Origin of the sequence: Paenibacillus mendelii (genome assembly GCF_024498075.1) — a bacterium.
Classification (GTDB): domain Bacteria; phylum Bacillota; class Bacilli; order Paenibacillales; family Paenibacillaceae; genus Paenibacillus_Z; species Paenibacillus_Z mendelii.
In genome coordinates this window covers 1-57,671 of sequence record NZ_JANHOF010000011.1, presented here as the reverse complement: position 1 = coordinate 57,671, position 57,671 = coordinate 1, and the positions used below count along the sequence as shown (strand labels likewise).

The following is a 57,671-nucleotide window of genomic DNA, read 5'->3' as shown; positions in this document are numbered from 1 at the left end:
GCACTGCCGCATATATTTGAACGATTCTATCGCGTAGAGAAATCGCGGGCGACGGACACGGGGGGATCGGGCCTTGGCCTGGCGATTGCCAAGCAGATCGTGGAGCTTCATGGGGGTACGATCGCAGCGACCAGCACGCCCGAACATACCGCGTTTACCGTTCGAATGCGAGAGGTACAAGGGAAACAATAGCTTGCCAAGATTGCAACAGTATTGAGAAAATAACAGGCCAAGGACAGCCTTTTCTCGCCATGGGAGGGGCTGTCGTTATTTTTGTTTCGGAAATCGTAATAGTTTCGTTATGTTTTCTTATCGGATCATTAAGAGGCGGCGGTCATAATGAGAATATAACGATGACGATGAACCGGAATTGAAAGGAGCTGCTCATAGTGCTTCGACTCGCTATGTTGAAAAAAACGGCAATGACGATGGTCGTTGCAATCACAGCAGTTACAGTCATAACGGAGTGGAGCAGCTTACAGGCGAAGGCGCCGCGCGTCTGGGCGAAGCTGTCGGATGCTGTAATGAAGAATGACACGCCATCTGTCGGAACGCTGCAGGGGGAAGCAGCAGTGTTAATGGATGAGCGCACAGGCCAACTACTATACGGGAAGAATGAACATAAACGTCTATATCCAGCCAGCACGACTAAGTTGTTAACGGCATTAATTGCATTGGAGAAGGGAGATCCGGATGCAATCGTTACCGTGGGTGACGAAGCGCTGCTGCCTAGCAAGGGCGAAAGCACGGCAGGGCTTTATAAAGGGCAGCAGCTCTCCTTACGCGATCTTATCGCGGCCATGATGCTGCCGTCCGGCAACGATGCTGCCAGGACAATCGCTCGGTACACGGCGGCTGTGGAGACGGGTAAACAGATGACGATGGAGGAAGGGCTCGAGACGTTCGCGGATATGATGAATAAACGGGCCGAAGAGCTAGGCGCGATGGAGTCTCATTTTGTCAATCCGCATGGGCTTCACGATCTCGATCATTATACGACGGCGGGCGATCTCGCTTTAATTGCCCGTAAAGCCAGACAGAATAAGCTGCTGCGCGACATCGTAAGCGAGAGTGAGCATACGGTAAAAACGGCGACGACGACTATGGGGCCGACTTTCGTCAATCGCAATAAGCTGCTTCAGCCGGCGAGCGGTTATTATTTTGATGGGGCGAACGGAATGAAAACAGGTTATACCAGCGCGGCCGGATACTGTCTGGTGGCTTCTGCGAAGCGTGGGGGCAAGAGCTATATCGCGGTCATCCTGAACTCCTCCTCTTCCGACGTATGGGTTGATGCCACGAAGCTGCTTAAGTACGGGTTTGACCGGGATCGGGCGGTAGGTTATCCTTCTTGATGCTGTGGGAAGAAAACATTCGATATAGCGGATATGCGTTTTGAATGTGTCTTCATGTGGTAATAGTAGAAGGCGGCTGCCACCATATTAATGATCAGGAGGCAATATACAAGATGAACGACCTGAAACAACATTGGATCACCCAGCCAGAGGGTGTCTATCATAGATTTGATCTTCTGCAGGAAATCGATGATACATTAGCCGAAATGGAAATCTATTTGAAGCGCTACCCGGAGGATGAAATGGCCAAGCTCCAGTACGAACAGTATTTCAAGAAACGTGAAGCGCTTGTCCAGCCTTTCTTGTTCTACTGTGGTTCCGTAAGCATGTGTGATGCGGTATACTGCGAATCGTAATATGATATTCACATCAAGCTAGGCTCCGGCTACATATGAAGATCGCCGCACCGGTTCAACCGGCTGCGGCGTTTTTTGTTTAAGGGATCCTACAGCAGTCAAGACAATCATCCTTATTGCCCCTCCGCCATCAAATCAAGCACTTTGCACAGCTCGATTAGTTGATGTATGCCGTTGAACTGCTGACGGTTTCGCTTATGGATGCTCAACAGAGCATTCTCTGTGACTTCTTTTGCTTTTTCGATGGTGTGATATTCGACAGCCCTAACGATTTCCTTCATATTTTCCAGAAAATAGACGGTCCTTCGCAGCGTTCGGATGAGCAGTATCTGCCGGATGTGTATGGGCGTAAACACCCGGTAGCCATTCTCCGGATCGCGTTCTGGCGTTAACAGCCCTTCCTTCTCCCAATGCCGTATGGCTGATGGTTGTACATCGGTATAAGCGGCGATTTCTCCTATGGTCATATGGTTCTTCAGCTTCTTATTGACATGTAGGACGAGCTCCGGATCTTGCAGAAGCGCTAGTGTCTGGTCGGCTACGGTTTTCTCGTGCTGTAGAAGGGATTGCTCCTTACTGACGAGCCAGAAGGCGGTGTCTACATTTGCGCTTTGAATATGGCGAAGCACCTCGCAAGTGATTCCGACGCCAAATCCCTCGAACATTGCCCGAAGGCAGCGAAAGTAAGCCAGGTGGACCTTTGTATACAGGCGGTAGCCATTCTCTGCGCGTGCAGGGGCCGGAATGACTCCCCAAGATTCATAATGCCGCAAAGCGCTCGTACTAATATGAAGCTCTCGGGCAATTTCGATAGGCTTGTAGTAGAGCATCTCCCTTTCACCTCCCTGGAATCATTCATGTTCACTATACCTCAAGTGTCGGATGAAGAAAAACATTCAATCAAAACATTAAAATGATGTGCTAAGCTTTCTGATTCGGAATGCGAATTAGATAAGGATTCTTTTCTCCTAACCTTATCACTTGCATGAATGTTGTAAAGTATATAGAGAACGGAATGATTTGGAATTACAGAAAGGGGAACAAAATGAATATTTGTTATGAAATTCCTGCTGCAGGGGTTGGCTGAGATCAGCTGTACATAAGGCTCTAGACCCCTTCAATGTGTCGTGGTGCCATGCTGCAAGAAACGATAAATCAAACGGAGGATTGCTTATGAACAATACCATTGAAATCCGGGGAGCCCGGGAGAACAATTTGAACAATATTACGCTTCACATACCTAAGCACAAGCTGGTCGTGCTAACTGGACCCTCTGGTTCAGGGAAATCGACGCTCGCTATGGATACGCTGCAGCGTGAATGTCAGCGGCAATATATGGAGTCGATGGGGATGACCTCGGAAGCGATTGCGAAGCCTAAGGTGGATGCCATTGTCGGCTTGTCGCCTTCGATCTGTGTAGGGCAGCATGTCACCAATCGGAATCCGCGATCGACCGTCGGTACGATAACGGACATCCATACGTACCTGCGCGTCATCTACGAGATGCTTGGTGAACGGGCCTGCCCCCACTGCAGCAGCCGATTCGTGCCCGGTGCTGATCAGGTCCTCTCTGGTTCTGAGATCGGGGACGAGGAGGCGGGGGAGAGACTGGATGCCATCCACTGCCCTAATTGCGGTGGAGAGATGGAGCGCTTGACCCGCAGGCATTTCTCCTACAACACGCCGGAAGGCGCCTGTGAAGCATGTGATGGACTTGGCCATATCGTTAGTCTGAATCTGGATGCTGTATTCGACGAAGAGCGGAGTCTTGCGGGCGGCTGTGTCACGATTTGGTACGACATGATCAGCAACTATAATGCTGCGATTCTGAAAGCGGCAGCCGATCATTATGGATTTACCTTCGATCCGGACCTGCCGCTTAAACACTATGACACCATTCAACGTGACTTGTTATATTATGGTGTCGAAAGTGATGCATTGGCAAATCATTATCCCGGCATCAAACCGCCCAAAACCGTTACGGCCGGGAAGTTCGAAGGTGTCGTCAACGGAATCTGGAGACGCTATAAAGAAAAAGGCGGCGAATCGGGTGAATCGGCCCTGTTCCAAGAGCAAGTGTGTTCGTCATGCCAAGGTGGACGGCTAAAGAAGGAGATTCGCCTGGTAACGGTCGGCGGGGCTTCCATCTCCGACATCTCCGGTTGGGCGCTGCAGGATGCCATCGTCTGGTTGGACCAATTGATGGGGCAGCTGAAAGAGGATGAAAGGGAGCAGGTCGAGACGCTGCTGCATGATCTGACAGTTCGAACGAAACGCATTGTCGATGTCGGGCTGGGCTATCTATCGCTTAGCCGACAGTCCGTGTCGCTGTCCGGCGGGGAGGCGCAGCGCCTGCGCCTTGCTTCCATTCTCGGATCTGGTCTTACCGGCGTGCTCTATATACTTGACGAACCGACAGCGGGGCTTCACCCGCGCGATACAGCTGGGCTAATCGGTATACTGAAACAGCTGCGGGACTTAGGAAATACCGTGCTGGTCATTGAGCACGACATCGAGATGATGCGTGCGGCCGATCATGTAATTGATATGGGACCTGGTGCAGGCAGCTTTGGCGGCCGCATAGTCGGTGAAGGTACACTGCAGCAGCTGATGGATAACCCGGAATCGGTGACAGGCGGCTACCTGAGGGAGGCAGCAAGCGCAGTAAGACCACAGGACCGACGGTCAGGAAATGGCTCGTTTCTGCGCGTCCATGACGCCTATGATCGTAACCTGAAGCATATCGATGTGGAGTTCCCATTAGGCTGCCTTGCTGCGGTCACCGGTGTATCCGGTTCCGGTAAATCGACGCTGCTGTTTGATCTTGTGGCAGCCGGCGGACGAGACGACCAGCAGCGTAATGGTTGTGCCAGCATCACCGGATTCGGTGCCATCGATAATATCGTGACAGTCGACCAGTCGCCGATTGGACGGATGAGCCGCTCTAACGTTGCCACTTATACAGACGTATTTACCGCCATGAGGAATCTATTTGCCGGATTGCCGGAAGCCAAACAGGCTGGTTTGACCCCGAAGCATTTTTCCTTCAACACGCCAGGCGGCCGGTGCGAGCATTGCCAAGGGCTTGGGGTTGTGCCGATGGACATGTTTTTTCTGCCGGGTCTGGAGGTTCGCTGCCCGGTTTGCCGCGGCAAACGATTCAAGGAGGAAGTCCTTCGCGTAACGTATAACGGACTTTCGATATCCGATCTGCTGGACATGACGGTTCAGGAGAGCCTGCCTCTGCTGCAGGGCAAGATTAAGATGGATGGACAGATTGCTCTGCTAACTGAAGTAGGTCTTGGATATCTACACTGGGGACAATCGATCCGGACGTTATCCGGCGGGGAAGGCCAGCGGATCCGTCTGGCCAAGGAGCTTGGTGGGAAGACGAAGCGCCACACCTTGTATTTGCTGGACGAGCCATCGACAGGGCTTCACCCTCGCGATACCAAGCAGCTTCTGGTGCTGCTGAACCGGTTGGTCGATGCCGGGAATACGGTCATTGTGGTGGAGCATAATCTGGACATTATCCGGGAATGCGATTGGGTCGTCGACATCGGTCCTGAAGGAGGAGACGAGGGCGGTGACATCGTCGCTGCAGGAACTCCTGAAGCGGTCGGGGATGTTATGGCTTCACATACCGGCCGTTTTCTGCGGGAAACGGCAGTTTCCTTGACATAATTGAAGCTCCCGCTTCCGGTTTGAACCGGAGCGGGAGTTTTGTTTGTAATTGATGTCATGGGAGAAGCCAGCGTAGTCGAGACGCTAGTTGTTAGGGTGAAGATTTCAAGTTAGTTTACATATATAATATTATGTAAACTAACTTGAAATTGCTTCTTGAGAATACGGGTACATAGATCCGAAGTACTTCATCTGGAATACATAGTTATTATTATGTAAACTCAATTGGATACTCTAAGGTCAGCAGTGAGGTCAACCAAGCACCAACGTTTTGCAAGTGCTATTGGGGCTCTACGGTTACTCCCATTCTTGTTATGCTGCGGATTGTAAGCGCCCAGCAAACATTTTTAACCTGCCAGCTGTCCGAGTGGTTGGCATGAACATGAAAAAAACTTTATAATCGAATAGAAGCGTAAAGCCAATCATGACGTGATTTATGAATAGGAGGGTGACAAGCTATGAATAACCCGCAGAACACGAACGGGAATAAAGAGCTCGCTGCATTTGCCGGCGGCTGTTTCTGGTGTATGGTTACACCATTCGAAGAAATACCTGGGATCATCAGCATCACATCGGGTTACATCGGCGGGCACACCGATAATCCGACCTATGAACAGGTATGCACGGAAACAACTGGACATGCCGAAGCCGTTCAGATCGCGTTCGATCCGGATATCATGTCTTACGAGAAGCTGCTGGACATCTACTGGCGCCAGATCGACCCGACTGATACCGGAGGCCAGTTCCACGACCGCGGCTCTTCCTATCGTACAGCGATTTTCTATTATTCGGAAGAACAAAGGGTTCAAGCAGAGGCTTCTAAGGTTGCGCTAGACAAGAGCGGCCGTTTCGATAAACCAATCGCAACAGAGATTGTTCCGGCCACGGAGTTTTATCCAGCCGAGGAATACCACCAGGATTATCATAAGAAGAATCCATTCCGTTACAAAATGTACCGCAGAGGGTCCGGCCGCGCTGATTTTATTAAAGCGCATTGGAACACGGATAAGGACAAGAAAAAACTGAAAGAAAAGCTGACTCCGATACAGTTTGAGGTTACTCAGAACAGTGCAACCGAGCCTCCATTCGAGAATGAGTTTTGGGATAATGAGCAGGAAGGGTTATATGTAGACATCGTATCAGGTGAGCCGCTGTTTACCTCGAAGGATAAATTCGATTCCGGCTGCGGCTGGCCGAGCTTCACGAAGCCGGTGAATACGGGAATTATTACGGAGGTTGAGGATCTCGCCTACGGTATGATACGTACGGAAGTGCGGAGCCGCAATGCCGATTCACACCTGGGGCACGTGTTTAACGACGGGCCTCAGCCAACAGGTTTAAGGTACTGTATTAACTCCGCTTCGCTGAGATTCATTCCGATTGAGAGGTTAGAGGAAGAGGGCTACGGCTCTTATCGGTCACTATTCGAAGATAAATGATCTTCCAAGATGGATGAAAATGATTTTCAATCATGTATTGTCGGTCATTCCTCAAACGGGGAGTGACCGTTTTTTTATACTTCAGTTTACATAATAATAAATATGTACACTAGCGAATAAAGAAATGGAGCTGGAACGTAAGAAACAAGCTGATTGCCCCTAAGTAAGGGGAACCAGCTTGTTTCATTTTCTATGATAAGACCAATTACTTCGAAGGAACGAGTTGACTTAAGTCTTTCATCATCGCTTTATATTCATCCGAAGCGACCATCTTGGCAACATGGGTATCCCATTGTGCGATTGTTGCTTCACCTAGAATGACTTGGAGCTTCAATTCTTCCAGCTTGCTGTTCAACTCCGCATATTTGCCCGAGCTCCACAAGCTGCTGGCTTGCGGCAATGTCTTACCCGCGTAGGAGGTTTGCCGCCACTGCGCGACCGCACTCTCATAACCGGTCTGCTGCTCTGCACGCAGTGACTCCAACGTGGGATTAGACTTCAACAAGTCTGTCCGGCCGAATAGATGGAGTACCGCCGCTTGGTCGATATCGGTGAAATCCGATTGTTGAGACCATTCACCGGACTCTGACAGGGCAATCCCTTTTTCCAACCACTGCAGTACTAACTCAGGCTTCACACGTGCCATGCTCGACACGATGTACATGCCATTGCCCGTTGTATTCCAAGGTGCGATTGGAGTACTGTCCATTGTGGCTTGTATGCCCGGTAGAGGGACCCACTCCGTTTTCTTGTCATCGGACAATGATACCGCTAGATCAAAGCTGATCGCAGATAAACCGGTACGTCCTTGTTGTAATCGTTCGATGGCTTGCTGCTCGGATTGAACGGGGAAGTCCTTATCCACTAATCCTTCTGTATAAGCGCGTGCCAACCATTCCAGTGCCTGCTTCTCTTCTGCACTAATCGCGTTATCGTATACTTGACCATCTCGCAGGCTGAAACGATCTGGACTGCCTGTATAGGCATGTTCTACCCATGAGAATGACCCGAGTCCGGCATGGTTGACGAATCCGGTCATTCCGATTGTATTATGCTTACCGTCACCTTCTGGATCTTTCTGAACAAAGGCCTTCAACACGGCATATAATTCATCCATCGTTGCGGGCTGTTCAAGGCCAAGAACATTCAGCCAGTCCTGTCTGAGCGCCGGGAAAGGAGCGTCATGCGGATCGCTTGGCCGTGGAATGCCGTATTGACGGCCGTCGATTGAACGTGCAGCCGGTAGGCCGCTCTCGGTCAATTGTTTCAGATGAGGATAAGAGGCCAGCTTGTCGGTAATATCGAGCGCGATGCCTTCTAATAATTCATCTTGATACATATATGGATCACTGAGAAGCATGAGCGAGCTCATATCTCCCGCGGCAATCAGAATATTCGTTTTTTCACGAAAATATTCCGGTGGAATCAGATTGAGCCGGACGTCAGATTTCCATTCCGATTTCATAAACTCCGTGAGTGCGGAAGGGGGCTCGACAATCCCGTTATCCGCACGGCTGCTTACACTGAACACCGGGAGGGCTAAGGGATCGCTTACCGTAATTAATCGGTCTTGCGGGTTCCATTGAACCGTCAACCCCACAGCTTCGGCTGTGAGACGTAATGGAATCCATAAGGATTGCTCATTCATGTAAGGGGCTGTCGGCAGCTTTGTAATCATGCGGCCTGCGATTTGAGCTTCATGACGATTTTCCCAGTAAATCATAGTCGGCTTCGCAGGGTGGGAGGCTGTTAACTTTCGCTCCTTGTTATCCCATTTGATGGAATAGCCTAAGCCTTCGAGAAGTGCCTTACCCGGAGCCATTGCGATGCCATTCTTATGTACAGCAGGACTAGGCAGCCTCACGAACAGGTTTTCAAAGTGGACGGAAACCTGTGTTTTGAATAGCTCTATCAACATCGCTTCCGTGTCCGGATCCCAGGGACTTGTCTGAGCGGAGACTGCCCCCGGCACCCCAGTGGCTACGACTGCCGCAATCGTGACGGATAAAGATAGTGCCTTGAGTTTGCTCTTGTGATTGTAGTGCTTCTTGTACATGTATTCGCCTCTTTTCCAATTCATGGTTCTCTACGTATACGCGGCCTAGCGCAAAAGGTTGTGTATCTTTATATCTTATCGGATGGAAAATGAAAAGAGCTGAAGAATAACACCGTTATGGACGGGGCTTACGGGATTAAATCATGCACCGGTTTCCGACGTTAATTTGCTCTTTAGGATGGCTTTCCTATATCCATCTTTAACTAGTTCACTAGCCCAGAATTCATTGTCGGATAAACCAGTTATTCGTATTCGATTGCTCATCAACTCATGAATGAGCTCTTGATCCTTATCAAGGGGTTCGTAGTTCTCATAAAGCTCCCTCTGATCGTCGATCGCTTCTTGCAGCTCTTGGTCGGATACGGTGATGCCTCGTTGGATGGCTTTCTGGACGATCCGGTCTTCTTGGATTAAGTTGTTCAGTAATTCATTGTCATCCGGAACCTGCTTGTTTCCATTCAAGGCATACGTCAGTTCGATATTGGCTTTATAGAAAAGAAAACGTTCTTTATCAATGGTGATGCCATCGATCTCTGCAACCACAGAGGAGTTGGTCTTGTCGTTCTTCGACTGATCCAGCTTGGCTTTCAAGGAATCGAAGGCTCGGCTAATTTGCAGGTGAGGGCTATCGGTGTTGGCAGAAGCGGCCGAATAGACAGCTATCAGAATAACGGCAGTCATACTGCCGAAGATTATTGTTTTTCTTTTCATCCATAAACCTCCAATCAGCTCGCTCGGCTTGTTAAGATATAGACGCATAATAGATCCATAAAGTTCCAATTGCATGTAACGGTTATAAGTTTGAAACCTCTAATGGATGGAGCAACCTAAGCGGTAAAACATCAAAAAACAGCCCCGTCAAACGAGGCTGTTGGAGTAAAACGCTTTGTTGCCACTGCTTTAAGGGGCTGAACCCTCATTTACTTCTTAGCTGTCGCGGGGACGGGAATAGGAACGGGTACAGGTATTGTTGTCGTATCCGTTGCTGTCCTGCGGCTCATAGCAAGCAGCGGTTTAATGTCCTTGAAGGATTTGAACTTCATGTCTTGCTCGCTCCAAAGGTGGAAGCGGATGGACTGAATGCTGGTCTTTAGCGTAATCGTGTTTACCTTCGATAATAAAGGTGTGGTGTCATGAACTTCTTCCAAGAAGTAGTTCGGTACCCTTGGACTAAGATGATGAACATGGTGAAAACCGATATTGCCCGTAAGCCATTGCAAAATGCGCGGCAGCTTGTAATAGGAGCTGCCATCAATGGCCGCCCTCACATACTCCCATTCGTCATCATGCTCGTAATAAGAATCTTCGAACTGATGCTGAACATAGAACAGCCAGATGCCGCCTAGTCCGGATAAATAGAAGATGGGACCCTGAATCAAGAGGAATGCCTGCCAGCCCAGCAGCCAACAGCATAGAGCGGAAGTGCCCACAATAGCCAGATTAATCAGATACGTATTGATCCGTTCCTTCGTCTTCGCATTCTTCCGATTGAACCGGTACGAAACAAGGAAGAGATAGAAGGGGCCAAATCCAAATAATACAAACGGATTACGGTAGATGCGGTACATGATGCGGCGCCAGAGTGGGGATGCGATATATTCATCAACGGTAAGCACCCAGATATCGCCTTCGCCGCGTTTATTTAAATTGCTGCTCGTAGCATGATGAATCGTATGACTGTTCCGCCATTGTCGATAGGGCGTGAATGTCAGAACACCTGTAATATTCCCCAGGATATCGTTGGCCAACCGGCTGCGGAAGAAAGAGTGATGGCAGCAGTCATGAAAGATGATGAAAGTCCGAATGACAAAGCCTGATGCAACAATAACTAGCGGGAGTGTAAGCCAATACGAAATCGATAAGCTTTGATAAGCTAGGAACCAGAGCAGAAAGAAGGGGACGATTGTATTGATGATCTGCATGATACTAGTCTTAACAATCGGCTTTTCGTAAGGAGCGATGTCCTTTTTCCAGTGGGAAGGTGATTTATGCTCGAGCATCTGTTCCTCCGATCAGTTTGCACCGCTCGATCGCGGTGGTACGTGTTTATATTCCTATTGTAACGAGCAGACGTCATACTTTGGTAGTAGTGAATGTCAACAAATGCATGTGACAAATGTCATCATAATTATCATGGATGGATTGACGGAATGGAAAAGGACTGATAATATATTTAAATCGTAATAATTACTATTAAAGTGCGATCAGAGCTTCCGTCATGTTTACATGAAGATCTGGAGCTTTGGGGGGGAACGAGGTGAAATGGTTTCATATTGATAAACTCATCTGTCTGTTAATCGTAATCATTACAATATCAAGGAGTGGACGAAATGAACTATACGCCAATACCCGTAACGGTTCTTAGCGGCTATTTGGGCGCAGGTAAGACGACCGTTCTGAATCAAGTGCTGAACAACCGGAATGGGCTGCGTGTCGCGGTTATCGTGAACGATTTGAGTGAGGTTAACATTGACGCTAACCTCATCAAGGATGGAGCAGGATTATCTCGAACCGATGAGAAGCTAGTTGAAATGTCCAATGGCTGCATTTGCTGTACGTTAAGAGAGGATCTCCTTATAGAAGTGGAGAAGCTTGCGAAGGAGAACCGCTTCGACTACATTCTTATTGAATCGACAGGTGTAGGTGAGCCGATCCCTGTCGCCCAAACATTCACCTACTTGGATGAAGATAATGGAATAGATTTGTCTCAGTATTGCCGGCTGGATTGCATGGTTACCGTTGTGGATGCCTATCGGTTCTGGCATGATTATGCCTCGGGTGAAACCTTATTGGATCGCAGCCAGGCTGTCGGGGAGAATGATTCACGCGAGATCGTAGACCTGCTCATGGATCAGATCGAGTTTTGCGATGTCCTGCTGTTGAACAAATGCGATATGGTCGATGAGGATGATCTTGCTGAACTGGAAAGCGTGTTACATAAGCTGCAGCCTCGTGCTAAGCTCATCCGAACCGAACACGGCAATGTTAATCCGTCTGCCATCTTGAATACGGGATTGTTCAACTTTGAAGAAGCCAGCATGTCGGTCGGATGGTTGAAGGAGCTGGAGAAGCCTGTTCATACGCCAGAGACGGATGAATACGGCATATCCTCATGTGTCTACGAAAGAGTAAGGCCGTTCCACCCGGAGCGCTTCATGCAATGGATGGCCAACTGGCCCGCAGAGGTTATACGAGCCAAAGGTATTGTGTGGCTCGCTACGCGTCCAACTTATGGACAGAGTATTAGTCAAGCCGGTCCCTCGATTCAATTCGGACCATCCGGTTATTGGATCGCTGCATTGCCGGAAGATGAACGGGAGCTCTATCTCGCCGAATATCCGGAGTCTAGAGACAAATGGGATCCGATTTACGGCGATCGCATTACTAAAGTCGTGTTTATTGGTATTGATCTGAATCAGGAACTGATCATCTCAAGTTTGGATGCATGCCTGCTGACAGAAGAAGAGATGAAGCGGGATTGGCGTGAATTTCCCGATTCGCTTCCGAATGTACACTAGGCGAGAAATGGGCTCTTGTCTATAATCGAGCGATGAGTTTACATAATAAAAACTATGTAACTTTACTGCGGCTCATCCTGACCATTGGAAATATGTTGTAATCATATTTCAAGAAACTCAGGATACCCTGATATAGGCAGAGCACAAGCGCATATTCGAGGAGGCATTTTGCTTGAAAAAAATAGCTATTGTAATCATGTCGGCATGTATGCTCCTTACAGCAGGTTCAGCGGCATATGCATCAGCACCAGTAAGCGAGAAGAAGCACGAACATAAAATGCATACGAAGAAAATGCTTGAGAAGAAAAAAAAGAACATGCGCTCCAAGAGCACCCATAAGGTTCATAAAATGCATACCGAATGAACAAGCCGCGTGAAAAGCTGCTTCTACCGCGATTCATGCCACAAGCCTTTAAGCAAAAGAAATAACGAACTGCCCTAGACCGGTAGCGGGGGATCCCCCGCGAACACATGGAATATGGCGCGTAAAAGAGGGGGAACATAAGACGCCCTCTCTTTTACGAAAAATAAGAATTTAGTTCTTCTTCAACCTTTACTATAATAGAAATTGAAAGCGGTCCCACAGGATGAGGAAGCAACGATACCAAGGCATTATATAAGGAGTGATGAATGGACTAGAGCAACATGATGATTATTGAAGCTATAAGGAGGCGAATGATTGTTGAAGAAGACGAAGGGAATCATTATAGGAGTGATCTTTATGCTGCTGGCAGCGACATCGGTGTACGCAGACGAGGACGGAACTAATCATGAGTACGATGATCCTATCTTCACGAGTCAAATTGGCATGTGGTATACCGTTTGGTGGGATAACGAGCCTCCATTCGATTCTCACTGGACGGAATGGACTCGTTATCGCCCCGTAATAGGTGATTATAACGCAGGCGATCCGGATACAATCCGCGCACATATGCAGTGGATGAAGCAAGCTGGCGTTGATTTTGTCATTCTGGATGATACGAACGGCCATGGCAACGATAACGGCAATATTGCGGCCAACATCGACAGCATCTTCCAAGTTGTTGAGTCGATGCCGGAAGGTACAGCACCGAAGCTCGCACTTGCGATCGGGTATGGCCAGTGGGGGGCTAATGATAGCGGAGCGCATCAGGCGGAGGCTAATCTTGTATTTGATCAATATGCTCAGCGTTCTGTGTATTACCAATGGAAAGGCAAGCCCCTATTGATCGATTATACGTCACCTTCTTGGTTCTACAAGTGGAATGATGATCGCTTCACGGTTCGATTTGCTACGGGGAAGGTGTCGGATGCTGCGCCGGTTGCACCGGACACGGGTCTATGGGGATGGGTGTTCGACCGGGAGCAGCATAATAAGGAGGTAGCGGGCATTAATCCGGGATGGGATACCGCTCATTTGGGCCGCGGTACAACACCCATTTCCAGAGAAGGAGGCCAGTTGTATTCAGACTTATGGAAGAACGCCATCCGAAATAATCCAGAAGCCGTCATTATCGCATCCTTCAATGACTTTGCTGAAGAAACGGGTATAGAGGCCGTAGAGCCCCGTGATGATTCTGCGCCGGCCTACCTGGATTACTACGGAGATCCCGCTCCTGATTGGTATCAGAAGCTTACTGAAGGATATGCAGGATTAAAAGAAGGTTATAAAGAAGGCTTCTACTACAGAGAAGAACATAAGCCGCAATTATATCTTTATACCAACGGTAAGTTAAAGAAAGTGGAAAGTTTACCGCATCAGCTTCCCGTTATCGAGCTTCCCAAAGGATACATGAACGGGAAAATCAAACCCGCGAAACCGGATAAAGAGGATAAGGAGAAAAAATGGGTTGCCGTGGATTTGTATCAATCTTGGCTCAATCAGTTCAGAGGTCTGAATCAAGACTGGAGCTATCGGACGCTGTTAGCTAGCGGCGTGGAGAACGCTGGAATCAGCAACGGAGCTGTCTTCGAATACATTCAACCTTCTGAGTTGGCGCACATGTACAGTCAGAACGAAGAGGCCGCGGATACGCCGGATGATCGGCTTGGCTTCAAGGTTCATCCGGCGTGGTCGGGCGAGAACGGCTGGATCATCTCAGATGTACAGGTTGAGCTGCCCGCCGAGAAGAAGCTGTATCTAACGTACATTCCGGGCAAGGTCAATACAGCCAGTGACGGTGTTTCCGTGACCATTGCCATTAATGGCGAACAGACTGCCTACCATTGGATTGACGGTGAAGCGGGCTGGAAGGCGAAGCAGGTGGTTGATATTAGCGCTTACGCAGGGCAACAGGTTACAGTAAGCTTTAAGGTTGGATGGGGCAAGGAGCAGCTTGGCGATCAGGCGACGCCAGCCTATGATTCCTTCTTCATTGGCGAGCCGCGTATTGTTACTAAGAAGCCATAGGATATCTCATTACGGGGAAGGGACGCATGCGTCTCTTCCTCTTTTTACATGACTGGTGAGGTGTTCGTCTCGACGAAACAATTCAATAGCAGGGGTCCAATTGTGGAATAAAAAGGTTGAGTTCTCGGTGAGGTCATTTTATAATAGGTACAAATCGCAGAATTGGTGGGATCCCTATTATGATGACCGTGTTCTTGACAGTCGTTTTCGGTTAATCCGATAACTGAATCTAGCATATACCCATGTTGAGACTAAGCGGACTCCGGAAACCGGGGTTAATTTTGTCCTAACATCATGAGTATATCTAACTGTCTTGAACAAAATCATCAATCTTTGCGGATATAAGCAGGGACGAAACGCAATAGGGATACATCCTACTGCAAATCGGAGGAATCCCTATTTTTATTGAAGCCGGGAATGAGTATTTGTTCATTCCCGGCTTTGTTATGTTCAATTAGCATCATACGAAAGGAAAGGTGAGTTGAACGATGACAGCCTATGAAAAGCCACGCCTGGATATGGCAGAGGTAGAAGGAATATTGAATAACCATTTTGGGACAAAAGCGGTTGGGGTTAAGCCTCAGGAAGGGGGGAACTTGAGCAGCGTCTTCTCCTTTACCTGCAATGGAATAGAAGGCATTATCAAATTTAGTGATCTGGAGGGGGCATATGAAACCGAACGCTATGTGTCGAATTTACTCAATAACCAAGGTATTTCGTATGCCAAGTGTTTGGGGGAAGGGAAAGTCGGGCCTCTTGCATACTCGATCATGGAAAGAATTCATGGCAGCAATCTGGTTGAATATACCACTGAGGAGAAGAGAGCACAGCTACCGGAGCTGATGGACATCTTGACTCGAATGAACCATGTCACTGTGGGACCAACGAGCGGTTATGGATGGATCAAGCCGACTGGAGACGGAACCTATCCAACATGGAAGGACTACATGATAGCCGTATTCGCGGAGGATCAGACCGGGAACTTCTGGGAGGGGTGGTACGACCTCTTTCGGAGCACCTGCTTGGAGAAGGATGTGTTCGAAGAGTTATACAGCCGGTTAATGGACTTCTCGGCCTATAATGAACCGCACCGGCATTTAATTCACGGGGATTTTCACCCTTGGAATATATTGTCGGACGGGCGGCGCATAACCGGTATCATCGACGGCAACTTTGCATATGGTGATTTTCTCGTCGATCTTGCTATCCTCAAAGTGCACATGGGCGAGTTTGACATCATTCAAGCGTATCTTGACCACCAGGAGCAAGCTGGAATTACGATCCCGGATTTTAAGGAAAGATTGATCGGCGCTTATTACTTTAAAGGAATGGACGGACTCCGTTTTTACGCCAAGATGGGCTGGAAAGATGCCTATTATTACAATCGCGATTTTCTACTCAACTTAACCCGCTGATCAGGGGGAACCCGAACAGGGGATGTCATTTGCTGCGAGCGCAGCTTGTCTGGAATAAACCTGCTCCTGGATCTCGTTCAGAGAAAACATGCAACATCGCCTTGCAAATGGAATATCTATTCATATGATGTGTTATGGAACTGGGATAACACAAGGAAGGGAGACCTGTAGAGGTATAGGTGATGAAATGAAAAGGAACCAGAAGATTCCCTGGATTCACAGCATGGAATTTACGAACACCACTGAGCGCGGCATGAGCCTGGGCGCGGTTTTCTCGCGAATTGAGGCTTTCATGATGAAGGAGCCTCATGCCAATTATGAGCTGATCATCGGTACGGATAGCCAAGTACATCGGGGTTTTACAAAGCTGATTACGGGGATCATCATCCGGCGAGAAAATAAAGGAGCCTGGGCGTGCTACCGGCAGGTGATTATTCCGCGTGAAATTACTTCTGTCCGTGACAAACTTTCCACCGAGACCAGTTTAAGTGAAGAGATTGCCTGTTACTTTGATGATGATAAGCGAAGACAGCTTGAAGACATTATTTTACCGTACATTTACCAAAATGCCTCTCTTGAAGTATCGATCCATATCGATGCCGGACACGATAAATTAGTTAGCAAAACCGCATTCTACGTTCCGGAAATGGTTGATCGTGTGGAGTCTCTGGGATGGCTGCCTGTTATCAAGCCTTATTCTTACTGTGCGTCTTCATATGCGGATCGATATTCGAAGAGCAGCAAAATACCTGTCATCTAACGAAAGGGAAGCAGACTGCCTAAAATGGCAGCTGCTTCTCTTTTTCATCCGGGCTTAATATAGCGGCGGTATTCTTTACTCTATAAGTCGGTTTCCTCTCATTTGGATTTGGTCCAGCGTGTCCGCTATAGATTGCGTGCCATCTGCAGCTTTCTTGAATTCGGGGAGCATCATCTGATGAAGCTTACCAAAATAGTCTGTAGGCATTTTACTTAATTCCTGATCAAAATGGGATACGACGGGCTTAAGCTTATAGAAAGCTTCCATGTTATGCCCTTCATTGTCCTTGATGTACTTCGTTCGGACCGGAAAGAACATCTGCGATTTGGCATTTGCTCGTGCATATTCTTCGCCTGTCACATAACTCACAAACTCCCAGGCCGCCTCTGCGTTAGGGGTGGTGGCATTAATTGCGAACAGCTCATTAATGGTTACATCGCTTCTTACCTCAGGATTTAACGGATCTACCGGAATCGTCACGATATCCCAATTCTTTATGACTTTATTTTGATTCGGGTAGGTAGCTTGCGCTTGTCTGATTTTGCTTATAAGCGGGGACCCTTCAATGACCATCGCAACTTTGCCGCTGACAAAGGGGTCTTAAAGTAAATAATCGTCGTAAGACACCATCATTTGTGATTGATCCTCTGCCCAATAGAGCGCTTTCGATTGAAAGGCTTTCAAGGCGGTAGCGAAGACGGATTTCCATGCATCCGTATTCAGCGTTAATTGCTTGCTTGTTCCATTCACGAAGCTGAGTCCTTGTGAACTGCCCATCTCCATACCGAGATTAATCAGATCCTTATTCTGCATCGTTTTTAAGCCATATGTACGGTCCTCACTTCCTTCGGATGCAGGAAACCGTTCAGCAAGCTGCAGAAGAGATTCCCAGCTCATCTGATCCTCAGGGAATGGAATTCCATGCTTTGTGAATAAATCTTTATTATAAAAAACCACATGACTGTAATACCCCGGCGACATTCCGTACAGCTTACCGTCACTCAACGATTTGATATAATCCACGACTCCTGGCGCGATCCCTGACAAGTCGTATTGATCTTCAGCTGCAAGGGTATCAAAGTCATAGAGTTTACCTTCATGTGCCAGCCGCTTATATTGACTGGGGTCGACCAGTAACACATCAGGTTTCTGGTTTTCTATGAGCTCCATCATTGCCTTGTCCATATCTTTGCCTTCTTCGTATCGAATACTTTGAGTCGGAATAACCTCAACGTTAATATTCGGATATAATGCACTGAATAACGTACCGTACCTGGAATAAAAGCCGGGTTCATCGTAATACAACACCTTTATCGTGCTTTCTGGCTTTTCAACATGATCACTGCTTGCGCTGCACCCTGCACTTATTAATAACGCCATCACCAGAATCTGGAGAATGAGGAGCTTCAAATTCCAGTTGAAGCTTAACGGCCTTGCTCTCATCGTTCAACACCTCGTCTACAATATTTTCCAACATCCTAACCTTAATTGGAATGCCTTAAGATAGAAGGAAGATATTCTTATTATTTTCTTAATAGATATGGAAGCGGGTAGAGGTTGTTCCACGATTCTTTTGATGCTTGCTTAACAAATAGTAGGATACGGATTTTGCTGTTATGTGTATAATTAGGTCATATAGAAGTATTTGGGAAAAGAGAATTATGCCCTAATCAGCTGATTTCCTATGTGTTGGAAGGAGGAGTTAGGCGCATAATCATCCTGATTGGGGGAGTAAGAAATGAATACCATTGTTGTTTCAATCGCTGGTCCATCAGGTTCAGGTAAGACGACTATTCGCATTGATCCCGAAGATACGAAGAAACGTAAGCGCGAAATTGAAGCGTTAATGGATGAATTATTCGAATAGGCAATATCTACCGCCTCTAAACGGTTTGGCCACGCGCTATAATCGATTAGAGGTGTTTTTATGTTTATCGAACCGATGTTACTCGGAAAACGCGAAGAACCGTTCAATGATAGTCGGTACGTATTTCAGCCGAAATTTGACGGTCATCGACTAATACTATCGTACACGGCCGGTCAGGTCCGCTTATATACGCGCCACAACAACGAGGTCACACGCCAATATCCGGAACTACATAACGTCCCGATTGATGGGGCAATTGACGTTGTTTTAGACGGCGAAGTTGCCCGGATGGACGAAGTGGGCTGGATCGATTTTGAATTGATTATGGAGCGGTTCCGCTTAACGAAGGATCCGTGGATTCGTGTAGCAGTACGAACAAGGCCGGTTATCTTTTACGTATATGATGTGCTGCAGTATAATGGAAAAGATACGCGAGGATGGCCGCTGACGGAGCGCCTTGCGTTCTTATCGCGTATTCTAAAACCTGACCATTATTTCTCGTTGGTGCTTTCGATCGAGGGGTAGTATCCTAGTACCGCATTGCAACGGCGGGAAAGCATACATAATATACATATTATTTGTACATGTAATATCCAACTATGTAATCGGGAGTAGATACGCTGTTGAAGAAACTTGTACCGACGGAACATCTTTTCAAAAGAGCATCTGGAGCTGGTTGGCCAACTCACCGTAGAGGTCGACTGGCTCAAAAAAAATCTGGCCTTAAATGAACCGCCCGAAGTAAGCGATGGTAGAACGGGACAATGCTGCGATCACGGTTAAGCGTCAGGCAGACCTGCTAAGTGTGAACAGAACCAGCGTGCACCGGCCCGACAAAGTACATCGTGAGAGCGAAGAAAATGTACAGATCATGCATCGGATCGATGAGATCTATATGAAGCACCCTTACTTCGGATACCGACGAATGACATGGTTTCTTCAAGAGCAAGGCTTGGAGATCAATCGTAAACGTGTACGACGTCTTATGAAGCTCATGGGCCTTGAGGCGATCTATCTCAAGCCGAATTTGAGCAAGCGCCTGTATGCTCAATATACCCGCCCCTATCTGCTTCGCGTGCTTCACGATTGACCGCCCCAATCAGGTCTGGGGGATCGACATCACGTATCTTCGGATGGGCAAGGGATTCATGTACCTGTTCAACATCATCGATTGGTACAGCCGCAAAGTGATCGATTACGAGCTGTCCAGTACGCTTGAAAAGGGGTTTGTTCTGAAGTGCCTTAAACGTGCTTTCCGTCGCTGCAAGCCAGAGATCCTGAACAGCGACCAAGGCTCCCATTTCAACCAATGCGGATTATCTTGCTCTTCTAGAGAAGGCAGGGGTAAAGGTCTCGATGGATGGGAAAGGCCGAGCTACGGACAACAGCCGCACAGAGCGTTATTTCCGATCACTCAAGTACGAATGTATCTTTATCAACGAATTTGAAGACCCTCGCGCTCCCTCTCATAAATATTGCCGGTACCCCTAAGCATGCTCATAGTTCCACAACATCGCTTGTTATGCGAGATCTATTCGTCTCAACCAGCTTAAACATGGTTTCTATAAGTAGGGGGCGATCAGTTTTAGCGACGGGTTACAGACCCAGGGGAACGACCGATCTGCCCCGGCTACTGACAAATACACCACCAAAACAAAAGTGGTCAACCAGTAAAAACTGGCTGACCTCATAATATGACGGGGTACGATAGTTAAATTGATAATCAAAACAGCGGCCAGTCTAGGACTTTATTTTCTCGTCCTAGTCCGCCGCTGTTTCATTTATCGGATCAGTCTAAAACATATTTATCAAAGACTAACGATCTTTGAACTGAAGAACCGCGTAAAATCAGCAACTCCAGTCTACAACTTTATTTTCTGCGAACAACAGCAGCCAGACTGGGGAGCCGCTCAGCGACGACACGGATTATTTGCATTCGTTCTGCATCGACCTGATGGTGCGCCATGTCGCCGGATTGGAGATCGAGGAGGACGGGACTACGGTGGACATCGGCCTGACCTGTTTCAGACTGGACGATGTGCGGGCCGCACATCGTCGTCGAGTACCGCAAGCTGGGCAGCCCGGGACCAGCCGTCCCCGAAGGGTTCCGGTTGTACGTCGACGGCAGGGAAGTGGCGAGTTCAGCCGAGCTGACACATCCGTTCTCCGCAAGTCGCTCGCAGCAAGCCTGACACAACTGCAACCTGGCGGCCGGCGCGGAAAACCGGAAACGGATTTTGACAGTACGGAACGTTATAGATTCGCCGGGACTGTCCGAGCACCTGACGAAAAAAGCGGCCGAGCGTACCGAGTGCCCGCAATTGGCGCTAACGGTTGTGCGCAGTGATAGCGAATGCCGTTTCGCCTTGTTCCAAATGGTTTTGAGCGGTCCGCCGTTCAAAGCTATCGGCCTTTCAGCTTGTTCCAAAACGGAATGCGCCCTTGAATATCGTCGATAACGGAAGAGAAGCCAGGCGCCAGCGCCAGGAAAAATCCGGTGCAGTGATGGGCCTTCTGGTATTCGGAATCCTGCATCAGCACCAAGTGCGCCTTCTTGATATTGTAATGGGGCACCGCCGGAAACAGATGATGAACGAGATGATACGAGTTGCGGTGGGGGTGAAGCAGCGTCCGCTCGAACCGGTTGCCGAACGAATTCCGCGTCGCGAACAGCTCCTTGTCGTTCTCCAGTCCCGCATGCTCCGCCATTTCGGCCCAATATTTCAAGATTTGCAAGGTCGTCAGAAACGGCACGACCCAGAACATAATCAGCTCCAGCCAGAAGCCGAAAATGATGGAGCAGACGATGATCGCGACCCAGTAGACGGCACGCACGACGGTATCGAACGGCGTTTCGTCTTTGGGAACCATCGTAACCTTGACCATGCCTGTCAAATACCGCGGCACATGCGCAAGCGTCAGCGGCTTCAGGCAGTGGCGCAGAAAAAATTGCGTTCTGCTTATGTTCGGGTTGTCCAGGCCGACGATTTTATAGCGAATTTTGTCGGGATCGATGTCGCTCCACAAATATTTGTGATGCGTCATATGACCCTTGATGTAAGCGCGATAGGAAATCATAATGGGGAAAGCCGCAAACAGGCATGCGACCCATTTGTTCAAGATGCGGTTTTTAAAGAGCATATTATGGCTGGATTCATGCATCATAATGTCCAGTCCGCGCATGCGGCTGCCGATGATGACGATGCTGATCAGATACACCCAGACGGCGGGCTTGAAATAATACAGGCCGATAGCCGCCGCGATGATAAGCCAATCCAATCCGATGGCGAAGAAGTTGTACCAGTTGTTCTGCTTTTGCAGTTCGCGTATTTGGCTGCGGATCTCGGGAGAGAACCGGTATTTTTCCAGTTCCTGCGGAACTTCAGCCTCCAGGCGACTTGATGCGACGCTCATGTTTCGTGCCCTCCTCATAACTTATGTCTTTCAAAAACCTTACAAGATCAGCTGGATAACAAGATTGAAAATGTAAGTATTTTTTAAACATTGAAGGTTATGGTGGATTCAACACCACATGTTTTTTTCAAATATAAGTTGCGCTTTCAAATTTTGTTAGGTTAATATAAATTGTATTACAACCGGATTGCAATTTGATATAGGTCAATTATCATATTTCATCTAAATATAACTAATAGATGAAAATTAAGGTATTTTTTTATGCGTTTGAAATATTCCGTTTCAGATGGTAAGATAATGGTCGCGATGTAGGCGGAAATCTGACAAAATCCTTACAAATGTAACCCCGACAAAGAAGCTTATTCCGATTGTGTTGTCGGATTCTGAAAGTCTATCAGCGACGGATATCGCGAGGGATCGATAGAATATGGAAATGCCAGCCGTCTACGCCGCAAGGATCGGCAGCCAGCCGGACCGCTCGTTCATCGACCGTCTTCTGGCCTATTTACCGCCTGACAAGCAAGCCCGGATCGGCAGATTCAGAAAATTCGCCGACGCGCAGCGAACGCTGCTGGCCGAAATCGTCGTCCGGAATGCGATCGTCGGGACAACCGGCACGGATAACCGTTCGATCCGGTTCGACACCAATTGCTACGGAAAACCGCATTTGAAAAATTCTGAATATTTCAATTTCAATATCTCGCATTCCGGGGAGTGGGTCGTCTGCGTCTTCGGCCGCTGCGCCGTCGGGATCGACGTCGAGCAAATCGGGCCGATCGACATCGGCTTGGCGGAGCGCTATTTTTCGCCGCTCGAATATAGCAGCCTGATGAGCCGCGACCCGTCCGATCGAATCGCCTGTTTCTATGATTTATGGACGCTGAAAGAAAGCTATGTCAAGGCTGTCGGCAAAGGCTTGTCCATTCCGCTCGACGCGTTCACCATCTTGATCGAGAGGGATGGCATTCGGATGGAAGGCACCCCCGAACGCTATTTTTTCAGACAGTACGGCATCGACGCCGGCTACAGGCTGTCGGTCTGTTCGGCCAAGGATGAGTTTCCTGCATGCCCCGTCGTGTTGAACGCCGAAGACGAGTGCGTGTCCTTCATCCGCCATTGTCAGGAAGGAACCGGCTATGAATAAGACATTGCTCTATTGTTTCCCCTATGCGGGCGGTTCTGAAACGATTTTCTACCCGTGGCGTAAAACGCTGCTTCCGGAAATCGAACTGAGGCCGGTCTCGTACGCCGGACGCGGCAAACGGTTTCATGAACGCTGCTATGCCGGTATGGACGAGGCTGTCCGTGATTTGTACGAAACAGTTGGCGCCGCAACCGGCGGGCGGCCGTATTCGTTTTTCGGACACAGCATGGGCGGGCTGATCGCGTACGAGCTTTGCCGGAAGATCGCGGAGAAGGGCGGATCGCCGCCCGCACATCTTTTTCTGTCGGCCGTCAAAGCGCCGGACAGGATTGGCGGAGAGAGCTTCCACAGCTTGCCCGAGGATGAATTCAAAAAGAAGCTGGAGAATTTGAATGGCACGCCGAAGGAAGTGCTCGAAGACCGCGGGCTGATGGATCTCTTCCTGCCGATCATCCGGTCCGATTTCAAGCTGATGGAAGAATACCGGTTCGCCGGCGGTCACGAACGGCTGAACTGCCCCATGACGGCGTTATACGGCGAGGAGGACGAGATCGCCCATGAGGAGATGCTGCGCTGGAATTCATACACGAAGGGGGTATTTCGACTCGCCGGATATCCGGGCGACCATTTTTTCATTCACCGCCGCCGGGATGCCGTCGTCGGGTTGATCAATGAAACGTTGGTTCCGCGCTGAAGGCGGGGCCAAGCGTTCCACTCCATTTTTTGTGCCGAACAGGAGGTATTTATGTCCATTCAAGACGTTTCCGCCAAGACGAGTCATGTTCAAGGTACCGGTAAACGCACGGAAGAAGAAAACTATTGGCTCGGCAAGCTGCCGCCCGATTTGACGATGAGCAGCTTCGCCGACGATCACAGGATGGTCCGGCCGGGCAAATCGCGGCAGACCGACTATTCCTTCAAGCTGCCGGACGACGTTTCCCGCAAAATTGTCGCGATGGCCGGCGGTTCGGAGCATGGCGTTTATATCATTGTGCTGAGCGGCATCCAATATTTGCTGTCCGTTTACACGGGGCGCAAAGACGCGGCGGTCGGAACGCCGGCGTTCAAGGCGAAATCCGGTCCTTCCTGGCAAGACCGCTATCTGATCCTGCGCAGCGAGCCGGAAGGGCGGATGACATTCAAGGAGCATTTGCTGGACGTGAAGCAAATGGTCGGGGATGCGGACAAGCACCGGAATATCGACTACGGAAAATTGTATCGATGGGAGACGACGACCGGCGAGCCGCCTCATCCGCGCACGTTCGTCCTGCTGGACAATATTCAGAACGACATCTTCGCCTTGCGGTCGGCAGCCGATACGACGTTTCGGTTCAACTTGGAAGACGCATGCATACGATGCTCTATTTCGTACCAAGTGGAAGCGTTTGCAGTAAGCTTCTTGCACGGAGTTGCCGCTTATTTGATTCATTTTCTCGAAACGGTTCTGAATTATCCTGACGTGCGGCTGTCCGAGGTTGGCATTCCGAACGAGCAGAAACAAAGGCTGCTCGCGGTGTTCAACGATACGGCAGCTCCATACCCGAAGGAGCGGACGGTGATCGACTGGTTCGAGGACCAGGTTGCGAAAACGCCCGAGCGGCCGGCCGTCGTCTACCGGGACCTGCGCCTCACCTACGCGGAGCTGAACGCGAGGGCGAACCGGGTTGCGCATGCGCTGATCGCGCAAGGGATCGGAGAAGGCAGCGTCGTCGGCATCATGGTGGAGCGGTCGCTGGAAATGCCCGTCGGCATGCTCGGCATTATGAAGACCGGCGGAGCGTACTTGCCGATCGATCCGAATTTGCCGGAGGAGCGGATTCGAACGCTGCTCGGCAATTCGAAGGCGACGCTTATTTTGACTGACGAGGGGCTGGAGCATAAAATTTCCGATCCGGCGCTGTCGACAATCCGGATCCGTTCGCTTCTGGAAGGCGGCGCGCCCGAGTCGGCGGAAAACCCGGGCCTGACGTACGATCCGGAGGGCGTCGTTTATGTGCTCTATACATCAGGGACGACGGGCGTGCCCAAAGGGGTGATGGTGAAGCGGCGCTCGTTCATCAACCTGATCACCTGGTTTATCCGGGAAGCGAAATTGAACGAATCCGTCCGTTTGATGCTGATCGCTCCGGTCAGCTTCGATACGGCGCACAAAAACGTGTTCGCTCCGCTGCTGGCGGGCGGGCAGCTGCATCTCTTCACCGCGGGCATGTATGACTACGACGAAATGTCCGACGTGATTGAACGCGAGCGGATCGCCGTCATCAACTGCTCGCCGAGCGCCCTCTATCCGCTTATCGATTACAACGAGAAGAACGGCTACCGCAAGCTGAGCCCGCTTAAGCAGGTCATACTCGGCGGCGAGCCGATCAATATGAAAAAGCTGAAGCCGTGGCTGCTGTCCCCGCAATGCGGAAGCGACGTCATCAACACCTACGGACCTACCGAATGTACGGATATCGCGTCCAGCTTCCGGATCAACCGGCTGAACGCGGCCGAGCTCGATATCGTTCCCATCGGAAAGCCGCTGCCCAACGTCGAGATCGATATCGTCGACGATGAGCTGAAGCTGCTGCCGATCGGCGTGGCCGGCGAATTGTGCATCGGCGGAGACGGGCTGTCGTACGGCTATTACAATGCGCCGGAGTTGACCGGCGAGAAGTTCGTGGACAATCCGAACCGCGAGGGGCGGAAAATGTATAAAACCGGCGACCTCGCAAGGTGGACCGAGGACGGCACGCTCGAATTTCTCGGCCGCAAAGATTTTCAGACGAAGGTGAGAGGCTTCCGCGTCGAGCTCGGAGAGATCGAGACCTGCCTGCTGAAGCATCGCGATATCGAAGAAGCGGTCGCGGTGGCGATGACGGATGCGGCGGGGGGAGATGCGATATGCGCCTACTTCGTTTCGCATGCGGATGCAGACGTCCCGGAGCTGCGTAGTTATATGGCGCGGAGGCTGCCCGACTTCATGGTTCCCGCCTACTTCATGCGGCTGGACAAGCTGCCGCTCAACAACAACGGCAAAATCGACCGCAAGGCGCTGCCGGCGCCTGATCCGGACACCGCCTCCAGCTCGCCGTACGCCGCGCCGGAAAACGGGACGGAGCGGCTGCTCGCCGGGCTCTGGGAAGACGTGCTGGGCGTGGAGCGGGTCGGTGTCCATGACGATTTCTTCGAGCTGGGCGGCCATTCGCTCAAAGCCGCTTCCATCGTGCTGAAGATGAACCGGGAAACGGGAGCGGGCCTGCAAATAAGCGATCTGTTCCGGCATCCCACCATCCGCGAGCTTGCCGAATATGCAGCCGGGCTCCGGCAGCGGCAGGTTCCGGTAATCGGGCCCGCCGAGGAGGCCGACGCTTACCCCGTTCCTTCGCAGCAGAAACGGCTCTTTATCCTGTGGCAGCTGGACCGGCATTCGACCGCTTACAATTTGACCTCGCTCAACATGCTGGAAGGGCGCGTCGATCTGCCGAAACTGAAGGCGACGATCGAGCGTCTGATCGAGCGGCATGAAGCGCTGCGAACCTCCTTCGCCTTCAAGAACGGTGAACTGGTACAGACGGTCCGGCTCGCAGGCGAGGTGAAGGTCGAGCTCTCCGAAGCGGAGGAGTCCCGCGTCCGCAGCGCGGTCGACGAATTCATCAAGCCTTTCGACCTGGAGGAAGGGCCGCTTGTCCGGGTGAAGCTGTTGAAGCTCGGCGACAACCGGCATCTGCTGATGACCGACATTCACCATATCGTGTTCGACGGCGCGTCGATGGATATCGTCATGCAGGAGTTTTCCGAGCTGTACGCGGGACGGCCGCTGCCTGTGCCCGAACTGCAATATAAGGATTATTCGGCGTGGCAGGCGGGATGGAGCAAGGCGGACGAGTGGAAGCGGCAAGAGTCGTATTGGCTGGAGCTGTTCAGGGACGGCGTTCCCGAGCTGCGGCTGAATACGGATTATCCGCGGCGGCCGGTCATGAGGTTCGACGGCGCCGGCGTCACCGTGTCGGCGGACGGCAGGCTGACGGCAGGCTTGAGAGCGGCGGCGGTGGAATGCGGCGCAACCCTTTATATGCTGCTGCTGGCCGCGGTTAACGTCCTCTTGTATAAATATACTGGCCAGGAGGATATTGTGATCGGATCGCCGACGTCGGGAAGAGGCTTTCCTGGGCTGGAGCGCGCCGTCGGCATGTTCGTGAACACCGTCGTCATGCGCAACTTCCCGGCTGGAGACAAGACGTTCGGCGCTTTTCTCGGCGAAGTGAAGGGAAATACGTTGGGGGCGTTTGAGAACGAGCAGTATCCGTTAGAGGAGCTTGTGGAGAGGCTTGGCTTTGCCCGCCATTCGGGGCGGAATCCGATGTTCGACGTGATCTTCTCGCAGGAGAGCAGCGAGCGGGTGTCCATGGATACGGGCGAGCTTGTTTTTCGCGAATACCCGCGGGAGGATCGCGCCACGCAGATCGACCTGTCGATCCGCGCATTGGAGAAGGAGAACGCCGTCGATTTCCGGTTCAAATACCGGACGGATCTGTTTACGGAAGATACGATAACGAATCTAGCCCGTCATTTCATGGAAATTCTGGAGGGTATCGTCCGAAGCCGCAGCGTAAAATTGCAGGATATTCGCATCATGTCCGAGCCGGAGGAGAGGCGAGTGATCGCGGACTTGACCGGACAGCGGGCGGAATACGCCTATCATACGACGGTACAGGAGCTGTTCGGGCGGCAGGCAAAGGCAACGCCGGCAGATGTGGCGGTCGTCGACAAATACGGGGAGACGACCTATATCGAGCTCGAAGCGAAAGCGTGCCGGCTGGCCCGGGTTCTGCGGGAAAGGGGCGTGCGGCGGGGCGACATTGTCGGTATCGCCTCCGACCCGTCCACGGACAGAATCATCGCCGTGCTCGGCGTGCTTATGGCCGGAGGCGCTTATTTGCCGCTCGATCCGGACGCTCCGGCGAATCGCATCCGCTATATGCTGGAGGACAGCGGCTGCTCGCTGGTCGCGGCGCAGCGCCATTTGGCAAGGACTCTTGAGCTCGGAAGGGACACGGTCATCTTGGACGACGAAGCGGCGTCAAGCATCACGGAAGGCGACGAATGGAACAATGTCAGCTTGCCCGGTGATTTGGCCTATGTGATGTATACATCTGGGACGACAGGCCATCCAAAGGGCGCCATGATCGAGCACCGCAGCGTGACGAACCTACTTATGGGCATGATGGAACGGCTCCATTTCGACCGCGGCTGCCGCCATTTGCTGCTGGCGAAGTTTACGTTCGACGTATCGGTGCAGCAAATGCTGCTGCCGCTCGTATCGGGCGGATGTCTCGTTATTCCGGATCGTGAAACGGCTGCCGATCCCGAGCGGCTGTGGAGCTTCATGGAGGACAGCGGCGTCAACGTGCTGGGCGCGGTTCCGACCCATATGACGCTGCTGCTCGACAACCGGCGCGACGCCGGACCGAATGTTCGGCTGCGGTATATGCTATTCGCGGGAGAACCGTTCACCCGCAAGCTGCTTCACCGGCTTCGCGACGCCGGCATCGCCGACGAGATCGTGAACCTGTACGGACCGACCGAAACGACGGTCTATTCGAGCCTTCACCGGTGTGGCGGCGGCGAGACCGACGAGGGAATTCGGATCGGCCGTCCTTTGCCGGGCTACAGCCTCTATATTCTGGACCGCAAGCTGCGTCCGGTTCCCCGGGGCGTGACCGGCGAGCTTTATATATCCGGGGCGGGCGTCGGCAGAGGCTACTTGAAGCAGCCGGAATTGACCGGGGAATGCTTTCTCCCCGACCCGTTCGCCGAAGGGGAGACGATGTACAAGTCGGGAGACCTGGCGAGACAGCTACCGGACGGCGGCATCGAATATTTGGGCAGGACCGACCACCAGGTCAAAATCAACGGCATCCGCGTCGAGCTGAGCGAAATCGGCCATGCGCTGCTGCATTGCGACGGCGTCAAGGATGCGGCCGTCGCGGCCAAGACGAAGCCGGGCGGCGAGCATTATCTGTGCGCATACGTCGTTGCCGATGAGGGAGTTACCGTCACGGATCTGAGGGAATATTTGGCCGCGGAGCTGTCCGGCTACATGATTCCCGAGCGTTTCGTCAGACTGGACCGGCTGCCCATGACAGTCAACGGCAAAGTCGACCTTAAGGCGCTTCAGACGCGGGAAGACGACGACTATATGGTTCCCGGGACCGTTTACGAGGAGCCGGCTACCGATCTCGAACGTACGATTGCGGAGATCTGGCAGGAGGTGCTTGGGACGGAGCGGCTCGGACGTCACGATCATTTCTTCGAGCTCGGTGGCAATTCGCTGTCGATCGTGCAGGCGAACGAGCTGCTGAAGCGGCGGCTTCAAGCCGACATTCCCGTCGTCGACATGTTCCGTTATTCCACCGTGCATGCGCTGGCCCGGCGGCTCGGATCGATTACGGATGCGGGCGCACGGGAAGAAAACGGACCGGATCGCGGCCGGATCCGGGAGGATGCAAAGAGCAGGCTGCAGCAGCGGATCAAGCGGAGACAGGAAGGAGGGAGGGCATGAGAGATTGCAAGGCGACCGGTCTCGAGATCGCGATCGTCGGCATGGCATGCCGGGTTCCGGGCGCGGACGACGTAAGCAGCTTCTGGGAGCTGCTGAAGAACGGCACGGAAGCGATCTCCTTCTTCTCGGACGACGAGCTGCTTGCCGCAGGCATCGGCGCGGAGACGATCCGCGGCTCGGATTATGTCAAAGCCGGCGGAATCATCCGCGGCTCGGAATGGTTCGATACGCAGCTGTTCGCGTATACGCCCCGGGAGGCGGAGGTAATGGACCCCCAGCTCAAGGTGCTCCACGAATGCGCCTGGGAGGCGCTGGAGGATGCCGGCTGCATGGGGGAGCGGGGGAAAGGACTGATCGGAGTCTATATCGGGGCGTCGACGAGCCTGTACTGGATGAACGACGTGTTCGAACGGGCGCCGGATTTTTTGAGAGAGGCGAACCTGCTCGCCGGCTCGCAATTTTTCGGTACGCGATTGTCGCATCAGCTCGATCTGCAAGGTCCGGGCTATACGGTGCAGACGGCATGCTCCTCCTCGCTCGTCGCCGTTCATCTCGCCTGCCAGGGGCTGCTTGCCGGCGATTGCGATACGGCGCTGGCTGGCGGGGTGACCGTGACGCTGCCGGAAGTGAAGGGCTACCGTTATCAGGAAGGAATGATTATGTCACCGGACGGTCACTGCAGACCGTTCGACGCCGATGCCCGGGGAACGGTGAACGGCAGCGGAGCGGGCATCGTCGTGCTGAAGCGGCTGCAGGACGCCGTCGAGAGCGGCGATTACATTTATGCCGTCATCAAGGGCTCTGCGGTCAACAACGACGGGCGCGATAAGGTCGGCTTCACCGCGCCGAGCGTGGCCGGCCAGGCGGAGGTCATCAAGTCCGCCCAGGCGATGGCCGAGGTCGAGCCGTATAGCGTCACGTATGTGGAGGCGCACGGGACCGGGACCGTCCTCGGCGATCCGATCGAAATCGAAGGGCTGAAGCTGGCGTTCGGCAGCAGCGGAGGCAGACGGGTCTATTGCGGCGTCGGTTCCGTGAAGGGGAACATCGGCCATCTCGACAACGCGGCGGGCGTCGCCGGTTTGATCAAGACGGCGCTCGCGCTGCGGCACCGGCAAATTCCGCCGAGCATCAACTTCAGCAAACCGAACGGCAAAATCGATTTTGCTAACAGCCCGTTCTATGTCAATACCGCTCTGAAAGATTGGGACGTGCCGGAATTTCCGCTGCGCGCCGGGGTCAGCTCGTTCGGCATCGGCGGCACGAACGCCCATGTGGTGCTGGAGGAGGCGCCGGAGCGGACGGCGCCGGACCGCGGCCGGGAGGCGCAGCTGCTGGCGCTCTCCGCGCAATCGATGAAATCACTTGACGATCAGACGAAGCGGCTTGCCGGCTATTTGGACCGCAATCCGGACGTTCGTTTGCCCGATGTCGCGTATACGCTGCTGACCGGAAGGAAACAGCTCAAGTACCGCAGAGTGCTTACCGCCCGCGGTGTGGAGGAAGCGAAGGCAGCGCTCTCCTCGCCGGATTCTTCAAACGTGCTCACGGCGGTCGCGGATGACGCCGACAGGCCGGTTATCTTCATGTTCCCGGGTCAAGGGGCACAGTACGCGGGCATGGGAGAGGCGCTCTACCGGGAAGAGGCGGCGTTCCGCGAAGCCGTCGACCGGTGCTGCCGCATTCTGTCGGAAACGAGTGCATGCGACTGGAAGGACGTTTTATATCCGGCGGACAAAGAGGCAGGAATGAGCGGGAGGATTCATCAGACTTCTTATACTCAGCCTGCAATTTTTATATTCGAATATGCGCTGGCCGAGCTGCTCATGAGCTGGGGCGTCCGACCGGACAGGATGATCGGCCACAGCCTGGGCGAATATGCCGCCGCCTGCCTATCCGGCGTACTGACGCTGGAGGACGCGCTGGCACTGGTGTCGGCGCGCGCCGAGCTGATGCAGAAGCTTCCGGCTGGCGGCATGACGAGCGTGATGGCGTCCGCGGAGAAGGTCGGGCCGCTGCTGACGCCCGGCCTTTCCGTCGCCGTGTCGAACGGCCCGGCGCTCTGCGTCGTCTCCGGTTCTTTCGGAGAGCTTGAGGCATTGGAAGCCGTCCTGGCGCGCGAGGAAATCCGTTATAAACGGCTGCAGACGTCCCATGCCTTTCATTCCGCGATGATGGACCCGATTGTGGAGCCGTTCAAGGCGGTGGTCGAGAGCGTTTCCCTGAACGTGCCGAACATTCCGTATATCTCCAATGTGACGGGAACGTGGATTTCGGCATCCGAGGCGGCCGATCCCGCCTACTGGGCCAACCATTTGCGCGGAACGGTCCAATTTTTCGAAGGAATCGGCCGCCTGCTGGCGGACGCGGACAGCGTCTTCGTCGAGGTCGGTCCCGGTAGAGCGCTCGGCTCGTTCGTCAGGCAGCAGCTTGATGAAAATGCCGCAAAGCGGAACGTGATCGTGAACGTGGCGGGATCCGCGAATGCGCGCGAGGGGGACGACGAGCTGCTACTCCGCGCGCTCGGGAAGCTGCACGTCCACGGCGTCGATGTCGATTGGACGCGATACTACGCCGGCGAACGCCGGCTAAGCATCCCGCTTCCCACCTACCCGTTCGACCGCAACTATTACAGTATCCGCTCCCGCGGCGGCCGTGGAGAGCGGGGCGAACGGCCCGACATGGACGGCCGTCATGAAGCGGCCGCCGCCCGGACTGAGACGGAAACGCCGGCCGCCGGCGGCGGTGTATCCGCCGTAAAAGGGGCGGTTTCCCTAGCGGACAAGGAGCGGCTTATCGCTGCGGCATTTAGTGAAGTTACCGGCGTGAAAAACGTCGGCGTCCATGACGATTTTTTCGAGCTGGGCGGCAATTCGCTGTCGGCCGTGGGCGTCGTCGCCCGGCTGCAGGGCGAGCTGAGGATCTCGCTCGGGCAGCTGTTCGAGCATCCGCGGGCGTCCGATCTGGCGCGGAAAATCCGGAGCCGCACGGCAGGCGGTTTGATCGAAAAGGCGGCGATGAAGCGGTACTTGCTGGCGCGGCGGGAGCGATACCGCATAAGCGCGGACTCTATCGTCGAGCTTGCGCCCATGCGCCGTTTGTACGAGGAGCGGAACCGCGCCTATGGTACCGCCGATCTCAGCCGAAGGACGGTGTATCGCGATATTTTATTGACCGGAAGCACGGGTTATCTCGGCATCTATCTGCTGCGCGAGCTGCTGACCCGCACCGAGGCCGACATTCATCTGATCGTCAGAAGCGGAAGCCGGGAAGAAGCCGGGAACCGGCTGCTGGAGAAGCTTCGCCATTATTTCGGTCCAAACTTTTACGGCAACTGGAAGCGGAGGCTGTTCGTTTACCGCGGCGATCTGACGAAGAGCGGTCTCGGGCTGGAACAAGGCGAGTACGGCAGGCTTGCCGATCGCATCGATTGCGTGCTGCATTCGGCGGCCAACGTAAGCCATTACGGCAAATACGACGATTCCTACGAGGCCAATATTACGGCAACGAAACAGTTGATCGGCTTCGCGCTTGCCGGCGGCAAAAAAGCGTTCCATCATATCTCAACGATGGCGGTTGCGTCCGGTACGGTCCTGGACAAGCGGGACATCCTGTTCACGGAATACGACGGTGACGTCGGGCAGACGATGGCGGGCGCTTACGCGGCGACGAAGTTCGAGGCGGAGAAGCTGCTGCTCGAAGCGCGGAAGCAAGGTCTCGAAGCGTCGATTTACCGCGTCGGCAATATCGTCTTCGACTCCGTCAACGGCAAATTCCAGACGAATATCGAGCAGAATGCGATTTATTCCTTGATCCGGTCCTACGCGGCGATCGGTTTCGTTCCGGAAATGGAGCGGGATACGGATTTCTCGTGCGTGGACGATGTCAGCCGGGCGATCGTCAGCTTGTTCGACCGGGAGGCGCTGCAAGGCGAGACGTTTCATATTTGCAATCCACATGCCATCAGCATGTCCGAGCTGCTCACTTTGCCGGGTCTCGGGCTCGGCGTCGTCGAATTGCCGCTGGAGCCGTTTCTCGACGCGGTGTATGACGATGACGGAAATTCCGGACACGAAACCGATTTGTACACGATTCAGCTGCACAGCATCGGAGAAGATCGGGACGATCTTGACGATCCGTCCGGGCATACGCTTTTTCATCCGGCGAGCGACAAGACGAACGAGCTGCTGGCCCGGACGGGATTTGTCTGGAGCATGCTGGACGAGCGGCAGGCGGGCAAAATGATCGCGCACTGCCGGGCAGCGAATTTTTTGTAGTGACGGAGGTGCGGCGCATGAAAGACGTTCGAAATCGTACGGAAACGTATCCGCTTACCCATCCCCAGAAACGAATCTGGTACATGGAGAAAATCAATCCCGGCCAGCCGATGCACAATATCGGCGGCACCGTGCGCATACATGGGGAGACGGATTTACATCTGCTGGAAGAGGCGATCCGCCTGTTCGTGCGGGCAAACGAAGGCATCCGGCTCCGTCTGGCCGAATCGGAGGGCGAGGTCAGGCAATATATCGGCGAAGATGAAGCTTTTCCGGTTGAAATGTTCGATTTCGGCGATTTTCCGGATGGGGAGGAGCGTTTCGCCGACTGGGTGCGGCGGGAAGCGGCGGCGCCGATGCCGCTCTGCGACAACAGGCTGTATCGTTTCACCTTGTTCAAATTGCCGGGCGGCGACAGCGGCTATTTCGCCAAGGTTCATCATATCGCTGCCGACGGCTGGTCGATGAATTTGCTGACCGAGCAAATTTTCGACGCGTATTCGCAGCTGTCCCGAGGAGACGTGCCGGATATCCGGGACGGGCACTCCTATCTCGACTATATCGATCAGGAGCGCTCATACCTGGCGTCCGCCCGCTTCATGAAAAACAAATCGTTCTGGAGTGATAAATTCGCTTTGCTGCCGGAACCTGCCGGCAAGTCCGGCATGGAGAGCGGCGAGGGAAGGCGGCGGACGTTCCGGATCGAAAGCGGTCTTGCCGGGCGTATCAAGCGGTTTGCCGAAGAGCGGTCCATGTCGCCGTATGCGTTCTTCGTCGCCATGCATTTCATCTATCTATATATAACGTCGCGGCGGGACGATATCGTCATCGGCCTGCCGCTGTTCAACCGGGCGGGCCGAAAAGAAAAAAAAACCGTCGGGATGTTTACGAGCACGATGCCGTTCCGCTTCCGGATCGATTCCAATTTGGCTGTTGACCAGCTGATCTTGGAATTGGGCCGGGAGCTGACGTTATGCTACTACCATCAGCGGTACCCGTTCGATCTTCTCGTGCGGGACCTGGAGTTGAACAAAAAAGGGTACGGAAGCCTGTTCGACACGTCCGTGAACTACTACAACACGCGGATGATGGACGAGCTTGCCGGCGCGCCGGTCCTGAACGAGGAATTTTATAGCGGAAACCAGCTCTATTCCTATCAGCTTATCATAAGAGAATGGTCCGGATCGGGGGAGCTCCGGCTCGATATGGATTATAAAGTGCGCGATTATACGGAAGAGCGGATCGAGCGGATCTACCGCGGGCTGCTCCATTTGGCGGAGCAGATGATCCGGCAACCCGAGCGTCCGGTCAAGGAGCTCGGCCTGCTTCCCGAAGCGGATTGGAACCGGCGGATCCGCGATTTCAACGAGTCCGCCGTGGATTATCCGCGGGAGAAGACGATTCACCGGCTGTTCGCGGAGCAGGCGGCCGGGACGCCGGATCGTATCGCGATCCGCATGGGCGAGGAGACGCTGAGCTACCGGACCTTGAATGAAAGAGCGAACCGGCTGGCGCATGTTCTGATCGGAAAAGGCGTCCGGCGCGGAACGATCGTCGGGCTGCTCGCCCGGCATTCGATCGAGTCGGTCGTCGGCATTCTCGCCGTATTGAAGGCGGGAGGCGCTTATTTGCCGCTCGATCCGGGGCTGCCGGCGGACCGAATCCGTTACATGCTGCAGGATGCAGAAGCCGGTCTGATTCTGACGAACGTGCCGGAGGGCGAGCGGCCGGATGGAACGCCGCTCCCGGGCGGGATCGTTTCATTGACTTCGGAGAGCGGATATTCGGACGATCCGTCCGATCCGGGAGAGCGAAGCGGGCCGTCCGATCTTGCCTATATCATCTACACGTCTGGCTCAACCGGCGCGCCGAAAGGCGCCATGATCGAGCAACGCGGGCTGGTCAACTACAGCTGCTGGGCGCGTCGTGCCTATACGGAGGCCGACGCTGCGGACGTGTTCCCGCTCTACTCGCCGCTCTCCTTCGATCTGACGGTCACCTCGATCTTCACGCCGCTCATCGGCGGCGGGCAGATCGCCGTTTATCCCGAGGGCGCAAGCGAATTCGTGCTGCACCGAATCCTGCGGGACGGAATCGCCACCGTCGTCAAGCTGACGCCCGCGCATCTTTCGCTGCTTCTGGATGCCGACTGCGGCTGCGGCTCGGTTCGCACCTTCATCGTCGGGGGCGAGGATTTGAAAGCGAATCTCGCGGCGGCCGTCGCGGAGCGCTTCGGCGGCCGTATTCGCATCTTTAACGAATACGGTCCCACGGAGACGGTCGTCGGCTGCATGATCCACCGTTTCGATCCCGCGAAAGATACCGGCGGATCGGTGCCCATCGGCGTGCCGGCCGCCAATACGAGCATCTATGTGCTCGACCCCGACATGAAACCGGTGCCGGACGGCGAAACCGGGGAGCTGTACATTTCCGGAGACGGCGTCGCGCGGGGCTATTTGAACCGACCGGAGCTGACGGAGGAACGGTTTATGGCCGATCCGTTCAACGCCGGCGCGCGGATGTACAGGACGGGCGATCTTGCGAGATTTACGGAAGGCGATGTCGTCGAATATGCCGGAAGAGCCGACAGACAGCTGAAAATCCGCGGATACCGGATCGAGCCGGGCGAAATCGAATCCGTCCTGCTCGGCCGTCCCGGAATCCGGGAGGCGGTGGTGACGGACCGCGTCAGCCGGAGCGGCGGCCGCTATTTATGCGCTTATTATACCGGCGTCGCCGGGCTGATCGAGGCCGAATTGTCGCAATATGTAAGGGACCGCGTTCCGGACTATATGATTCCGGCCCGCTTCGTCGCATTAAGCGCCATCCCGCTGACGATCAACGGCAAGATCGATAAAGCGGCGCTGCCTGATCCCGAGGCGGCGGAGCTGGACCCGGCCGAACGGGAGACCGTTTCAACCGCGGCGGAACGGGCGCTGATCCCGATCGTGGAGGAGCTGCTAAATGCCGCCGGGATAAGCCCCGGGGACAATTTCTACCATCTCGGCGGAGATTCGATCAAAGCGATTCAAATCGCCTCGAGGCTGGCCGGTGAAGGATACCGGATCAAAGTGAAGGACATGCTGGCGTATCCGAGACTTGCGGATATGGCGTTATATATGGAATCTTCGGGGGAAGCAGACGGCGGTTACGAAGCCCCGTCCGAAGGTCCCGTCGGAACGATTCCGGCGGCATCTTGGCTGCTTGCACAGCGATTGCCGGACATGAAGCATTACACGCAGTCTGTGCTGCTGAGTATGCGCGGAGAGCCGGCGTTCGCCGCATTGGAGGCGGCTTTCGACGCCGTCGTGCGCCGTCACGACGCCTTCCGCATCAATGTCGGCGCCGGCGGGGGCGAGCTCTATTACAACGAAGCGCCGCTCTTCGTTCCGAACAGGATCAGGGTCGCCGATTTGTCGGACCTGCCTGCCGCCGAAGGCCGCAAGCGAATGGTCGCGTTCGGCGAGAAGCTGAAAGCAAGCTTCGATCCGGCCGGCGGCATCATGATCAAGGCTTGTCTGTTCCGGCTGGGAGACGGGGAAACGCGGCTGCTGCTGGCCGCCCATCATCTGGCCGTCGACGGAATCTCGTGGCGGATTATTTTCGAAGACATAAGCCGGGCTTATGAGCGGCTGACGCAGGACGCCGCGTCTGCTTTGGCCGAGAGCGCAGCCGGGACTGAAGGGTCTGACGGTTCGAGGGATGCGAGCTTGTCCGGCGGGAAGAGCTTTCATCGCTTTCATGCCTCTATCGGATCGGACAAGTCTAGCGAATATGTCGAGGCGGAACGATTGCGTTCGCTCGCGCAAGAGACGCTGCCTGCGAAGACGGCTTCCATGCAGGCTTGGGCCGCCGGGCTGGAACGATTCGGCCGGGCGCGGGCGATCCGCAGCAAAGCCTACTGGGAGGACGTGCTGGACGGAGCGTCCCCTTCATCGTGGAACGATTACGATCGCGGTCCGGACGCAATGAATCAGTGCGAGACGGTAGAGCTTGTGCTGACAGAGGACGAGACGCAGCGGCTCGCGGCCAAGGCGGACGACGCCTACAGGACGAGGGCCGACGAGCTGATGCTGATCGCGCTGGCGCTTACGGTCCGGGAGTTTGCGGGGAGCGGCGACGTCCACTTGGAGCTCGAGCGGCACGGTCGCGAGGAAATCATCGAGGGGCTCGACGTATCGCGCACGGTCGGCTGGTTCACGAGCCTGTTTCCAGTACGGCTGGCGGTACCCGAAGCCGGTCTGTCCGAGCAAATCAAGGGACTGAAGGATCAGCTGCGGCGAATTCCGAACAACGGGCTTTGCTACGGCGTGCTCAGGCACGTAACCGGCGAATTGGACGGCGATTCCGGCAAGCGCGTGCGGTTCAATTATTTGGGCGACTTTGAAGCTTCCTTTACGGGAGGCATGTTCGGCTATGCGGAGGAATATACCGGGCGCGAAAGCGGCGGACGCAATGAATTGCCTTGCCTGCTGGACATCGTGGCCTTCACGATTGGCGGCAGGCTGCGCTTGTCGGTCACTTACAGCCTGAGCAAATTCAGGCGGGAGACGGCCGGTCGGTTCGTCCGCGATTACAGGGACCGGCTCGAAGCGGTGATTGAGCATTGCTGCGGCAGGGACAGGAGCGAATTTACGGCCGCCGACTTTGAGACGACGAGCCTGTCGGACGACGAGCTTGAGCAACTATTTGACGACTGAATCGCGGGCCGAAGCGATTCGCGGATTGGAGTGGAACATGGCGAAGATGACACGGACACGAAATGCCGCCGCTATCCTGCTTGCCGTTGTGCTGCTCGTTCTGACGGCGGCTGTGAATCCTCTTGCCGCCGCCGCGGATTCGGGCGCGGCCGCCGTTTTGCCGGACGGGTATGAGAAGCAGCTGGATTCCTGGATCGGAAAGCTGAAGAAAGAGGGCAAAATTCCGGGCCTGTCGGTCGTCGTCGTGAACGGCGCACAGCCGGTGTACAAGAAGAGCTTCGGCTATGCCGATCTGAAATCGAAGTCGCCGGTGACGCAGCGGACGCCGTTCGAGATCGGCTCCAACAGCAAGGCGTTCACGGCACTGGCGGTTTACCGGCTTGCCGAAGAGGGCGCGCTCGATTTAAGCAAGACGGTGAGCGATTACCTGCCCTGGTTCAAAATGAAGTACAAGGGCGAATATAGAGGACGGTCCGTCGACGGAGATGTCGACATTACGCTCGAGCAGCTGCTGCATCATACGAGCGGCATTCCGTTCGAGACGATTAAGGACATTCCGGCGGCGGACGATGACGGCGCGCTGGAGCGGACGGTAAGAACGCTGCTGAATCGTCCGCTGACGTCCTATCCGGGCGAGCGGTTCGAATATGCGACGATCAACTACGATATTTTGGGCCTGATCATCCAGGAAGCGTCGAAGATGAGCTTCGAGGACTATATCCACACCCGTATTCTGCAGCCGCTGCAGCTTGACGAGACCTACTTGGATCGAGCGGAAGCCTCAGCGAACGGGATGGCCCAAGGGTACAAAATCGGCTTTCTGCGACCAATGCCTTACGACGCTCCGATGTACCGCGGCAACAAGCCGGCCGGTTATTTCATTTCGAACGCGAACGATATGGAGCGGTGGCTGAACATTCAGATGGAAAACGCCGCCGCGCCGGACGCGGCGATGGCGGAGGCTCTCCGGCAAACGCTCGAGCCGGACCGTTCCGTTGCGCCGGCCGGCGACGGCGGCTCGTATGCGGGCGGCTGGGAGGTCTATCAGAGCGGGAGTGGGGAAATTTCCCATGACGGAAGCAATCCGACCTTCTCCTCCTTCATCGTTTTCCGTCCGCAGGAGGGGCTCGGCGTCGCTGTTCTGGCGAATCTGGACTCGGAATATACGCGCGCCATCGGCCAGGGCGTTATCGATATTTTACAAGGGAAGAGCCCCGAGAAGAACGCGCGGGATACGTATAAAAGCGTCGACGGCTTCGCGTTCGCCGTCATTCTGCTGACGGTTCCGTTTATCGGCGTCGTGCTGTTTTTCCTGATCCGGTCTATCCTGCAGCTGATCCGCGGAAACAGAAGGGTGGAGAAGAACGCGAAACGTCGGCTCGGCATACCCGCCCTTTCGCTTGTATTCGCGCTGGCGGCGGCGTATGGACTGTATCGGATTCCGGACGTGCTGTTCTCGGGACTGAGCTGGGAGTTCGTCCGAGTATGGGCACCCGCAAGCCTGCCTGTGGCGGCGCTGGCGGCGCTGTCCGCCGTCGTCCTGTTCGGCCTGTACCTGTCGTTTGCTTCTGTGTTTCCGGAGCATCGGGACCGAAACTTTTTCTCGCTCATCGTCATGAGCATCGCGAGCGGCTTCGGCAACGCCATGATCATCTTCATCGTCAACGAGGCGCTGAACCGGATGGACGGGGAGCAGTCGGGCGGTGAATTGTTCCTCTATTTTGCGCTCGGCATCGCCGTCTACGTGCTCGGCCAAAAATTCGTGCGCACCCGGCTCATCGCGCTGACGAACACGATCATTTACGAGAAAAGGGTCGAGCTGCTGGACAATATTTTGAACACGCCCTATGAAAAAATCGAGCGGATGGAAAACGAGAAGATCCAAACGACGCTCAACAACGACACGGAAGCGATCAGCAACCATGCCGCTATTCTGATCACCGGATTGACGGATTCGATTACGCTCATTTGCTGCCTCGTTTACCTTGGCGTGCTGAACGTGTACGGACTGCTTATTTCCATCGCCGTCATGCTCGCCGCGGCGGGACTCTATTACGCGGCCGGCCGTTCGGCCAATAAGCTGTGGGAGCAGACGAGAACGATTCAAAACACGTTCTTCCGCTTTATCAACGATCTCATCGGCGGGTATAAGGAGCTCAGCCTGGGCCGGGCGAAGCGGGACGAGTTCCGGGCGGATATGGAAGGGACGATCGGAGAATACAGAACGAAACGTATCCGCGGCGGCTTGAAATTCGCAAACGTGTTCATTATCGGGGAACTGCTGTTTACGCTCGTGATCGGGGCGGTAGCGTTTCTGTTCCCGCTGCTGTTCGAGAGCGTCCGGAGCGATATTTTGCGAAACTACGTGCTCGTCTTTCTCTATATGACCGGACCGGTCAACAGCATTCTGAACGCGATCCCGCAGGCCGTGCAAATGCAGATCAGCTGGAAGCGGATCAAAACGTTCATCCGGCAGCTCACGGAGCCGGAGGACGGCGGACGGGCGGCGGAAACCGGGCTTGACGTCGCCGGCGGCGGAGGATTTGCGATCGAACTTGAAGGCGTGGAATACGAATACCGCGGCGACAGCGGCGAGTCGTTCCGTGTCGGCCCGATCGACTGTGTCTTCCGTTCCGGCGAGATCGCCTTCATAACCGGCGGCAACGGAAGCGGCAAGTCGACACTGGCGAAGCTGATGACGGGATTGTACGCCTGCGACAAAGGCGAAATCCGGATCAACGGCAGAGCCGTCGGCCAGGAGGAGCTGGGCGAGCTCTACTCCGCGATTTTCAGCGATTATTATTTGTTCGGGAAGCTGTACGGCATCGATTCCGCCTCCAAAAAGGATGAGATCCGGACCTATATGAAGCTGCTGCGCATCGACGAGAAGCTGACCATTCAAGACGGGACGTTCAGCACGACGAAGTTGTCGACGGGGCAGCGCAAGCGGCTGGCGCTGCTGATCAACTATTTGGAGGACAAGCCGGTCTGTCTGTTCGACGAGTGGGCGGCCGATCAGGATCCGGAGTTCAGGCAATTTTTCTACGCGGAGCTGCTGCCCGAATTCAAGTCCAAAGGCAAATGCGTCATCGCCATCACCCATGACGACCGGTATTTTCACGGGGCGGACAAGCTGATCAAGATGGAACAAGGAGAAATCGCGGAAGATACGAGCCGCATCGCCGCAGGATCTCCTGCCCAGGCGAGATAGGAGGAAGTCGAGATGGCCAAATTGGAACGGGAGCTGGTCGAGGATATCATCGCCCTGACTCCCATGCAGGAGGGAATCCTGTTTCATTATCTGAAGGATCCCGGCAGCGACGAATATTTCGAGCAGCTCAGTCTGGAAATCGAAGGGGACGTTGACGAGACGTTGTTTGCCGAGGCTTGGCGGCGCGTCGCGGAGGGCAATGAGATGCTGCGCACCATGTTCCGCTGGGAGAAGGTGAAGGCGCCCGTTCAAATCGTATTGAAGGCGCATCCTTTGCGGCTGCAGGTGCATGATCTTGAGGGCATACAGGCGGATAAGCGCCGCGAAAAGCTGGAAGCGATCCGAGCGAACGACCGGGCGGACAAGTTCGATCTCCGGCAGGTGCCGTTCCGGATTGCGCTGTGCCGGCTGGAGAAGGACCGCAGCGAGATGATCATAAGCCATCATCATATTTTATTCGACGGCTGGAGCACCGGCCTTCTTCTGAAGCAATTCATTGACGCATACAAGCGGCTCAGCCGATCGGAGACGGTCGTATTCCCCGCAAGGAAGCGGTTTAAGGATTTTGTCATGACTGTTCAAAATCAGGATAAAGATGAGCAGCAGCGGTATTGGCGGCGTATGTTCGAACGGTTCGAGACGCAGGCTCGGCTGGCTTCGGGAGATTCGGGACCCGGCATCGCGAAGAGCGATGTCCATTATTCGGTTACGCTGGACAAGAACAAGCCGGAAGAGTTCGCGAGACGGAACGAGGTGACGCTCGCCGCGCTTGTTTATGCCGCATGGGGGATCGTGCTGCAGAAAAACGCAAACGCCCGCGACGTCGTATTCGGTACGACCGTATCCGGCAGATCCGCCGCGATTTGGGGAATGGAGGAAGTCGTCGGCTTGTTCATCAACACGCTGCCGCTGCGGGTAAGCCGCGATGCGGGCGAATCGGCCGTCGAGCTTGTGCGGAAGGTCCACCGCAGCCTGCTGAGCCGGGAGGAGCATGAGCACACGCCGCTCGCCGACATTAAACGCCATGCAGGCATGGATGGCCGGACGGACCTGTTCGATACGATAGTCGTATTCGAGAATTACCCGCTGGACCGGATCGTGACGGCGCGGCGGGAGAGCGAGGACGGCATCGCCTTCCGCTCGTACGCCGCGTTTGAGATGACGAACTACGATCTGACCATCAGCGTCACGGTCTCGGACGAGATCGAGGTCACCTTCAGCTGCAAGGAGTATGCCTTCGCCGCTTCGGCGGTCAAACGGCTTGCGGAGCAGCTGACCGCCGTCATGGAAGACGTCGCCGATCACCCCGGCAAGCGGGTGGAAGAGATCGAGCTTGTGTCCCCCGCCGAGAAGGCGCGGATATTGCGCGAATTCAACGGCATGCGCACGCCGTTCCCGGAGCGAGCGGCGGTCAGCCGGCTGTTCGAGGAGCAGGCAGCGAGAACGCCGGAGCTTGCGGCCGCGGTGCATAACGGGCGGACGGTCACCTACCGGGAGCTGGACGCGATGTCGAACAGCCTGGCGCACGAATTGCGCAAGCGGGGCGTGAAGAGCGGGGATGTCGTCGGCATTATGGCGGAGCGGTCCGTCGAGACGACCGTCGCCATAATCGCCGTCCTGAAGGCAGGCGGCGCCTATTTGCCGCTGGACCCGGCGTATCCTGAATCGCGTAAGCAGTATATGCTGGAGGACGGCGGAGCGCGACTGCTGCTGGCCCGGCGGGGGACGCTAGGGGAGGGAGGCGGGAGCGACGCAGTGGACGTTGCGGGCGCGGAACGGGCCGCCGGATTGCCGGCGGCCGACGGCATCCTGCTGCTGGACGATCCCGCGCTATTCGCCGGCAATACGTCCCCGCTGTCCGCCGACCCCGATCCGGGAGGGCTGTTCGCCGTCTTCTATACGTCGGGAACGACGGGGAAGCCGAAGGGCGTGCAGGTGGAGAACCGAGGCGTCGTCAATATCGCGCTCTGGTTCGGCGACATGTACCGCATCGGCAGCGGCATGAATGTGCTGCAGATGACGAACGTCGTGTTCGATCCGAGCATCGAGGAGATCTTCGGCACGCTGCTGCACGGGGCGACGCTGCATATTGCCGACAAGAGCCTGATTCTCGACCCGGGGCAGTTCGCCGATTATGCGGACCGGCATCACATCCATCTGATCAACCTTGTTCCGACTTTATTGAAGCAACTGGTCGGCGGGAGGCGGAGGCTGGACAGCCTGCGCACGATCATCTCCGGAGGCGAGCAGCTGGACGATGCGCTTAAGGACGAGCTGACCGGCATGGGCTACGAGCTGTACAACCATTACGGACCGACCGAGACGACGGTGGACGCGCTGTTCACCCGCTGCTCGGAACGGAAGGTTTCCCTCGGCAGGCCGATTGCCAACATGAGATGCTATATTCTCGATTGCGACAGCAATCTCGCCCCCACCGGCGTCGTAGGGGAGATCTGCCTGGCCGGAGCCGGCGTGGCCCGGGGTTATGCGAACAGCCCGGAACTGACGGCGGAGAAGTTCACGGACGATCCGTTCGTCCCGGGCGAACGGATGTACCGGACGGGCGACCTCGGAAGGTGGTCGCCGGACGGGGAAGTGGAATTGATCGGCCGGGCCGACCATCAGGTGAAAATAAGAGGGTACCGTATCGAACTTGGCGAAATCCAGAACGTCCTTTTGAAGCATGACCAAATCCGGGATGCCGTTGTGATCGACCGGGATGGCGGCAACGGAAAAAAATCGCTCTGCGCCTATTACGTGTCGGATGGCGAGCCGGAGGCCGCAACGTTGAGGGCGTTTCTGTCCAAGAAGCTGCCGGACTACATGGTTCCCTCCGCTTATGTGCGATTGGAGCGACTGCCGCTGACCGCGGTCGGGAAAATCGACCGCGGCGCGCTGCCGGCGCCCGATCCGGCCGCGGCCGGAAGCGGCTATGCGGCGCCGCGCAGCGAAACGGAGGCGAAGCTTGCCGGAATATGGGCGTCTGTCCTCGGCGTCGACGAGCAAACCGTCGGCATTCACGACAACTTTTTCGAGCTGGGCGGGGATTCGATTCTGAGCATTCAGATCGCCGGGAAAGCGATGCAGGCGGGCATGGCGATTACGGTGAGCCAAATGTTCAAGCATCAGACGATCGCCGAGCTCGTGGCAGCCGCGGAGCTGACGGAGGCCGGGCACGACGGGAAGCGGGGAGCATCGGAGGAGGAAGCGTCGGGAGAGGTGCCGCTGACGGCGATTCAGCGCTGGTTTTTCGAGCAGAAGCTGGAAAACGTTCATCATTGGAATCAGGCGGTCATGCTGGAAACCCGCCTTGGCCTGAAGCCCGAGCTGCTGCGGGAAAGCTTCCGCGCGCTGACGCGAGCGCACGACGGCTTCCGGCTGCGCTTCCACCGGCGCGGCGGACAATGGATTCAGTCTTATGCAGCGGTTGAGGGGGACCATCTGCCCTTCCGGGTTTGCGATTTGTCCGGCATGGAGCCGGCGCGGCGCGAAGCCGAACGGAAGCGGATTTGCTCCGCGCTCCACCGCGGTCTGAACTTGACGGACGGACCGCTGGCGGCGGCGGCTTATTTTGAAAACGGGAACGGGCAGAGCGGAACGCTGTTCATGGCGGCTCATCATCTGATCGTGGACGGTTACTCGTGGCGGGTCATTGCGGGCGATATCGGAGAGCTGTACGATCAGCTAGAACGAAGCGGGTCGGCGCTGCCGCCGCCGAAGAGCCTCGGCTTCAAGGAATGGTCGGAATACGCGCATGCGTATGCGGCTTCATCCGAGTTATTGGAGAAGCGCGGCTTTTGGCTGGACGCCGCCCCAGCCGCCGCCAGGCCGATTCCCGTCGATTTCAAGGACGGCGTGAATGCCGAGCGGGATGCGCGGACGGTATCCGTCGCACTCACCAAGGAGGAGACGCGCCGGCTGCTGCTCGATATCCACCGGCCGTTCGGCACAAGAATCGACGATATTTTGCTTGCGGCGCTGTCCCGCACGCTGGCGGGCTGGTCGGGGGAGACAACGGTCGATCTGGAAGGCCACGGACGGGAGAAGCTGCTGGAGGAGCATGATCTGTCCCGCACGGTCGGATGGTTTACGTCCGTCTTTCCCATCGTTCTAGGCGATGGTGACGTGAAGGGGGATGAGGAGGACGATGGGCGGCCGGCTGGATCGACGGGCACGCTCATCAAGCGGGTGAAGGAACGGTTTCGCGGCATTCCGCGCGGCGGAATCGGCTACGAGATGCTCCTCTATCTCGCGGAGGAGGACGTCCGCGCGGCGTTCGCCGCGAGGCCGAGAGCGCAAATCAGCTTCAACTATCTGGGCCAGTTCGACCAGCTGTTCCGAAACGACGCGCTGTTCATTAAGCCGGCAGCCGACCCGGGCGATACCCGGGATCCGGAGGGCATCCGCAGCCATCTCATCGATATCGACGCGATCCTATCGGACGGGGAGCTGACCGTCGACTGGAAATACGGCTCGAAGATCCATGAGGAGACGACGATCAAGCGGCTCGCGGACGATTTTATGCGCAACCTGAAGGCGATTATCGCTTATTGCCGGCAAGCGGAGACGCGGCAGTTTACGCCGTCCGATTTTCCGCTCGCTCCGGCCGCGCAGGACAAGCTGGACGAATGGTCCTCCCGGTACCGCAATATGGAGGATGCGTATACGCTGTCGCCCGTGCAGCAAAGCATGATTTTCCATCATGTCTATTCGCCGGATTCCTCCGTCACCGTGGAGCAGACCGTCTATACGATCAAATCCGTGTTGAATATCGAGGCATTTCGGCGCGTATGGCAGACGATTCTGAGCCGCTACGAAAGCTTGCGGGCGTCCTACCATTGGGAGGGGCTGAAGGAGCCTGTGCAGCTCATTCACGGCGGGATCGACATCCCGTTCGAGGTGCTGGATTGGACGGACGCCGCAGAAGCCGAGCGAACCGGAAAGCTGGAGCGATGGATCGATTCGGACCGCCGGCTCGGTTTCGATCTGTCGAAGCCGCCGCTCATGCGGATTACGGTCGTGAAATGGGCGGAATCCGTTTACGACGTCATCTGGACGCACCATCATCTCCAGCTGGACGGCTGGTGTGTCGGCATTCTGCTGGGCGAGATCGGAACGCTGTACGAAGCGTATTGCGACGGACGGGAAGCGGCGCTTCCCGCCGCTCGGCCGTTCAAGGACTACATCGCCTGGTTCCGCGGCCAGGATTTGCAGCTTGCGGAGCAATTTTGGAAGCGGACGCTCGCCGGATTTCGTACGCCCGTCCGGTTTGCCGATTTGTTTCCGTCGGCGAACGGAGCGGAAGATCGGGCGCAGGCGTTCGGCAAAGCCGAGCGTGACGTTTCGCCGGAGCTGCAGCGGAGGCTCCGCCAATTCTCGCGCAAGCACCGCGTCACGCTGAACACGATCGTACAGGGAGCCTGGGCGCTGCTGCTGAACCGCTACGCCGGCGAAACCGACATCGTGTTCGGCACGACGTCGTCGGGCCGACCGGCCGACCTCGCCGGTTCCGGCTCCATGGTCGGCTGCTTCATGAACACGCTCCCGTTCCGGGTTCTTACGGCTGACGATGCCAGCACGATCCCATGGCTGCAGGACATTCAGCGAAGCAGCGTGGAGATGCGGCAGTACGAATATACGCCGCTCGCCGACATTCGCAGCTGGAGCGACGCGCCGAGAAGCTCGGCTTTGTACGACCTGTACGAAAGCATCGTCATTTTCGAAAACTATCCGTTCGACGAGACGCTAAAGGACGGGCTCGGCTCACTGCGCATCGAGTCGCTGCGCGTGGAAGAGCAGATGGATTATCCGCTGACCGTCTACTGCAATTTGCAGCCGGAGCTGCATTTCAAGCTTCTGTTCGATTGCCGCTATTTGCGCGAGGAGGAGGCCGAGCGGATTCTCGGCCATCTGATGAATCTGATCGAGGGGCTGCTTGCCGGCGGGGAAGCGGCGATCGGCGACATCCCGATGTTATCCGCCGCCGAGCTGCGGCGGCTTGCCCATAACGGCGGCGCGATGGACTATCCGCAGGAGCGGTGCTGGCATGAGCTGTTCGAGGATCAGGCGCGGTTGCAACCGGAGCGTACCGCGGTCATTCAGGAAGACGAGCGGCTGTCGTACGCCGAATTGGATCTTTTATCGAACCGGCTGGCGAACAAGCTGAAGACTTGGGGCGTCGGTCCCGACGTGCCTGTCGGCTTGTATGTCGAACGGTCCATTCCGATGATCGTCGGCATGGTGGCCATTCTGAAGGCGGGCGGCACCTTCCTGCCGATCGACGCCGACTATCCGGGCGAGCGTGTCGATCTGATGCTGGACGATGCCCGCGTCCCCGTGCTGCTGACCGAGTCCGCGCTGGAAGGGAAAGTTAAGGGCGGCGGATGCCGCACCGTCTGTCTGGATACCGAAGGGGAGGCGCTGATGCGGGAGGCTGGAGACCGTCCGGTTTCCGAGGCGAAGCCCGAAAATCTGGCCTATATCATCTATACGTCCGGCTCGACCGGCAGGCCGAAGGGCGTCATGATGCCGCATGAGGCGGTCGTCAGTCATACCGTCGACATCATCGGCCGGTACGAGCTTACGCCGGAGGACCGCGTCCTGCAATTCTCCTCGATCGGCTTCGATATTTCGCTGGAGCAGGTACTGACGACGCTGGCTGCCGGCGCCGCGCTTGTGCTGCGGGACAAGCATACATGGACGCCCCGGGAATTTTCGCAGAAATGCGAGGCGTACGGCCTTACAGTGACGAATCTGCCCACCTCTTATTGGAACGAGGTCGTGCAGCTGTGGCACTCCGCCCCGGACACCGTCCCGCATGGAAGGCTGCGGCTGATGGTCGTCGGCGGGGAACGAATGCTGCCGGAGAGGGTCGCGCAGTGGAATCGGCTGCCGGGCGGCCGGATCGGGCTGCTCAACGCATACGGCCCGGCGGAGACGGCGATGACGAGTACGCTGTACTCGGCTTCCTCCGAAAGCCCCGCAGCGGACGCGGAACGCGCAAGCACGCCCGTCGGAAAGCCGCTTGCCAACCGGCGGATTTATATCGTGGACGAGCGCATGCGGCCGGTTCCGGCGGGCATTAAGGGCGAGATCTGCATCGCCGGCATTCCGCTGGCGCGCGGCTATTTGAACAATCCGGGGCTGACGGAAGAAAAGTTTCGGAAGGATCCGTTCTTTGGCGGATACGGAAGCTGGCTTTACCGGACCGGCGATTTGGGCAGGATGCTGGATGACGGGAATTTCGAGGTGCTCGGGCGGAAGGACGAGCAGACGAAAATCCGCGGCCACCGCATCGAGATCGGCGAGATCGAAAGCGTGCTGAACCGGTGCGAGCTCGTGCACAGCGGCGTGGTCGTCGTCAAAACAAGCGCTTCGGCGGAAAACGATCTTGCCGCCTTCTACGTCGCTTCCGGGACGGAGGGGAACGACCCTTCCGGCATCCGGGAATTTATGCGCGGCAGTCTTCCGGCTTACATGGTCCCGTCGTTTATCGTGCCGTTGGATCGGCTTCCGCTCAATCCGAACGGAAAAATCGACCGCAAGGCGCTCGCCGCTCTTGAAATGGGGGTGGATCCGACCGAACAATATGAAGGGCCGGAAAACGGCATTCAGGCCAAGCTGATCGCGATATGGGAACAAATACTCGGAGTCGGCGGCATCGGCATTCATCATCATTTCTTTGAGTGCGGGGGCCAATCGCTGAAGGCGATCAAGCTCATTTCCGAAATTCAGCGGGAATTCGCGACCGAGCTGTCGCTTGCCGACGTGTTCGAAGCGCCGACGATCAAGCAATTTTCGGCATTGATCGAACGCGCGGCGCAGATGCGGGACGGTTCGCCGGACGAATATGCTGCGGCCGCGATAGAAGTCGGGCCGGTGGCGGGCGAGCTTGCGCATCCGTCGGATAAGCGGACGCTTCCGGCCATCGAACCGGCAGCGGAGAAGGAGCGCTACGTCGTCTCGCCGGCACAGCGAAGGCTGTTTATCGTCAACAAGCTCGCGGGCGCAACGACCAGCTATAACATTCCCGGCGCGGTGCTGCTGGAGGGCGATCTCGATGCCGCGCGGCTGGAACGGGCTTTCCGGGCGCTCGTTGAGCGGCACGAGGCGCTCCGCACCTCTTTCGAGCAGGAAGGGGACGCCATTTACCAGCGCATTCATCGACGGGCGGAATTAAAAGTTTCCCGTCTGCGCGCCGCCGAAAGCGAGCTGAAGCGCGTGTTCGAGCGGTTCGTGCAGCCGTTCGATCTGGCGCGCGCGCCGCTGCTCAGGGCTGCGCTGGTCGAGGTGACGCCCGTGAAACGGCTGCTTATGTACGACATGCACCATATCGTATCGGACGGGCTGTCTGTTGCCATTCTGATCCGTGATTTTGCCCGGCTGTATGCAGGCGAGACGCTGCCGGCGCCGCCGGTCCGCTATCGGGATTACGCCGAATGGCAGAACGGCCGGTTGAATGCCGGAGCGTTCCGGAAACAGGAGGAATTCTGGGTCCGCGCATTCTCGCCGGATATCCCGTTGCTGGACTTGCCGACCGACAGGCCGAGGCCGCAGGAGACGACAAACGAGGGCGGTCAGGTCCGGTTCGAGCTGGACGGCCGTCTCGGTTCCGGGCTGAACGCGCTGGCGCGCGGGCAAGGCGTGACCCTGTATGCGGTGCTGCTTGCGGCTTTTAACATCCTGCTGCATAAGCATTCCGGTCAGGAGGATATCGTGGTCGGCAGCCCCGTTGCGGGCAGACGGTCTTCCGATTTGGATGCCGTCGTCGGGATGTTCGTGGGCACGGTAGCGCTGCGGAATTTCCCCGAACCGGGCAAATCGCTGGGCGAGTTCGTAAAGGAAACGGCGGCCCGTTCGCTGGAAGCGCTGGACCGTCAGGACTACCCGTTCGAGGCGCTGGTCGAGAAATTGCAGCCTAACAGGGCGCTGAACCGCCATCCGTTGTTCGACGTCATGTTTGCTTTTGAAAATGTCGATCTGGCGCAGGCGCGGGTCGACGGCGTCGACATTACGCCCTATGAACCGGAAGGCAGCAATGCCAAATTCGATCTCGAGCTGAAGGCAACCGAAAAGAACGGCGGTCTGCGGCTTGCGCTGGAATACAGAACCGCGCTGTTCGACCGGGAAACGATCGGCCGGATGGCGGAGCATCTGATCTCGATACTGGAAGCGATGGCGGCGGACTTGACGGTTCCGATCGGAGAGCTCGAGCTGTTATCCGCGGAGGAGAAGCGGCTGCTGGCGCGGCTCAATGAAACTTCGGCACCGTATCCGAAAGAGCGGACGATCAAGCGGCTGCTCGAAGAGCGGGCGGAGAAAAGCGCCGGCCGCACGGCCGCCGCGTCCGGACCGGATACGCTGACGTACAAGGCGCTGAACGAAAAGGCGAACCGGCTCGCCAAACGTCTGATCGAAGCGGGAGCCGGCCCGGGCAAGGCGTTCGGTATCCTGGCGGAGCCGTCGCTCGACATGATCGTCGGCCTATGGGCGGTCATTAAAAGCGGCGCGGCTTACGTTCCCATCGATCCCGAATTTCCGGAGGAACGGATTCAGTTCATGCTGGCGGACAGCGGCGTGATCGGGCTGCTCTGCCAGCCGCATTTACAGGCGTCGGCCGATTATCGAGGCGCAATCATTCCGCTCGATCAGGCCGCGCTGCCGCCCGGGGACGAAGAGAATCCGGCGGATAACGGGTCGTCCGACGATCCGGTCTACATCGTGTACACATCGGGGACGACCGGCGTTCCGAAGGGGGTGCCCGTCAAGCAACGCAGTCTGATCAATTACTGCGCATGGTTCACCCGAACGGCGGCGCTCACGGCCGGCGACCGGACGATGCTGCTGTCGTCCTTCGCATTCGACCTGGGCTATACAAGCTTATATTCGTCGCTGCTGAACGGAGGCGAGCTGTATCTGGCCGCAAAGGCGGATTATGCCGATACCGGCAAGCTGCTGGAGATGCTGCGCCGCCGCCGGATCAGCTATATCAAGCTGACGCCGTCGCTATTCGGCCTGCTCACGGGCAGTCCGTCCTTCGCGGAGCATGCCGATCTCGTGGAATTGAGATTGGTCGTGCTCGGGGGCGAGGAGCTTAAGCCCAACGATGTCCTGAAGTTCCACAGCCGCTTCCCGCACGCGGCGGTGATGAATCACTACGGGCCGACGGAGACGACCATCGGGGCGATCGCCCGCCCGATCGCGTTCGATCGCGGGGATGAACCGCTCAAAGGCTCCATCATCGGCAGGCCGATCGACAATATGAAGGTATTTCTGCTCGATGCGCGGCTGAAGCCGGTCCCGGTCGGTGCTGTCGGGGAAATCTGCATCGCCGGGGACGGATTGGCGGACGGTTACTTGAATGAAACCGGGCGGACGGGCGGCAAGTTCGTCGAAGCCGCGGTTTCCGGAACCGGCAGCGTCGGCTTGTACCGGACCGGCGACCTTGGCCGATTGACGGCGGACGGCGAGATCGAATTTCTCGGAAGAGCCGACAATCAATTGAAAATACGCGGCTACCGGGTGGAGCCGGAGGAAACGGCCGCCGTGCTGCGGAATCATGGTTCGGTCGCGGACGCGGCCGTCATCGTCAGGAAGAATGCGCAGAACGACCCGATATTGTGCGCGTATGTGGTGCCGAGGGAAGATGCGGATATAGCGGAGCTGAGAGCGTATGCCGCAAGCAGGCTCCCGCATTATATGGTGCCTGCCGCGATGATTCGGGTGGACGGCATCCCGCTGACGCCGAACGGCAAAATCGATGCCAAGGCGCTCCCCGATCCGTCGGACGCACCGGGCACGGACGGCGGATACGAGCCGCCTGAAGGGCCGGTCGAACGGAGGATGGCGGAGCTTTGGGAAAAGGTGCTCGAACGCGCCGGCGTCGGCGCGCAGGATTCGTTCTTTGAGCTGGGCGGACATTCGTTGAAGGCGATGCTGCTGGCGGCGGACATTCAGCGGGCGTTTCGTGTGGCGATGCCGCTGCGGGATATTTTCAAAGCCCCGACCGTGCGAGCGATGGCCCGCTATGTGACGGAAGCGCCGGAAAACATCCATTCGTCGCTTCAGCCGCTGCCCGAAAGAAACGTTTACGAGCTTTCCTCCGCCCAGCGAAGACTGTATACGCTCGATCAAATCGAAGGAATCGGCACCAGCTACAATATGCCGAGGGCGACGCTGCTGGAAGGCAAGCTCGATCCGGATCGGCTGAAGCGGGCGTTCCGCGAAATCGTGCAGCGGCACGAGGCGTTCCGCACCTCCTTCGAGATCGCGGACGGCGAGCCGGTGCAGCGGATTCACGACCACGCGGACGTCGATATTCCATTTTGGGACGGCGGCGAGGATGCCAATCTCGATCCGGAGCGCGGATTGACCGGCAGGGCGGAGAGGCTTTTCGAGGCATTCATCCGTCCGTTCGATCTCGGCAAGGCGCCTCTGCTCCGAGTCGGAATCGTCGCCTTGGGCAAGGATCGGCATTTGCTGCTGACCGACATGCACCATATCGTTTCGGACGGTTATTCGGTCGGCATACTGGTGCGTGAATTCGTGAAGCTCTATGCAGGCGAAGGCGGCGAATTGCCGGAAATGACGCTGCAGTACAAAGATTTCGCCGCTTGGCAGAACGGGTTCGTGAAGACGGAAGCGGCCGAGCGTCAGCTGCGGTATTGGGCGGAAGAGCTGTCCGGTGAGCTGCCCGTCCTGAATCTGCCGACGGACTTTCCGCGTCCGGCACTGCAAAGCTTCGAAGGCGCAAGCATCCGGTTCTCCGCCGAACGCGGGCTCCGGGATCGGCTGGAACGGCTCGCGCGTGAATCCGGCGCGACGCTGTATATGGTTCTGCTGGCGGCTTACAGCACCCTGCTGTCCAAACACTCCGCCCAGCAGGATCTGATCGTCGGCGCGCCCGTTCTGGGCCGGATGCATGCGGAGTTGCAAAGCATCATCGGCATGTTCGTCAGCACGCTTGCCATCCGCAGCCGTCCGCAGGGCGATCGGACCTTTGCCGGGCTGCTTGCGGAGGTGAAGACGAGCTTGCTTGAAGCGTACGACAATCAGGACGTGCAGTTCGACTTGCTGCTGGAACGGCTAGAATTCAAGCGGGATCCCGGCCGTAACCCGGTATTCGGCACTATGCTGGCGCTTCAGGAGGCTCCGCGGGACGAACGGAACGCCGGAGAAATGAAGCTGAATCCGGTAAGCTACGGAAAACGCGATTCGAAATTCGATCTGTCGCTGTTCGCTCAGCCGGACGAGAGCGGCATTCATTTCGAATTCGAATATGCGACCAAGCTGTTTACGCAGGAGACGATGTCGAAAATGGCGGACGATTTTCTGTCCGTTCTGGACGCCGTCAGCCGTGATCCGGACATTGCGCTGCACGACATTGAAATCGGCGGCCTAGCCGACGACAGCGCCGAAATGGATAATGTCACGTTCCATTTCTGAATCATAGCAACGCCTCCGAAATCCACGACGGATTCGGAGTTCGGAGGCGTTGTCGTATGAGGATGTCCCAAAAGTCGATAGATGGGACATCCTTTTTTCATTTCTTTAGACGAATAGTGGCTATTCATGCGAAAACGTTTTCCGATCGCTGTTGTACCTTCTGATTTCTGAACGCGGATACCTTAGCTGCGAAATTCGAGGTGCAAAGGCGAACGCTTGACGTTTCTACGGACGCCGTTCGCGTCGTCGACTTTAGTATTACAAAAGTTACATATATAAATATAGACAGGAGTGTCAGTACAATGAGCATGGTTGTGAGTGAGCAAAAGATTTTAAATGAGAAAGATAATAATGATTCACATCAAATCGAGATAGAGTACTATAAAGGACATCAGTTTTCAAAAGATCTACTTAGTGAAATTAGGGCCTTACAAGAAAAAAATAACTGGTATAACTTTTTCTCATTAGTTTTAGATTGGCTTTTAATAGTTATGGCAATTGTAATAACACAATTATATTCGAATATTATAGTATATATATTATCTATTATTTTAATAGGCGGTCGTATGCGTGGACTAGATAATTTGATGCATGAGTCAAGTCATAAAATGTTATTTAAAAATAAAACACTTAATAAGTGGATTGCTTCAATTTTTATCGCTCTTCCTGTAACTACAAACTACAATTTATACTGTAGTTCACATTATAAGCATCACAAATACTTGTGGACAGATCAAGACCCAGATACCTCGGAACTAAAACAATTCGGATTGGGAAGTAACTCAATAACAAAAAGGCAATTCGTACTGAGATATATATTTGGCTCATTTCTGATAAAACACATAATTAAAAATATAATAGATTGTATCACTAGGTTAGTTTCTAAAGATCAGCAAACCAATTTCGAGTATTTCATCAAGCTGAGCGGCTGGATTATAATATTATCTGTTTCTGTGTTATTTAATTTTTGGCAAGAACTTTTACTATTCTGGTTTGTTCCTTTAGTTACAGTATTCCCTATTATCCGCTTTTGGTCTGACTTGGCAGATCATTCTGGACTAGAAGATTCCAATCCATTTCACTCCAGTAGAAACAATTACGGAAGTTGGCTTGAAAGACTAATCTTGACTCCGCATCATGATAACTATCACATTGTACATCACTTATTTCCTTCTATTCCTCATTTTAATCTTAAAAAAGCACATATAATTCTTTTAAAGCACCCGGAGTATGCAAAGGCTAGTCATTGTACTGGTTTTTTTAATACTTTTCTTCCAGGTTTTAAATCGGTTATTTCGGATGTTGTAAAAAAGATGAATAAAAACAGATACTGAGCATAAATAGGTCGGTGGAATTTGTACGATTGATTCCGTTTGTCCAACAAAGATGGCTTGTGTTGGCTGCGGTGCAAAGGTTCCACGACCGGAGTTTAAAGAAGAAATACTAGCGCACTTCAATTGGGCAAATGAAAGCGAGAAAAGGTTTGAACACCAGGGGCTACCACTTGAAGCTAAGAAAATGAAAATTGCCAAGAACCGCGCCAAACATGAGTTAGATGAAATTCGTCATTGAAAAATATCAAAAGGATGAGATTTATCGATACTCCAACATTTGATTTGGCTACATGACGTTTATGAGAAAAAGAAGAGGCGTGCCTTAGAGCTAGGAAAATGTCTCGATGGATGGGAAAGGCCGAGCTACGGACAACAGCCGCACAGAGCGTTAATTCCGATCACTCAAGTACGAATGTATCTTTCTTAACGAATTTGAAGACCCTCGCGCGCTGCGTAAAGGGATAGCTCGTTATGTCCAATTTTACAATCAGGAACGCCCTCATCAGTCGCTGGGGGGATCCACGCCCGATCAATTCTATGCAACTCCTTCTTAATTTGCTAGACTACACTACATTAGGAGGATTAACTTATTCCTTTAAAATTCGTGTCTTGACATTGGGGGGCATTACACCGATTGCGCGTGGCCGCGTTTGTTTTTGTATGCCGATCTACATGCCGAATGTACTTTGTATGGCAATGAGGACAAGTCAAAGGACTTCAATATATTTGAAATCGCGTCCACATTCGGAACATTTAATTATCTTTGATTTCCACCTTGGGATATCTTTCCTAAAGAATAGGTAAAACTGCCTTAAACCGATTAATACACCGATAATAATAACAAGTAATTCTAAGATACCAAATGAATTTTGGGATCAATTTTATTTCATTCAGAGCCGCTAATGAGTGAAATTATTGAAAATAATAAAGATATAGCACAAACATTAATTGAATTAGAAACTTGGGCACAACAATCAATAAAAATTACAACAGACAAGGATTAGATTTGCATTTTCATTATTGTATTTAAATTAATTTACGAATTATTGGATAGAGGTGTTATTTATGGATCAGAGAATTGATTCAATTCTTGCTAATAAATTTCCCTCATCAATAACAAAGGAACATTAAGATGCTTTAAGGTCTAGAGTCATGCAAAATCCGAAAAGACCAAAGATGTTAAAGTTATAAATCGCTTAGAAAGCTTGGAAGAAGGTAACAATTAGTTAGTACGTTAGCAATCCTTCATAGAGATTCACGCCAATAATTTATGAAGGCCATAGCAACAAAGCAGGGAAGACCCCTAATGCAAAGAAAAATATTCAGAGAAGCATATCTTAACCGTTATAAAGGTACAAGGTATGCTTCTTTTTGTTATTGGATATTTGCAAGCTTTAAGTTTCTTTTCTTGTTCGAATCGTGTCGGATAGCTCAACTGCATCTTGTTCATCATGTTATTGAGGATGCTTCAGAAGGTTCTGTTGTAGATATCTATGGAAACAAGTACAAAATTGAAGGCCTTGTTGATACTCGCTTATGGGTATAATATCAATAGCAGAGGACACATTACTCGAATAACACTTAAGCGGCCAATAACATTTACACAAAACCCGTATTTTATACATAAGTATATAAGCCAGTACTGGCGCAACGCGGCTGCCGATCCAGGCAGCCGCGTCTTAGTTGTTTATTAAGCTAACCAGCCGCTCGGTTGCCACGATCTCTTCTTCAGTCATTTTACGATGGAACGAAAAATCAAAG

The 57,671-nt window shown here is 54.5% G+C and carries 28 protein-coding genes and 2 pseudogenes (1 of these 30 running past the window's edge); 23 read left to right on the top strand and 7 right to left on the bottom strand.

The genetic code is table 11. The features are described 5' to 3' along the window. From NNL21_RS25470 to NNL21_RS25460, 3 genes are all read left to right on the top strand, one after another. Window positions 1-192 carry the end of a sensor histidine kinase gene (locus NNL21_RS25470; RefSeq protein ID WP_256555471.1) on the top strand. The gene continues 909 nt to the left of window position 1, outside the view, so the window shows 192 of its 1,101 coding nt (coding positions 910-1,101); the start codon falls outside the window, past its left edge; it ends in the stop codon at window positions 190-192. Between the two features lie 197 nt (window positions 193-389). Beyond that, window positions 390-1,355, top strand: coding sequence for a D-alanyl-D-alanine carboxypeptidase family protein (locus NNL21_RS25465; RefSeq protein ID WP_256555470.1), 966 nt, complete (start codon window positions 390-392; stop codon window positions 1,353-1,355). Between the two features lie 113 nt (window positions 1,356-1,468). Next, the gene (locus NNL21_RS25460) at window positions 1,469-1,711 is read left to right on the top strand and encodes a hypothetical protein (RefSeq protein ID WP_204821159.1); all 243 of its coding nucleotides are present in this window, start codon (window positions 1,469-1,471) and stop codon (window positions 1,709-1,711) included. Window positions 1,712-1,824: 113 nt separating this feature from the next. On the opposite strand, the gene NNL21_RS25455 is transcribed toward NNL21_RS25460, so the two are convergent. Next, the gene (locus tag NNL21_RS25455) at window positions 1,825-2,541 is read right to left on the bottom strand and encodes a TioE family transcriptional regulator (protein ID WP_204821158.1); all 717 of its coding nucleotides are present in this window, start codon (window positions 2,539-2,541) and stop codon (window positions 1,825-1,827) included. Window positions 2,542-2,884: 343 nt separating this feature from the next. Between NNL21_RS25455 and uvrA the strand changes: the two genes are divergently transcribed. Further along, window positions 2,885-5,395 (top strand): excinuclease ABC subunit UvrA, encoded by a 2,511-nt coding sequence (gene uvrA / locus NNL21_RS25450; RefSeq protein ID WP_204821157.1) that lies wholly within the window; start codon window positions 2,885-2,887, stop codon window positions 5,393-5,395. Window positions 5,396-5,853: 458 nt separating this feature from the next. Further along, a complete protein-coding gene (msrB, locus tag NNL21_RS25445; RefSeq protein ID WP_204821156.1) occupies window positions 5,854-6,834 on the top strand; it encodes a peptide-methionine (R)-S-oxide reductase MsrB in 981 nt (326 codons plus the stop codon). Window positions 6,835-7,039: 205 nt separating this feature from the next. Here the strand turns inward: msrB and NNL21_RS25440 are convergent, their stop codons facing one another. The 3 genes from NNL21_RS25440 to desA form a co-directional block, all read right to left on the bottom strand. Further along, window positions 7,040-8,890: a stalk domain-containing protein gene (locus NNL21_RS25440; RefSeq protein WP_204821155.1), complete on the bottom strand. Its 1,851-nt coding sequence runs from the start codon at window positions 8,888-8,890 to the stop codon at window positions 7,040-7,042. Between the two features lie 141 nt (window positions 8,891-9,031). After that, entirely contained in the window at window positions 9,032-9,601 is a 570-nt protein-coding gene (locus NNL21_RS25435) for a peptidylprolyl isomerase (RefSeq protein WP_204821154.1), read from the bottom strand. A 209-nt stretch (window positions 9,602-9,810) separates the two neighbouring features. After that, window positions 9,811-10,890 (bottom strand): Delta(5) desaturase DesA, encoded by a 1,080-nt coding sequence (gene desA, locus NNL21_RS25430; RefSeq protein WP_204821153.1) that lies wholly within the window; start codon window positions 10,888-10,890, stop codon window positions 9,811-9,813. A 330-nt stretch (window positions 10,891-11,220) separates the two neighbouring features. Here desA and NNL21_RS25425 point away from each other — a divergent pair, with 330 nt between their 5' ends. From NNL21_RS25425 to NNL21_RS25405, 5 genes are all read left to right on the top strand, one after another. Continuing rightward, on the top strand, window positions 11,221-12,408 hold the full coding sequence (locus NNL21_RS25425) for a GTP-binding protein (protein ID WP_204821152.1): 1,188 nt from the start codon (window positions 11,221-11,223) through the stop codon (window positions 12,406-12,408). A 172-nt stretch (window positions 12,409-12,580) separates the two neighbouring features. Further along, a complete protein-coding gene (locus NNL21_RS25420; protein WP_204821151.1) occupies window positions 12,581-12,772 on the top strand; it encodes a hypothetical protein in 192 nt (63 codons plus the stop codon). Between the two features lie 318 nt (window positions 12,773-13,090). Then, window positions 13,091-14,797: a glycoside hydrolase family 71/99 protein gene (locus tag NNL21_RS25415; protein WP_204821150.1), complete on the top strand. Its 1,707-nt coding sequence runs from the start codon at window positions 13,091-13,093 to the stop codon at window positions 14,795-14,797. Between the two features lie 488 nt (window positions 14,798-15,285). Further along, window positions 15,286-16,212, top strand: a complete 927-nt coding sequence (locus tag NNL21_RS25410; protein WP_204821149.1) for a phosphotransferase family protein — start codon at window positions 15,286-15,288, stop codon at window positions 16,210-16,212. Between the two features lie 223 nt (window positions 16,213-16,435). Next, window positions 16,436-16,972, top strand: coding sequence for a ribonuclease H-like YkuK family protein (locus NNL21_RS25405; protein WP_256555469.1), 537 nt, complete (start codon window positions 16,436-16,438; stop codon window positions 16,970-16,972). A 75-nt stretch (window positions 16,973-17,047) separates the two neighbouring features. Here NNL21_RS25405 and NNL21_RS25400 read toward each other — a convergent pair. Then, window positions 17,048-18,352: pseudogene (locus NNL21_RS25400) on the bottom strand (ABC transporter substrate-binding protein). 358 nt (window positions 18,353-18,710) lie between these two features. On the opposite strand from NNL21_RS25400, the gene NNL21_RS25395 reads away from it, so the two are divergent. The 4 genes from NNL21_RS25395 to NNL21_RS36860 all read left to right on the top strand — a co-directional run bounded on the left by NNL21_RS25395 (window position 18,711) and on the right by NNL21_RS36860 (window position 20,287). Beyond that, window positions 18,711-18,839: a hypothetical protein gene (locus NNL21_RS25395; RefSeq protein ID WP_256555468.1), complete on the top strand. Its 129-nt coding sequence runs from the start codon at window positions 18,711-18,713 to the stop codon at window positions 18,837-18,839. Between the two features lie 60 nt (window positions 18,840-18,899). After that, a complete protein-coding gene (locus NNL21_RS25390) occupies window positions 18,900-19,364 on the top strand; it encodes an ATP-dependent DNA ligase (protein WP_204821146.1) in 465 nt (154 codons plus the stop codon). A 223-nt stretch (window positions 19,365-19,587) separates the two neighbouring features. After that, window positions 19,588-19,929 (top strand): IS3 family transposase, encoded by a 342-nt coding sequence (locus tag NNL21_RS36865; protein WP_373567598.1) that lies wholly within the window; start codon window positions 19,588-19,590, stop codon window positions 19,927-19,929. Then, entirely contained in the window at window positions 19,883-20,287 is a 405-nt protein-coding gene (locus tag NNL21_RS36860; RefSeq protein ID WP_373567597.1) for a DDE-type integrase/transposase/recombinase, read from the top strand. Before NNL21_RS36865 ends, NNL21_RS36860 begins: the two co-directional genes overlap by 47 nt. A gap of 422 nt (window positions 20,288-20,709) precedes the next feature. Here NNL21_RS36860 and NNL21_RS25380 read toward each other — a convergent pair whose 3' ends face one another. Both NNL21_RS25380 and NNL21_RS25375 read right to left on the bottom strand, forming a co-directional pair. After that, the gene (locus NNL21_RS25380) at window positions 20,710-21,042 is read right to left on the bottom strand and encodes a hypothetical protein (RefSeq protein WP_204821145.1); all 333 of its coding nucleotides are present in this window, start codon (window positions 21,040-21,042) and stop codon (window positions 20,710-20,712) included. 200 nt (window positions 21,043-21,242) lie between these two features. Further along, entirely contained in the window at window positions 21,243-22,253 is a 1,011-nt protein-coding gene (locus tag NNL21_RS25375; RefSeq protein ID WP_204821144.1) for a fatty acid desaturase family protein, read from the bottom strand. A gap of 427 nt (window positions 22,254-22,680) precedes the next feature. On the opposite strand from NNL21_RS25375, the gene NNL21_RS25370 reads away from it, so the two are divergent. The 9 genes and pseudogenes from NNL21_RS25370 to NNL21_RS25330 form a co-directional block, all read left to right on the top strand. After that, window positions 22,681-23,397, top strand: a complete 717-nt coding sequence (locus tag NNL21_RS25370) for a 4'-phosphopantetheinyl transferase family protein (protein WP_204821143.1) — start codon at window positions 22,681-22,683, stop codon at window positions 23,395-23,397. Next, window positions 23,390-24,091: a thioesterase II family protein gene (locus NNL21_RS25365; RefSeq protein ID WP_204821142.1), complete on the top strand. Its 702-nt coding sequence runs from the start codon at window positions 23,390-23,392 to the stop codon at window positions 24,089-24,091. Before NNL21_RS25370 ends, NNL21_RS25365 begins: the two co-directional genes overlap by 8 nt. A 51-nt stretch (window positions 24,092-24,142) precedes the next feature. Beyond that, on the top strand, window positions 24,143-29,944 hold the full coding sequence (locus tag NNL21_RS25360; protein ID WP_204821141.1) for a non-ribosomal peptide synthetase: 5,802 nt from the start codon (window positions 24,143-24,145) through the stop codon (window positions 29,942-29,944). Continuing rightward, entirely contained in the window at window positions 29,941-34,221 is a 4,281-nt protein-coding gene (locus NNL21_RS25355; protein WP_204821140.1) for a type I polyketide synthase, read from the top strand. The genes NNL21_RS25360 and NNL21_RS25355 overlap by 4 nt, the downstream gene beginning before the upstream one ends. Before the next feature lie 17 nt (window positions 34,222-34,238). Then, window positions 34,239-38,921: a non-ribosomal peptide synthetase gene (locus NNL21_RS25350; RefSeq protein ID WP_204821139.1), complete on the top strand. Its 4,683-nt coding sequence runs from the start codon at window positions 34,239-34,241 to the stop codon at window positions 38,919-38,921. Then, on the top strand, window positions 38,899-42,132 hold the full coding sequence (locus NNL21_RS25345; protein WP_256555467.1) for a cyclic peptide export ABC transporter: 3,234 nt from the start codon (window positions 38,899-38,901) through the stop codon (window positions 42,130-42,132). Before NNL21_RS25350 ends, NNL21_RS25345 begins: the two co-directional genes overlap by 23 nt. A 12-nt stretch (window positions 42,133-42,144) precedes the next feature. Further along, complete coding sequence (locus NNL21_RS25340) at window positions 42,145-54,576, top strand: non-ribosomal peptide synthetase (RefSeq protein ID WP_204821138.1); 12,432 nt, start codon at window positions 42,145-42,147, stop codon at window positions 54,574-54,576. A gap of 302 nt (window positions 54,577-54,878) precedes the next feature. Next, on the top strand, window positions 54,879-55,910 hold the full coding sequence (locus NNL21_RS25335) for a fatty acid desaturase family protein (protein ID WP_256555466.1): 1,032 nt from the start codon (window positions 54,879-54,881) through the stop codon (window positions 55,908-55,910). Window positions 55,911-56,314: 404 nt separating this feature from the next. Continuing rightward, window positions 56,315-56,464: pseudogene (locus NNL21_RS25330) on the top strand (integrase core domain-containing protein); the annotation flags it as partial. Window positions 56,465-57,671 lie beyond the last annotated feature (1,207 nt).

Bases quoted from the DNA above. Each gene is read 5' to 3' on its own strand.
- NNL21_RS25460 (WP_204821159.1), top strand. From the start codon at position 1,469: ATGAACGACCTGAAACAACATTGGATCACCCAGCCAGAGGGTGTCTAT.
- NNL21_RS25455 (WP_204821158.1), bottom strand. From the start codon at position 2,541: ATGCTCTACTACAAGCCTATCGAAATTGCCCGAGAGCTTCATATTAGT.
- uvrA (WP_204821157.1), top strand. From the start codon at position 2,885: ATGAACAATACCATTGAAATCCGGGGAGCCCGGGAGAACAATTTGAAC.
- msrB (WP_204821156.1), top strand. From the start codon at position 5,854: ATGAATAACCCGCAGAACACGAACGGGAATAAAGAGCTCGCTGCATTT.
- NNL21_RS25440 (WP_204821155.1), bottom strand. From the start codon at position 8,890: ATGTACAAGAAGCACTACAATCACAAGAGCAAACTCAAGGCACTATCT.
- NNL21_RS25435 (WP_204821154.1), bottom strand. From the start codon at position 9,601: ATGAAAAGAAAAACAATAATCTTCGGCAGTATGACTGCCGTTATTCTG.
- desA (WP_204821153.1), bottom strand. From the start codon at position 10,890: ATGCTCGAGCATAAATCACCTTCCCACTGGAAAAAGGACATCGCTCCT.
- NNL21_RS25425 (WP_204821152.1), top strand. From the start codon at position 11,221: ATGAACTATACGCCAATACCCGTAACGGTTCTTAGCGGCTATTTGGGC.
- NNL21_RS25410 (WP_204821149.1), top strand. From the start codon at position 15,286: ATGACAGCCTATGAAAAGCCACGCCTGGATATGGCAGAGGTAGAAGGA.
- NNL21_RS25405 (WP_256555469.1), top strand. From the start codon at position 16,436: ATGGAATTTACGAACACCACTGAGCGCGGCATGAGCCTGGGCGCGGTT.
- NNL21_RS25395 (WP_256555468.1), top strand. From the start codon at position 18,711: ATGAATACCATTGTTGTTTCAATCGCTGGTCCATCAGGTTCAGGTAAG.
- NNL21_RS25390 (WP_204821146.1), top strand. From the start codon at position 18,900: ATGTTTATCGAACCGATGTTACTCGGAAAACGCGAAGAACCGTTCAAT.
- NNL21_RS36865 (WP_373567598.1), top strand. From the start codon at position 19,588: ATGGTAGAACGGGACAATGCTGCGATCACGGTTAAGCGTCAGGCAGAC.
- NNL21_RS36860 (WP_373567597.1), top strand. From the start codon at position 19,883: ATGCTCAATATACCCGCCCCTATCTGCTTCGCGTGCTTCACGATTGAC.
- NNL21_RS25375 (WP_204821144.1), bottom strand. From the start codon at position 22,253: ATGAGCGTCGCATCAAGTCGCCTGGAGGCTGAAGTTCCGCAGGAACTG.
- NNL21_RS25370 (WP_204821143.1), top strand. From the start codon at position 22,681: ATGGAAATGCCAGCCGTCTACGCCGCAAGGATCGGCAGCCAGCCGGAC.
- NNL21_RS25365 (WP_204821142.1), top strand. From the start codon at position 23,390: ATGAATAAGACATTGCTCTATTGTTTCCCCTATGCGGGCGGTTCTGAA.
- NNL21_RS25360 (WP_204821141.1), top strand. From the start codon at position 24,143: ATGTCCATTCAAGACGTTTCCGCCAAGACGAGTCATGTTCAAGGTACC.
- NNL21_RS25355 (WP_204821140.1), top strand. From the start codon at position 29,941: ATGAGAGATTGCAAGGCGACCGGTCTCGAGATCGCGATCGTCGGCATG.
- NNL21_RS25350 (WP_204821139.1), top strand. From the start codon at position 34,239: ATGAAAGACGTTCGAAATCGTACGGAAACGTATCCGCTTACCCATCCC.
- NNL21_RS25340 (WP_204821138.1), top strand. From the start codon at position 42,145: ATGGCCAAATTGGAACGGGAGCTGGTCGAGGATATCATCGCCCTGACT.
- NNL21_RS25335 (WP_256555466.1), top strand. From the start codon at position 54,879: ATGAGCATGGTTGTGAGTGAGCAAAAGATTTTAAATGAGAAAGATAAT.